The sequence below is a fragment of the Micromonospora sp. NPDC093277 genome, from assembly GCF_044765245.1.
Taxonomy (GTDB): Bacteria; Actinomycetota; Actinomycetes; order Mycobacteriales; family Micromonosporaceae; genus Micromonospora.
Map to the genome: position 1 here is coordinate 56,639 of NZ_JBIWJO010000014.1, position 57,671 is coordinate 114,309.

The window sequence follows — 57,671 nt, forward strand, 5'->3', positions numbered from 1 at the left end:
GATCCTGGTCTACGTGGCCTGGTCGCTGGCGTTCACCGTCTTCTTCATGCACTCGTTCTTCCGTACGCTGCCCGATTCGATCGCCGAGGCGGCCATGGTCGACGGGGCCTCGCACACCCGGACCTTCTTCAGCGTGATGCTGCCGATGGCCAAGCCGGGCCTGGTCAGCATCGGCATCTTCAACGTGCTCGGCCAGTGGAATCAGTGGTACCTGCCGACCCTGCTCATGCAGTCGGTGGCCGGCGAGCCGAAGCACCAGGTGATCGCCCAGGGCCTGATCGAACTGTCGGTCAACCAGGGGTACAAGTCCGACTGGTCCGGCCTCTTCGCCGGCGTCACCATGGCCATGCTCCCGGTCCTGATCGTGTACATCGCCTTCCAACGCCAGGTCCAGTCCGGCCTCACCGCCGGCGTCGGCAAGTAGCCCCCGCACCCCTCGCCCGCGATTGAGGGCGCAGATTCGCGGAAAGAGTGGCCATTCCACGTCGAATGGCCACTCTTTCCGTGAAAGAGGCGCTCGTGATCCGACGCTTCAGCGGCGGGTGCGGTGCGGGGCGGTGCGGGGCGGGGCGGTGCGGGGCGGGGCGGTGCGGGGCGGGGCGGGGCGGGGCGGCGCGGGGCGGGGCGGCGCGTGGGGGGAGTGTCGGAGGGGCGAGGCAGAATCACGTCTGTGCTGGTGGCGGTGGTCTCGGACGAGCGGGGCGGGGGCGTGCTGCAACCCCTCGACCCGGTCGGCCGACCCGCCGGTCCGGCCGAGCGGGTGGCCGACCTGGCCGCTGCGGTGGCCGCCCGCGAGGCCGCCGAGCGGCCCCGCTGGGTCTGGGCCACCTTCACCCCGCTCTACCCGGCGCTGCTGCGCGCCGGCGTCCGGCTGGACCGCTGCCACGACGTCGAACTCACCGAGGCGCTGCTGCTCGGCCACGCCGGCCGGTGGGGTGAGCCCCGCTCGCTCGCCGCCGCGTGGGCCCGGCTGACCGGCGCGCCGGTGCCGCCCGACCCGCCGCCCCGTCCGGCGGCGCCGCCCGGCCACGGCCAGGGCGCGCTCTTCGACGCGCCGTCCGGCCCGCCCGGTCCGGGCATCGACGCGTTGACCCAGGTGTACGCCGACCAGCTCGCCCGGATCGCGGCGACCGCGCATCCCGGCCGGTTCCGGCTGCTGGTCGCCGCCGAGTCGGCCGGTGCGCTGATCGCCGCCGAGATGGGGGCGGCCGGCCTGCCGTGGCGCGCCGACATGCACGACAGGATCCTCGCCGAGCTGCTCGGCGAGGCGTCGCCGGTCGGCGGGCCACCCCGGCGGCTGGCCGAACTGGCCGCCCGGATCGCCGAGGCCTTCGGCGTACGTCAGCTGCACGCCGACTCCCCGGCGGAGCTGCTGAAGGCGTTCGCCCGCGCCGGGGTGGAGCTGCCGAACACCCGGGCCTGGGTGCTGCGCGAGGTGGAGCACCCGGCCGCGCCGCTGGTCCTGGAATACAAGGAGCTCTACCGGATCTGGACGGCGCACGGCTGGGCGTGGCGGGACGCCTGGGTCTCCGGCGGCCGCTTCCAGCCCGAGTACGTGCCGGGCGGGGTGGTCTCCGGCCGGTGGGCCACCAGGGGCGGCGGGGCGTTGCAGATCCCGAAGGTGATCCGCCGCGCGGTGGTGGCCGATCCCGGCTGGACGTTCGTGGTGGCCGACGCGGGGCAACTCGAACCGCGGGTGCTGGCCGCGGTCTCCGGCGACGAGCGGCTGGCCGCCGCCGGTGGTGCCGGTGACCTCTACGCCGCCCTGGCCCGGGACGCCTTCGGTGGTGACCGGGCCCGCGCCAAGGTGGCCCTGCTCGGCGCCATGTACGGGCAGACCGGTGGTGCCGCGCTGCCCGCCCTCGCGGTGCTCAAGCGCAGCTACCCGACCGCCTTCGGGTACGTCGAGGCGGCGGCCCGCACCGGGGAGGCGGGCGGGCTGGTGCGGTCGTGGCTGGGGCGTACCTGCCCGCCGGGGACGGTGGGCCTCGGCGACGGGGAGGAGACGGATCCGGATTCGGGGGCGGACCCGCAGGGCCCCCGGGCCCGGGCGGCCCGCTCCCGTGGCCGGTTCACCCGCAACTTCGTCATCCAGGCCACCGCCGCCGAGTGGGCGTCCACCCTGTTGGCCACACTCCGGACGGCCCTCGCCGGAGCCGGGGGCGAGCTGGTCTTCTTCCAGCACGACGAGGTGGTCGTGCACTGCCCGACCGGGCGGGCCGACGCGGTCGCGGCGGCGGTCGCCGCCGCGGGCGCCCAGGCCACCCGGCTGCTCTTTGGCGACACCCCGGTCCGGTTCCCGCTCGACCTGTCCGTGGTGGAGTGCTACGCGGACGCGGCGTGACCCGGCGCGGTGGCGGGGCGGGTCAGGCGATGGCGGCTTCCGGATTCTTCGCGTCCCACCGGCGGCGGGATTCGCCGATCGCGTCCTTGTTCGCCAGCGACCAGTCGGCGAGTTGCCGGACCAGGTAGGTCAGGCTCCTGCCCCGCTCGGTCAGCTCGTAGGTCACGGTGACCGGGACGGTCGGGTACGCGGTGCGCAGCACCAGACCGTCGCGCTCCAGCCGCCGCAGCGTCAGGGTGAGCATCCGCTGGGAGATGCCGTGGATGCCCCGCTGCAGTTCTCGGAAGCGCCGGGTGCCGGTGGACAGTTCGGCGATCGCCAGCACCGACCACTTGTCGCCGATCCGGTCGAGGACGTCGCGAATCCCGCAGTCCGGATGGTCCGGCGCGCCGCACGGCTGGAGCAGGTCGGTTACCGGCGTGTGCCCTGCTGACACGGAAATGCCTCCTTGTCGCCGTGCCGATGGTTCCTGACGATGAGGTTAGTTCCTGGTCAGTACCACTCGGAAGGCTCATCCATGCTGCTTGTCACCGGTGCCTCCGGGCACCTGGGTTCCCTCGTCCACGCCGGGCTGGCGGAGCGCGGTCTCGCCCCGTTGGCCGGCACCCGTACGCCGGAGCGGTTCGGCGCGCTGGGGCGACACGTCGACTTCGACGACCCCGCGACCCTCCGCTTCTCCGGGGTGTGCACCCTGGTGCTGGTCTCGGCCGGGTACGGCGAGGACGACCGGGTCATCGCCCGGCACGACCGGGTGATCCGGGCCGCTGAGGAACAGGGTGTCGAGCATGTCATCTACACGAGCCTCACCACGGCCGGTGACCACCTGGCCTTCGCCCTCGCGCACCGTTGGACCGAGCGCCGGCTGCGGGAGAGTTCCCTGAGCTGGACGATCCTGCGCAACGGCCTGTACGCCGAGCTCTTCGGTCAGCTGGTGGCCCCGGTCGACGGGGTGATCACCGCGCCGTTCGGCACGGGCGGGCTGGCCGCGGTGGCGCGGCAGGATCTGGCCGATGTCGCCGTCGAGGTGGCAGCACAGCCGGCCGCGCATCGGGACCACGCGTACGAGCTGGTCGGCCCGGTGGCCGTTACCGCTGGCGGCGTCGCCGGCGAGTTGGGGTTGCCCTACCGGCCGGTGTCGCTGGCGCGACGCCGGGCGGAACTGTCCAACGCCGACGGCCTGCTGCCGTTCCAGCCAGCGATGCTGATGTCGATCTACTCGGCGACGGCGGCCGGCTTCCTGGCCGAGACCGGGGGCGACCTGCGGCGGCTGCTGCCGCAGACGCCTCGGCAGCCGAGGCCGATCGCGGTGGCCGCCGCGAGCTGACGTCTTGTCACGGCGGAGCGGCGGACCAGTCGGCCGCCGTAATCCGCACTATATTTCCGTTTCGCCCCGCTACCTGGTCCGGTCGGCGATCGTTGGGCCCGTTGTGCGTACGACGGGACGGACCGGGCGCGGCTGCCCCCGGTCCGCCCCCCAGGTCGAGGGGGCACAACTGAACCGGATCGCAGGAATGATCATCGCCGCTGGTGGAGGCCGTCGGATCGGCGGACCAGAAGCCCTGCTGCACCAGGGGGAGAAACCCCTCGTCAGCCAGATGATCGACACAATGGGCGAGGCGGGCTGCGAGCAGATCGTGCTCGTGCTCGGCGCGGCGGCCGACCAGGTCCGCGAGACGGCGGACCTGAGCGGGGCCACCGTGGTGGTCAACCGGGCGTGGGGGACCGGGGTCGGGTCCTCGATCCGCGCCGGTCTGGCCGCGCTGACCGACGAGGGGATCGAGGCGGTCGTCGTGGTGCCCGTCGACATGCCCGGGCTCACCGCCGTCGCGGTCCGGCGAGTGGCCGCCCTGCCCTACCCGGACGTGCTGGTCTGCGCCACCTACGACGGGCTGCGCGGCTACCCGATGCTCTTCGGTCGCCGGCACTGGTCCGGCATCGCCACCCTGGCCAGCGCCGATGTCGGCGCCCGGCCGTACCTGCTGGCGCACAAGGACCAGATCGTGGACATCTCCTGCGACTCGGTGGCCGACGGCAGCCGGATCGACAGCCCCGAACTGATGGCCCTGTATGGGCTGTCCGTCCCGGAGCAACGCGTGGGAGTCTGAGCCGACATCCGATCCCGATCCAGCTCTGGGACACCGTGCCTTCCGCAGTGCGGGCTTGTCCGGCCGGGTGGCGGTAGACGTTGTCTACGCAAATCTTGTAGACATTGTCCATGGAGAGTGAGAGCTCCCTCCGGGAGCGGCTGATCGACGTCGGAGTGGAACTCGTGATGGTCGAGGGCTCCGCGTCGCTGGGCCTGCGCGAGATCGCCCGCCGGGCCGGAGTGTCACACGGCGCCCCGCGCCGACACTTTCCCACCCACCACGCCCTGCTGTCCGCCATCGCCCGGCGCGGCTTCGAGGACCTCTCCGCCCGGATCGCGGCCACGACCACCGGCGCGACCTCGGCGCGGGCCCACCTGCGGGAAATTGCCCGGGTGTACGTCGGCTACGCGCTGGAGCATCGCGGCATGTTCGAGCTCATGTTCCGCCACGATCTGCTCGACAGCGAGCAACACGTCTCGGGCCAACGACGGCTGCGGGAGTCGACTCGCCCGCTGTTCGAACGCATCGTCGACCTCGTCGACCTCGTCGCCCGATGCCGCGCCGAGCAGGACACCACGCAGCCGCCGGCCGTGACGGCCGCCGCCCTGTGGTCGAACCTGCACGGCATCGCCCAGCTGTGGACGTGGGGCAGTCTGCAGCTCGCCCTGGACGCCGCCGAGCCGGACGGTGACGACGGCCTCGACCGGCTCGTCACCGCGGCGCTGGACGCGCACCTCGGCCCGACGAACTCCTGACCGTTGCCGTGCGGTGACAGGCGGGATGGTTACCGGCTCAGCGACCGGCTCTGCTCGCCGGGAGTTGGGGCGGGACGGCCGCCATGGTTCCCGCGTCGGAGCCGCGCCGCACCAAGGACGTTCAGGCCCGCCCCCCAGATGAGCAGGACGGCGAGCCACTGGACCCAGTTCAATGCACTCATCTGGCCGGAGAGCAGGTGTCGGACGGAGGCGTACGGAGTCAGGGCTTGGGCCGGCCCGAGGACATCGACGGAGCCCAGCAGGAGCCACAGGCCGAGCGGCAGGGCGATGCTGGCGACGAACGCGATGACGGGCCGCCGCGTCAGCAGGCCGAGCCCGGTGCCCACAAGCTGGGCGACCACCTGGACCAGGACACTGCCCAGCGCGATGGTTCCGACGTGCCGCCACGGGTCCTGAGCGCTCGACGTGGCCATCGCGAGGGCCGTCGCACACACCAGGACGCCGAACAGACCCACGACGGCGGCGAGCAGCGTTGCGGCCAGCAGGGTGGGCGTGAGGCGAATACTTTCGGACGCCCGCTTCAGATCGCGGGCGAGCAGGATGCCGAAGGCCGGCACGATGACGGACATCAGGCTCTGGACCGCATCGGAAAGCTTGGCGAAGGTGCGATCGCCGGACGGTCCAGCCAGCGCGAGCCCGGCCGCGGCCAGCAGTCCCAGCAGCAGGGTGAGCGCGAGTAGAAACCGGCGCGTCCGCGTCCCGACAGAGCGGCGGAGGGCGCTGAGAGTGGCCTCACCGAGGCTGGTGCGGGCGCTGCGGGTGGGTGGAAGACCTGAACTGGTCAATGTGTCCCCGTTCGACGATCGGACCCGGGTCCCCTGTAAGGATGCATCGGCCAGGCCGTCGGTCAGGGACGGCCGCGACGCTGTGCCGGCCGGGGGTGCTCCGGCCGGCACAGCGGCAGCCGCTCAGCCTCGGCGCGTCGTAAAGATCGCGGCGGCGCTGGCCGGCAGTCGGTAGGTGTAGGTGGTGTCTCCCCACGGCACGTCGAACGTGGCGACGGAGCGGTGCGAGTTGTAGACGACAAGCAGCTGTGTGCCGTCGGGCAGCACGGCAGTCTTGCGCTGTACGCCGCTGTCCGAGCCTGCCGCCACGCTCGCCGGACCGGCGAGCCCGAGCACGTTCAGTTCGTGGATCGACCACCAGTTGCCGGCATCGCCCTGGTTCACTACCCGGATGTAGCGGCTTGTGACCTGCGGGATCAGGATCTTGGTCACCGGGCTGCCTGGTCCGGTCGCGATCGGCTGGCCCCAGTTCGTGCCGTCGTTGGACACAAAGAGCTCGTACCCCCGCGGGGAGTCGCCGCTGCTTCCAGTCGTGTCCAGGACGACCTGGTTGAACGTCTGCTCCGAGCCGAGGTCGACCTGGAACCAGTCGCCGGGCTGCATGCCGCGACCCGTGCTCCACCGCGTGGCCGGGTCGCCGTCGATTACACCACCAGGTGGCTCGGTGGCCTCGCTCGCCGACGCCGACACCGTCCACGCGTCCCTGGGCAACGGCACCTCGGTCGTCGGAGCCGTGAGCGACGCGCCCGCGGGGAGCGTGTAGCCGAGCCATTGGTTGCCGACCCGCACCTGGGCCTGCTGAGCCAGCATTCCGGAGTCGTAGCTGATCAGCGCTCGTGTCCCGTCCGGGTTTTCCAACGGAATGTCAACCGAACCGATCGCGGCTCGGTCCACGTTGCCGTGCTGGGTGCCGGTCCAGGTGAACGTGGCTGCCGCCCCGCCGGCCAGGCTGTAGGTGAACCATTTGTTGCCCCACTGCACGCGGAACGTCTTCTGGCTGTTCGCGGAGTTGAACGCGACCAGCGCCGTGGAACCGTCGGGGTTGACGAAGGCGACGTCCTGTACGTCACCGGCACCAAGGGTGTTGGATGCGACCCGGCGGGCACCCGGACGGACGAACTTGCTGGCGTGACCGAGCGCCCAGTAGTCGACGGTCTTGGTGTACGACCAGTGGCCGGCCGCGTCCTGCGAGACCGTCACCACGCCGCGGCAGGTCGGGCAGCCGCCGTTGGTCGGTCCGTTGTTCTGATCCAGGGCCATGTTCCAACGGATGACACCCTTTGCCCAGTCCCGGGTGCTGTTGATTACCAGGCCCAGCGCGCCGGCGAAACCGGCCTGCTCGTCGCCCTCCCACGTGCCGCCCGAACACTCCGTGTGCCACGCGGGCTTGTTGGGGTAGTTGTTGTGCGACATCGACTGTGCCCGTACGTCACCGCCGTAGCAGTGCCACGCCGTGCCGGCGACGAACCCGGTCGTCGCCGGGTCGGCGTACATGGTCTCCGGGTAGCTGACGACATCCCAGTTGTGGTCGTAGCCAAGGATCCCGGTGTGCAGTTTGCGGTCGCGTAGTGCCGGGCCGAGGTAGTTCTTGATCAGGTTGTTCTGCTGCTCGGCGGTGAGCGACATACCGGGATATCCGGAGGGTACGTAGAGCGGCTCGTTCTGGGGGGTGATGTAGCGGACCGGAACGCCTGCCTCCGCGTAGGCCTTGAGGAACTTCGTGAAGTAGTCGGCCAGCGGTTGGTAGGCGTCCGGCTTGAGTGTTCCACCGATCATCGAGTCGCTGGTCTTCATCCAGCCTGGCGGGCTCCACGGCGACGCCATCACCGTCAGCTTCGGGTTGAGTTGGCGAGCCTGCTTGAGCAACGGGATGATGTACGCCCGGTCGTGGTCGATGGAGAAGTGCGTGAGCGCCGGATCGGTCTGGCCGGCCGGCATGTCGTCGTACGAGTAGTTCCCGTTCACCGCGAAGTCACTGGCGCCCATCGGTTGGCGCAGGAAGCTCAAACCGATGCCTTGGCCGCTGAACAGGTCGCGCATCACCGCGTCGCGCTGCTTCCTGTCGAGGCGGGTGCCGACGAGCCAGGCGGAGGAGTCGGTGAACGACGCCCCGAAACCGGTGATCTCTTGATATTGCCGCTGGCTGTCGACGGTGATCGTCGGTACGTCCGGGGCCCGCCCGCCCCGCCAGGACACGGTGGATTGGCGTGCCAGGTAGGTCTTGGTGCCGAGGTCGGTGAGATAGACGGACACCCCCGCCGGCGCGCTCGCTGCGGCGGACGGTTCGGCCGGAGACAGGGCGAGTAGGGACAGTGCGGTGACCAGGCCGGCGCCTAGCACTCTTCGTGACACCTCGTGATCCCTTCGTTGCACGGCTCGGCAGCGCCCGGGACCGGGACCGTTCCGCGCGCGGCACGAGGCTTCAGCCCTTCATTCAAGCGTCGAAATATGTACCGATCTAACGTGTGGGTGGCGACTCCGTCAAGGGCCCTGCACCGGACGCCGCGCCAAAACCCGAGGTACTGCGGCGGTTCCTTGCTTTGACCGCGTGGGTCACCGGCAGGTGGTTCGAAGCGGTGGTGTGGAACCGGCATGGAGGCGGCTGCGGCCGGCGGTGTGCGAAGCATTCACACCGCCGGCCGCAGCGTCTGGGAACCTTGCCGCCCGCGTACGGTCTACGAGCTGGTGATGATGCTGTCGGTGGCGAGATGCTCGGTACGTTGCCGGATGAGGGTTCGCAGTTGTTCAACGTCGGCGCCGTTTTTCGTTTCGTCGTATCCGGCCGCGGTGGACAGGACCTCGGTGATGCCCTCGAGGGTGTTCAGTGCGGTGGCGCTGGCGTAGAACGTGCGGTACAGGTCTCGGTAGGCTTCCTCGTACACCGTCTTGAACGCGGCGCTGGACAGGAAGCGTTCCTTGAGTTTGTTGCCGCCCATCCCACCGAAGCCGCCTGGTCCGCCCGGCCCGGCGGGGTCACCACCTCGTGGTTGCATGCCGTCGGGTGGCTGGAAGCCGTCGGGCGGTTGCATGCCTCCCGGGGGCTGGAAGCCCTGCGGCGGTGCGCCGCCGTTCTGCGGGAAACGGCCACCCATGTTGGCTGAGTCGTGGGGGCCCTGGGTGGCGCTGCCGGCGAAGGTGAGGTTGTAGTCCCAGCCGACGACGGTGAATTTCTTGGTGCTCAGGTCGTGCCAGAGGTAGTAGTTGCGGCCAGGGCCGGCCATGTCGTCGAAGTTGAGCAGCAGGTTCTGCGCGGCCAGGTAACGGGCGAAGGCTGGCACGTCGACGTGATCGGCGAGGTGGCGGTCGAAATCGGCGTCGCCACTGGTGTTGACCCACCTGATGAGGTTGATGACGGGCTGGAGGTCCTGGCTGCCCTTCATCGTGATCTGTTTGAAGTCGTCGGCATAGCTGGTCGGGTCATCGCCCTGGTCGGTGAACTGGCTGGTGGCGAGGCTCTTGTAGAGCACGCCGGAGCCGCCCATCGTGTCGGCGAAGCCCTCGTCGGGGTGCTCGACGACGAGACGGGCGGTGGTGGGGCGGTCGTTGACGGTGAAGCTGGTGTACGCGTACCCCTGGGCGGGCTGCCCGGCCGCGGCCAGCAGGTTCAGCGACACGGCCTCGTTGAGTACGGTGGTACCGCCTCCCATGCCGGCGACCCGCACGGCGATCTCGCGGTGACCCTGGTATCGGCGGCCGTCGACGAACTCGTCGAAGCGGATCAGCCACGGCAGCGTCTCGGGTTCCTCGGCCTTGAGCGAGGCCTGGCCGAAACCTCCGGCGCCGCCCGGCACCCCACCGCCGGGAAAGCCGGCTCCTGGCGCATCTCCGCCTGGCACGCCACCGTTCGGCGTACCCCCGCCCGGAAAGCCACCACCCGGCGGGTTGCCGTCCGGTGCACCTGCCGCAGGACCGCCAGGGAAGCCGCCGGCGGGGCCGTCGCCGTTCCGCTGCCCTGCCCGCCGGGCACCCGCGGGTCCGCCCTGGCCGAACCCGCCGGCGCGGGCCTTGCCGTTGCGGGTGAGGCCGGCCAGGGTGGAGTTGCCCTTGAGGCGGATGCCGACGCTGGGGACGGGGGTGCCGTCGATGGTGAGGTCGGCTTCGAGGAAGTCCTTCTCGCCGTCCTTCCAGAACTCGTCGAGCAGCCGTTGGTAGCCGCCGTCGCGGAAGGTGAGGGCGATGCGGTGCGCCACGCTCGCGTCGAAGAGGTCAGTGGTTCCGGTGATGTCCTGGGTGGCCCGGTCGGCGTGGCTGTCGCTGGCGCTGGTAACCAGCGGTGTGACCCGGACGGTGCTGAACAGCACCGCGCAGGCGACGAGGAACACCCCGCAGGTGACCAGCAGCTTCCAATAGTGGCGCACCCGCAGTGGAACACGATGCAGCAGTCTGCGCCGTAGCGGGCTGGACGGTGGCATCACAGGTCCGTCTGGTCGTAGCCGGTCAGCACCGTGACCCGCTGCCCGCCGGTGCGCTCACCGAGCGCGGTGATCAACTGGCCGGGCTCGTGGCCCTTCTTGAGCCGTACGGTGTACATCATCTCGGTCAGGGCACCGCCGCGGATCGACTCCATGCTGACGAGCTCGAACTCGCTGGTGTGCGCGATGAGCACATCCTGGATGTGTTCGACGTAGTTGCCGTCCGGCGGGACCTGGACCTTGACGACCTGCCGCTGGACGCTGGAGGCGAACCAGTTGAAGCGGTACATCACCAGGATGATCAGGCTGATCGCTACGGCGGCGACGACCGCGAGGGTGTAGAACCTCGTGCCGGCGGCCATGCCGATGCCCATGACGAGGAAGATGAACCCGACGTCGCGCGTCTCCTTGATGGCGTTGCGGAACCGTACCACCGACAGCGCGCCGACGAGGGCGAAGGCACGGGCGATGTTCGACCCGACCACCAGCATGATCAGTGCGATGAGCATGCCCAGGATCACGAGGGTCTGCACATAGGACTGGCTGTAGGAGACGTTGCGGTGGGTGAACCGGTAGACCCAGCCGATCATCGCGCTGAGCAGGAACGACAGCGACAGTGCGATGGCGATGTCACCGACGCTGAACGTGCCGGACAGATCCTGGACGTCGAACGGCATGGGTCAGGCCCCACTTTCGGAGAAAGCCGGTACGGGGGCACCGGCGGGATCGTCATCGGGAACGTGGAAGATCGATCGGGGAGCGCGGCCGAACGCCTCGACGCTCTGGCAGTACTTGGAGATGCGCGCCACCGACATGTTGAGTTCGGCGGTGAGGTCGGTGAGCCAGTACGGGACGCGTTCGTTGGCCTTGAACTCCACCACCGCCAGCCGGGCCGGGACGACAAGACGGTTCTCGGCGTCCGCGCCGAGGTGGAAATCGCGGTCCCGGCCGCGGATCCGCTGATCGACGGTGACGCGCAGGCCGGCGTCGGCGTCGCGTCCGATGAACGCCTCGCGCTGGTAGCCGGTCATCGCGACCGGGCGCAGGTCCAGCCCGGAGACCAGTTCCAGGACCTCTTCCAGAAACGCCCGTTGCGACGGGTCGTGCTCGACCATGGTTCGGCGATCGCACAGGTCCCGGGCCAGGTGGTAGGGCAGCGCGACCCGGCGTTTCTGGGTGACCCGATTGACCCGCTGCTTGATTTCGACATACACCGGGGTGTCGTCGTGGATCGTGGAGCGATCGCCGTAGTGGCGTATCCGCAGCTTGCGCCGGAACTTCAACCCCTCGATCTTCTCCCAGTAGAACCTCAGATCGCGGGTGTCGTAATAGGCGCTCCAGACGCCGTAACCGCCGCTGAGGCCGTTGCTGTCGAGGTCGAGTCGTCCGGCGAGTTCCGTGCGCAGCGCCGACACCGCGGTACTCGGCATCAGGTACTTGATCTCGTAGCGGTTGAACGCGTGCAGCTTGCTCGGTGCCCGCAGCGCATGACCGCCGTCGTCACCGTGATCGCGAGTCAAATCGGTTGACGGCGGCGGATGCTCTGGGTCCGGGGGTGTGGTGCCGGCTGTGCGATCCGGCGGCACGGCACGGCGTCGGAAGGTCAATCGCATACTCGAAGCCCATCTCGTAACGGCAGGGAGCGAAAAAGACAAAAGCAGCTGAACCTGGGAACAGCCTTTGAACTCCGTCAGAACCGAACATGAACGCGAGGTGTACGGCGCGCAACGACGCGGAAGTGACGGGCCGGCGGATGCTCCTCACCAGCACCCGGGGTGCCTGGCGGTCTGGCTGACCGGCCGGCTCGGCAGGCTGCTCAGGCGGCTTCGAGGCCGAGGCGGTCGGCCAGCCCGTCCACCACGGTGGCCAGGGCGGAGGGCATGGGACGCCGGGTGACCAGGAAGAGCGTGAAGCGAGCCGGCGCCGGCGCCGGCGAAACCCGCTCGTCCGGGGCCGCGTAGGCGAGGGCGAGCCCGCGCGGTAGGACCACCGGGCAGTCGAGCAGCCGGCCCATCCGTACCGCGGTCTCGCCCGTGGCCGCCGGCCTGGGTCGGCCGCCCAGCGCGGAGAGCCGCCGGTGCAGCGCGTCGGCGGACGGATCGTACGTGTGGGCCACCACGTCGAGGCCGGCGAACGGCCGTCGTCCGGCGCCGAGGCGTACTGCGGGCGGGGTGAGTACGGCGAGCCGGTCGTGGGCGACGGGCGCCGCGGTGGCCGTGGCTGGCGGTCGCAGCTGGTTGGCGATGGTGACGAAGGCGGCGTCCAGCGAGCCCTCACCGACCCACTCGACCAGCCGGTCGCCGTGGTCGGTGACCTGCTGCACGGTCACGTCACCGAGCAGGTCGACCAGGGCGGGGAACAGCAACGCGGCCAGGCTCGGAAAGGTGCCGACGCTCAGCACCTCGCCGCGCGCGGCCGCCCGGGTCCGGTCGAAGATCGCCTCCAGGTGGCCGAGCACGTGGGCGGCCTCGACCGCCAGCGCCCGCCCGGCCGGGGTCGGCCGCGCCCCGGTGGTGTCCCGCTCGAAGAGCCGCTCGCCGATCCGCCGCTCCAACGCCGCCAGCCGGTTGCTCGCCGCCGGCTGGCTGATCCGCATCTCGCGGCCCGCCGCGCCCACGGATCCGTGCCGGGCCAGCGCCTCGACGAGTCGCAGGTCATCGACCGTGGGGAGGTAGCTCATATGCGCAGGTTATGAGCTGGCGTGCCAAACGGCCAGCTACCGGGCGAGCCGTGGCGACCACATGATCGAAATCGTGAACCCTCGCCGCGCCATCGCCGCCATGTTGACCACCACCTTCGTGACCTGGCTGGGGCAGCGTGCCACCGCGGTCGCGTTGCCTCTGGTCGCGCTCGCCGAGACCGGATCGGCGTGGACCACCGGGCTGGTCGGTGGCGCGGTCGGGCTGCCGATGCTCACCTCGGCGTGGTGGGCGCGGAGCCTCCGGCAGCGGCTGACCACGGGGCGGGCCCTCGCCGGGGTGCTCGCGGTGCAGGTGCTCGGGCTGCTCGTCGTCCCGGTCGGCGCGGCGGTCGGCACCGTCGGCCCACTCCACCTGGCCGGCGCCGGGCTGATCACCGGGGCCGCCACCGCACTCAGCGGACCCGGGCAGCGGGCGTTGCTCGCCGACATCTGCGACGGTACGGGTCCCGATGTCGCCGCCCGGATGCTGGCCTGGCAGGACTTCGCGCACCGCAGCACCATGATCCTCGCGCCGCCGCTGGCCGGTTGGGCGGTCACCGTCGGTGGGCCGCTCCGGCTGCTCTGGGCGGAGGCGGCCGGCGTCGCACTCGGCGCCGCCCTGCTGCTGACCGTACGCGGCACCGCCGCGCCCCGCGCCGAGAGCGTCGCCGGCACTCCGGCGCTACGGCACGTGCTGGCCCGTCACCCCGAGCTGCGCCGCGCGGTGACCATGGCCGGCGTCGGCGGTCTCACCTGGTTCGCCTTCACCCTCGGGTTGGCGATCCTCGGCGCCGAGACCGGCCGACCCGGGCTGCTCGTCTCGTCCGGCATGACCGGCTACGGCGCGGGATCGCTCATCGGCGCGCTGCTCGCGCCGATGCTCGTACCCCAGCTGCCGCCGCTGGGCACGATGGCGACCGGCTGGGTCCTGCTCGGCGCGACCTTCGCCGTGCTGCCCGCCGTCACCTCCTCGCTCGTGCTGATCGCGGTGCTGGCCGCGGCCGGCGGGTTCGCCATGCCGCTCGGCATCGCCGCCCTCAACCGCCTGATCACCATCCGCACCGACGGGGCGGAACGGCGCGCCGCCTTCGCCGCGGAGAGCCTGGTGCACGACGGCGCCGTCTCGATCGGGCTGCTCGCCGGCGGGGCGGTCATCGGCCTGGCCGGCGCCGGTCCGACGCTCGTGGTCGCGGGCGCCGCCCAGATCACGGTCGGACTACTGGCCGGCCCCTGGCTCCGTCGTGCCGCGGCCAGACCGGTTGCCGAGCGCCGCGAACGCACCCTCGCGCCCCACTGATGCTTCAGGCACCGGCGTACGCCGCCGCCAGCCGGGCGGGCGAGGCCGGCGCGAGCTGCCCGCCTGTCCGGCGGGCAGCTCCGCGGCGGGTCAGGCCTCCGGCAGCCGGTTGGTGGTGGCCAGCCGGTGGTACCAGTGGGCGCTGTCCTTCCAGGTGCGGGCCTGCGTGTCGTAGTCGACGCGGATGATGCCGAACCGCCGGTCGTACCCGTACGCCCACTCGAAGTTGTCCAGCAGCGACCAGACGAAGTACCCCCGGACGTCGGCCCCGCCCGCTATCGCGTCGCCGACCGCGGCGATGTGGCGGCGCAGGTAGTCCACCCGCCGGTCGTCGTGGATCGCGCCGTCGGGGGCTACGACGTCGTCGAACGCGGCGCCGTTCTCCGTGATCATCAACTGCTGGTCGGGGTAGTCCCGGTGCAGCCGCAGCAGCAGCTCGGTCAGGCCGCTCGGATCGATGTTCCAGCCCATCGCGGTGTGCGGACCGGGCTGGGGCAGGAACTCGACGTCGGCGGCGCCGACCCACGGGGTGTGGGCCGACTCGCCGTGCCCGTCCGCCTCCGACCGGAGCGACGCGCCGTCCCAGGCGCGGACCAGGGCGGTGGAGTAGTAGTTGACCCCGAGCACGTCCAGCGGCACCGCGGCGGTCCGCTCGTCGCCGTCGCGCACGAACGACCAGTCGGTGACCGTCGCGGTGTCGGCGACCAGGTCCGCCGGGTACGCGCCGGTCAGCATCGGCCCGAGGAACGCCCGGTTCGCGAGCGCGTCGATCCGGCGTACCGCGTCGTGGTCGGCCGGTGAGTCCGACGCCGGCCGGATCACGTGCAGGTTCAGCGTGACCGAGAGCCGGGCCGCCGGGGCGAGGTCCCGGATCATCCGGCCGGCGAGGCCGTGCGCCAGGTTCAGGTGGTGTACGGCGGCCAGCGCCGCGGCCGGCTCGGTACGTCCCGGGGCGTGCACTCCGGAGGCGTAGCCGAGGTACGCCGAGCACCACGGCTCGTTGAACGTGGTCCAGGTGTGCACCCGGTCACCGAGCGCCCCGACGATCCCGGCGGCATAGTCGGCGAACCGGTTGGCGGTGTCGCGTGCCGGCCAGCCGCCCGCGTCCTCCAGTTCCTGCGGCAGGTCCCAGTGGTAGAGCGTGGCCACCGGCTGGATGCCGAGCTCCAGCAGCCGGTCCACCAGCCGGGAGTAGAAGTCCACCCCGGCGGGGTTGAAGCCGCCCGAGCCGCCGGGCTGCACCCGGGGCCAGGAGATCGAGAACCGGTACGCGCCGAGCCCGAGCGCGGCGATCTGGTCGGCGTCCTCGGCCCAGCGGTGGTAGTGGTCGGCCGCCATGTCGCCGGTGTCCCCGTTGCGGGTCCGCCCCGGGGTGTGGCTATAGGTGTCCCAGATGGACGGCCCTCGGCCGTCCTCCTTGGCCGCGCCCTCGATCTGGTACGCCGCCGTGGCGGAGCCCCAGACGAAGCCCTCAGGAAAAACAAGTCCGCTCACTCCGCAACCTCCACTGCATACCCTGACGAAACTCCCGACACCAGCTCCACGCCGGCGTTCCCGTTCTCGTACCGCACCTCGAACTCGGCCCCGGCACCGCCGGCCGGCGCCGGCACCCGGACCCGGGTCCGTTGCCCCTCGACGGGCGCGTAGAGCCGCAGCCGCACGTCGTCGGCCCAGGCGTAGCCGGGCCGGTCGTCGACCGCCCCGAAGGGGACGACCGCGCCGGGCCGGGCGAGCACCGGCACGCTGTCGAAGTCGTGCTTCTCGGTGACCCAGCCCGGCCCGGTCACCCGCGCGCCGGTGACCAGATGGGTCCAGGTGCCGGCCGGCACGTAGTACGTCACCTGCCCGTCGGCGCTCAGCACCGGCGCCACCAGCACGTCCGGGCCGAGCATGTACTGCCGGTCCAGGTACGGGGCGGTCGGGTCGTCCGGGAACTCCAGGATCATCGGCCGTAGCACGGGCACCCCGTCGGAGTGCGCCTCCTCGGCCGCCGCCGCGAGGTACGGCATCAGGCGCAGCTTGAGCCGGGTGAAATGGCGCAGCACGTCGACCGCCTCCTCGTCGTACGCCCACGGCACCCGGTACGAGCCGGAGCCGTGCAGCCGGGAGTGCGAGGAGAGCAGGCCGAAGGCGATCCACCGCTTGAACACCGCCGGGTCGGGTGTGCCCTCGAAGCCGCCGATGTCGTGGCTCCAGTAGCCGAACCCGGACGCGGCCAGCGACAGCCCGCCCCGCAGCGACTCGGCCATCGCGACGAAGGTGGACTCGCAGTCGCCGCCCCAGTGCACCGGGAACTGTTGCCCGCCCGCCGTCGCCGACCGGGCGAACACGACCGCCTCGCCCGCACCGCGCTCCGCCTCCAGCAGTTCGAAGACGGTCCGGTTGTACAGGTACGAGTAGTAGTTGTGCATCCGCTGCGGGTCGGCGCCGTCGTGCCACACCACGTCGGTCGGGATGCGCTCGCCGAAGTCGGTCTTGAAGCAGTCGACGCCCATGTCGAGCAGCACCCTGAGCTTGTCGGCGAACCAGCGGGCCGCGTCCGGGTTGGTGAAGTCGACCAACGCCATGCCGGCCTGCCACTTGTCCCACTGCCAGACCGAGCCGTCCGGGTTGCGGACCAGGTAGCCGGCTCGCCTGCCCTCCTCGAACAGGTACGACCGCTGGGCGATGTACGGGTTGATCCAGACACAGACCTTCAGGCCACGTTCGTGCAGCCGGTGCAGCATGCCCTCCGGGTCGGGGAAGGTCTCCGGATCCCAGATGAAGTCGACCCAGTGGAACTGGCGCATCCAGAAGCAGTCGAAGTGGAACACCGAAAGCGGCAGGTCCCGTTCGGCCATCCCGTCGATGAACTCGGTCACCGTCTTCTCGTCGTAGGAGGTGGTGAACGAGGTGGACAGCCACAGCCCGTACGACCACGCCGGCACCCGCGCCGGCCGGCCGGTCAGCGCCGTGTACCGGCGCAGCACGTCCTTCGGGGTCGGACCGTCGATCACGTGGTAGGTCAGCGACTGCCCCGCCACGCTGAACTGGGTCTGCGACACCACCTCGGAGCCGATCTCGAAGGAGACCAGCTCCGGGTGGTCCACGAACACCCCGTACCCGGCGCTGCTGAGATAGAACGGCACGTTCTTGTACGCCTGCTCGCTGGCCGTGCCGCCGTCGGCGTTCCAGATGTCCACGGCCTGGCCGTTCTTGACGTACGGGCCGAACCGTTCGCCGAGGCCGTGGATCGTCTCGCCGACCCCCAGCGCCAGTCGTTCGTGCACGTACTTGCGGCCCTCGGCGTCGGTGACGATGCCGATGCTGCGCTCCGTGGAGGAGGTCACCAGCCGGTCCCCGCGCAGGAAGTCGACCCGCCAGGGGCCGACCAGCGTGACCCGCGCGGTCAGCTCGCCGGTGGTCAGCGTCGCGGTGAGTCCGGTGACCTCCACCTGCACGGGATGGTCGGCCCGTTCGGCCAGGGCGAACCGGGGCTCGCGCGGCAGCCCGCCGGAGTGGTGGCCGATGGTCACCCCGACCACCCCGGGTGCGGGGGAGAAGAACCGTACGGTGACCACCGGCCGGTTGAGGGTGTCGCCGCGCCCGGTGATCCGGCCGGTGGGCGCGAACACGGTGAATCCGCGCTCGTCCGGCTCCACCGATTCCACCGTGCCGGGGCGGAGCGCGCTGACCCCGGGCCGCAGCTGCCAGTACCCATCGGTGAACTTCACTTGTCAGCTCCCGCCGTGATGCCGCGCGCCAGGGTGCGCTGGAAGATGAGGAAGAACAGGATCGCCGGGACGAGGCTGATCAGCGAACCGGCGTTGGTGGTCGGGGCGTCCATCAACCGGTCGCCCTGCAACGACGCGAGCGCGACCGGGACGGTCTGGGTCTGGTTGTCGATGAGCATGACCAGGGGAATGAGGAACTCGTTCCAGGTCCAGATGAAGAAGAAGACGAGCAGCACCGAGAGGGTGGGCCGCAGGTTGGGCAGCACCACCCGCCACAGGATCCGCCACTTTCCGGCACCGTCCAGCGCCGCGGCCTCCAGCAGGGTGCGGGGGAAGGTGCCGAGCACCGAGGCGAGCAGGTACGTGCCGAACGCGCTCTGGATGACCGTGAAGATGATGATCACGGCGAGGCGGGTGTTGTAGAGCCCGGCCTGCTTGGCGAAGTGGTAAAGCGGGTAGATCAGTGACTCCTGCGGGATCATGTTGGCCAGCAGGAAGAGGCCGATGATCCAGAGCCGGCCGCGGACCCGGCCGACGCCCAGCGCGTACGCGTTGAGCAGCGAGACGAGCACCGCGAACACCGCGACGGAGCCGGAGATGAGGATCGAGTTCCACAGCTTCAGCGGGAAGTCGACCTGCTCCCAGTAGGTCCGCAGCCCCTTCGTGTAGAACTCCGACGGCCAGCTCAGCGGGCCGTTGGTCGAGTAGTCGCCGGGCGACTTGAAGGCGTTGAGCAGCATGAACGCGAACGGCACCAGCATCGCCAGCGCCGCGGCGGTGACCAGCACCAACACGATCCACCGGGTGACGCCGCGATGGTGCCGGTCCGGGGCCCGCCGGGCGCGGCGGCCGGTGCCGGCCGCCGGGGTGAGGGTGACGGCCATCAGAGCGCCCCGTCCCGCCGCTCGGCCCGGTTCTGCGCCCGGATGAACAGCACGCTCACCACGACGATGATCAGCGTGAGCGCCATCGAGATCGCCGAGCCGTAGCCGACGTGCAGCTTCTTGAAGAAGGTGTAGTAGGCGAAGTAGGACGGGACGTTGGTGGCGTTCTCCGGGCCGCCCCGGGTCAGCGCGTAGATCGGCCCGAACACCTTCATCGCGGCGATGGTGCAGGTCAGCCCGACCACGAAGGTCTCCGGCCGGATCTGCGGCAGGGTGATCGCCCGGAACCGACGCCACCAGCCGGCGCCGTCGATCTCCGCCGCCTCGTAGAGTTCCGGGTCGACCCGCTCCAGCGCCGCCATGAAGACGACCACCGGATAGCCGAGCTGCACCCAGATCATCACCGCCATCACCATGGGCAGCGCGGTGTCCGGGTCGCCGAGCCAGTCGTGGCGCAGCGAACCGAGGCCGATCTTGTCGAGCAGCCCGTTGAACGCGCCGTCGGGGCGCAGGATCCAGCCCCAGACGATGCCGGCCACCACCACCGGCAGCACCTGCGGCAGGTAGAAGGCGGCCCGCAGCGCGGCGGCGGTGCGCGGGCGGAACCGGCGTCCGATGGTGTCGAAGAGCACCGCGGCGAGCACCAGCCCGATCAGGGTGGGTAGCAGCACCATCGCGACGATCATCGCCAGCGTGTTGCGGAACGACGTCCAGAACACCTCGTCGTGCAGCAGGTCGCGGTAGTTGTCCAGACCGATGAAGGTGGGGTCGCCGATGCCGGACCACCGGGTCAGGGACAGGTAGCCGGTGTAGACCAGTGGCCCGCCGATGACGAGCAGGAAGAGGATCGCGCCGGGAACCAGATAGAGCCAGTACCCGGCGTCGGGGCGGGACCGACGGCGGCGCGGCGGGCCGGCCGTCGGTGTCGGGGGTGCCGTGGTCGCCCGTTGGCGGGCGACGACGGTGTCGGGCACTGCCATGGGGGTCCTTCCGGGTGGGCAGGCGCTCGGGTCGCGCCGGAGCGCCTGCCCCGCCGTCGTCAGTTGCGCTTGATCTCCGCGACGCCGTCCCGGTAGGGCTTGGCGATCGCGTCGAGCACCTGCTCGGGTGACTTGGACTGGTTGATGAGGCTCTGGAAGCCGGCGACGAGGACGTCGTAGTAGCCGGGCACCGGCCAGTCGGGGTAGAACGCCAACCCGTCCTGCGCGCTGATTTTGTTGAAGTCCTCGATCAGCTTCCGGTCCTTCGGGTCGCCGACCTTGGCGGGATCACCGGCGACCGGTACGCCGCCGTTGTTGGCGATCAGCGCCTGGATCTCCGGGCGCATGGTGATGTCGATGAAGTCGTACGCCAGGTCCTTGGCCTTGCTGCTGGCCGGGACCACCCAGATGTTGCCCGACGAGCCGGCGTTCAGGGTGTTGCCGGGGAACAGGAAGGTGTCCCAGTCGAACTTGATCTCGTCCTTGAACCGGCCGTACCACCAGCTGCCGGAGACGATCATCGGCGTCTTGCCGGCGATGAACGCGGTGCCCATGTCCTCCGCCTTCGCGCTGGCCGCGTCCTTCGACACGTAGCCCTTGCGCACCCACTCGGCGAAGGTCTCCGCGCCGTACCGGAGCGGGTCGGCGTGGAAGTCGACCGGGTTCTTGTAGAGCTGGTAGTTGTCGACGAACGCCCGGTCCGCCCTGGCCAGGGCGAGCTGGTAGAAGAGCTGGCCGGCCGGGTACTCGGCACCGGCCGTGCCCAGCGGGGTGACGCCCTTGCCGACGAAGGTGTCCATCGCCCTGGCCATCTCGTCGAGTGTGGTGGGCACCTGCACGCCGTGCTTGCTGAACAGGTCCTTGTTGTAGTAGACCGTCACGTACTCGCCGTAGTTCGGCACGCCGAACCAGTTGCCCGAGCCCATCACCCCCTTGTCGTCGTACCGGGCGGTGGTCTGCAGGCTGGGGCTGAGCGCCTTGTCCCAGCCCCGCTTGGTGGCCTGCTCGGTGAGGTCGGTGAGCAGGCCCTGCGAGGAGAGCAGCCCGGCGGTGGCGTTGCCCTTGTTGTACTCCATCACGTCCGGGCCCTCGGACGAGTTGATGATCATGGCGGCGTTCTGCTGGATCTGCTCGAACGCCTTGCGCTCGAAGCGCACCTCGACGCCGGTGTGCTCCTGCTTGAAGATCTCGATCGCCTTGTCCCAGGCGACCCCCATCGCGCTGTTCGCGCCCTCGTAGTGCCAGAGCTTGAGGACCTTCGCCCCGCTGCCGCCTTCGCCGTCGTCACCGCCGCAGGCGGTCACGCCGGTCGCCGCGAGCGCGGCCACCACGGCCGCCACGGCAACTCTCCGGAGTCGCTTCATTGCTATCCTCCTCGGTGAGTATCGAGCCGGTACTCCTTCAGGCCCGTCGCCGCGTGGCAGCGCGGCGGCGGGCTGCTTCCTCGGTGCGTGCCGGTTCCGGCCTGGTAGTGCCGGCCCCGGCGGTGTCGTCCACGCCCGCCGCTCGGGGCGGTCCGCTCGACCCGCGGACCTCCAGCACGCAGGGCAGCAGTTGCTGGTGGACCTCGCCGTTGTCGGCGTCGAGATGCCGCAGCAGCGTCTCGACCGCGATCCGGCCCAGCGCCGAACCGGGCGAGGTCATCGCGGTCAGCGCCGGGGTCGCCAACTCGGCCACCTGCGGCGAGGTGACCATGGAGACCACCGAGACGTCCCCCGGGACGGCCAGGCCCCGGCCGGCCAGCTCGCCGAGGATGCCGAAGACCGCGCTCTCGTTCATCGCGAGGACCGCCGTCAGGTCGGGGGCCTGGGCGAAGGCGGCGGCGACCGCCGTCCGCCCGCCGGCGGCGCTGTCCTCGGCGGGGATCATCAGCGGCGCCAGGCCGTGCCCGGCCATCGCCGCGGCGAACGCGTCCCGGGTACGCAGCGCCGGTCCGTAGCCGTCGGCGAGGGCCACGGTCGAGTGGTTGACGTAGGCGATGCGGCGGTGGCCGAGGCCGACCAGGTGGTCGACGGCGTCGCGAACCGTGCGGTCGAAGTCGATGTCGACGTACGACAGTCCGGACGGGTCCTCGGTGCGGCCGATGAGCACCAGCGGCACGCCGACCTCCTGGAGGACGGCCACCCGGGGATCGGCGAGCTGCACCTCCATCAGCAGTGCGCCGTCGAGCATTCGCTGGCTGGCCAGCCGGCGCAGCTCGTCCAGGTCGTCGACGCCGACGGGGGAGAGGACCAGGTGGTAGCCGGCGGCGCTGGCCGCGGCGGCCGCGCCGGTGACGAACGCGGTCTCGGTGGCGCCGAGGCCGCGCTCGTCCATCGGCAGCAGCAGGCCGACGATGCGGCTGCGCCGGCTGGCCAGGCCGCGGGCCATGGCGTGCGGCTGGTAGTCCAGCTCGGCCATGGCCGCGAGCACCTTCTCGCGGGTCGCCTGCGAGATGGGTCGAGCGCTGGTGAGCACGTACGACACGGTGCTGACCGACACCCGGGCGAGGCGGGCGACGTCCTGCATGGTGGCCATCCCGCACCTCCTCCGGCGGCGGTTCCCAGCGGTCCCGGGCGTTCGTCGAAGCGCTTCGACGAAGCGTTTCGACGAACGGTAGGCCACGTGTTCCACGTCCGTCAATAGCGGGTGACGAGGAGAGATCCGGCCTGGTCGGCGGGCGACTCAGCCGATGACCAGGCCGACCAGCGCGGCCTTGTGGTGCCGGCAGAACGCGCGCCAGGACCGGGCCGGTGCCCGATTCCCGGCGAGCGGGCGAGGGCCGCCCGGACTCAACCGTCGATGTTGAACCGGTGCAACAGGGACGGTGCGACCAGCCCGACCGCCGCGAGCGCCGCGACGACGGTCAGCGCGGTGCGCAGCACGACGACTTCGGCCTTGCTGCCGGTGCGCAGCGCGATGCTGTTGGGCAGCCCGATCATGGTCCACATCCGCCGTTTGATCGGGATGGGCCAGAGGATCGGCACCCCGGCCCGGGTGATCATGTCGCCGAGGATGTGTACGACGCAGCCGACCCCGACGGCGGTGCCGATGAGCGGATAGCCCCGGTCGCCGGGGAGGTTGGCGAAGGTGAACCAGGCGGCGGCGGCCGAGACCAGGGTGATGATCACCCAGCCGGCCCGCTCGGCCCACTTGTCGAAGAGCCCGCGCAGGGCCAGGCCGATCATGAAGAAGAGGATGCCGACCACCGCCCACTTGCCATAGTGGGCGCAGAGCGCGGTGGTGCCCCAGCCGAGCAGCCCGGCGAACGGGAGGGTGTGGGTCAGGGTCCGGTGCCCGTTGTTGCGGCGCGGGTCCTTGCTGAGTTTGGTGGCGTAGTAGACGCCGAGCGAGATCTTCTCGATCACCTCGGCGATGAAGAGGCTGACCACGCCGAAGGTGCGCGCCACGGTGGCGCCGCCCTGGTTGCGGGTCACCTTGCCGGAGAGGTCGAGATCGGGCAGGAGCGCCCCGCCCGCGCACACCGCGGTGCCCACCGCCAGCGCCAGCGGCGTCTGGTGGTAGTCGGCGAACTGCTCCAACGCCCAGGAGCCAGTCAGCCACACCGCCGCGCCGGACAGCGCGTGGGACGGTCCCATCATCTTGGTTCGCCCTCCCCAGGGATCTTGATCGACAAAACTACGCCACTGTAGTCACGCGGTCGGGTCGAGGGGCATCGCCCGGACGGTCCACTGGGGAGGGATGCTGGTTCAGCTCGCGGCGCCGGTCAGCAGGTTTCCGTCGGGGATGGTGATGGCGGCTCGGCCACCGGCCAGCAGGGTGCCGGCCCGGCGGGCCTGGAACGCGTCGTGTTCCCGACGGGCGACGGCGTAGCTGGCGGCGGTCCGGGCGGCGACGCTCGCCCAGCCGTACCGCTCCGCGACCATGGTGCGGGCGCGGCGGGCCACCCGGCGGGCGAAGATCTCGTCGCCGAGGAGTTGATCCACCGCGCCGGCCAGGGCGTCCGGGTCGCTGTGCGGGAAGGTAACCCCGGTGACCCCCGGCTCGACGATCTCGGCGAGCCCACCGGTGTGCGCCACCGCGAGCGGCGCCCCGGCGGCGGCCGCCTCCAGGGCGATCATGCCGAACGGCTCGTAGAGGCTGGGGACGACGGTCGCGTCGGTGGCGGCGAGCACCGCCGGGAGCTGCGCGGCGTCCAGGAAGCCGGCGAACCGGACCGTGTCGCCGAGACGCAGCCGCCGCGCCTGGTCGACCAGGTCCCCCTGGTACGGGCCGTCGCCGGCGATCACCACGCGCAGCCCCGGGTGCCGGTCGCTCAGGTACGGCACGGCGTCCACCAGGTGCTGCACGCCCTTCTCGTAGACCAACCGGCCGGCGTACCCGACCAGGGGGCCGCCGCCGGCGAAGCGGGCCCGGGCGGCGGCGACGGCGCGGGGGCGGGGGCGCCAGGCCCGGTCGTCCACCCCGTTGGGGACCACGTCGACGCGACCGGTGGGCACGTCGAACAGCCGGGTGACCTGCTCGCGCATGTATCCGGAGCAGGCGATCACCCGGGTCGAGGCGTTGCTGAGCCAGTGTTCGACGCCGTGGATGGTGCGGTTCATCTCCTCGGGCAGCCAGCCCTGGTGCCGGCCGGCCTCGGTGGCGTGGATGGTGGTGACCAGCGGCACGTCCAGATGCTCGGCCAGGGTCACCGCGGTGTGGGCGACGAGCCAGTCGTGGGCGTGGATGACGTCGTGGCCGCCGGTCTCGGCGGCGCGCAGGGCGGTGCGGGTGAGCGTGTGGTTGAACGCCATGGTCCAGGCGAGCAGGGAGTCGGTGGCGAGGGGGAAGCGGACGGGGTCCTCGGGGGCGCGCAGGATCCGTACGCCGTCGGCGTACTCCTCCAGGGGGGCGCCGTCGGCGTGCCGGGTGACGACGGTGACCTCGTGGCCGGCGGCGGCCAGGGCGATCGAGAGAGCGTGCACGTGGCGGCCGAGGCCACCGACGAGCACGGGTGGGTACTCCCAGGAGAGCATCAGCACCCGCCGGTGCCGGGCGGGCTGGATGTCGATCACGTCGGTGTCCGCTGACATGCAGGCCCCCTTTGAGTTGTGGTTCCCGTCCCGCGCGAGGGCCGGCACCGCGTCGGTGCCCACCGTCGTGCCGAGACACCGCCCATCCTGCCGAGCGGTCGATAACCAGCGGAGACGTGATGATTGCCGGTCTGTAACAGCGGGGGTCAGCGGGTCCGGTGGACGCGGAGCAGCTCGGCGACCGACCAGGCCTGGAACGGGCAGCCGGTGCCGGCGTGCGGCGCGAGCCCGTCGGCCGTCTCGCTCACCGAGCCCAGGCCGAACTCCACCAGATGCGCCTCAAGACCCACCAGCAGGTCGTCGGTGGGCAGCCCGGCCCGGCGGTACGCGTCGACGAACGGCCCGATCAGCCACGGCCAGACCGTGCCCATGTGGTAGCCGGAGTCCCGGTCGGCCGGTCCGCCCCGGTGCCGGCCGACGAAGCCGGGGCAGCCGGGGGCGAGGCTGCGCGGCCCGAGCGGCGTCAGCAGCCCTTCGGCGACCCGGCGCAGCGTCGCCTCGTCCGGTTCGAGCGGGGCGTACGGCAGCGACCAGGCGAGCAGTTGGTTGGGGCGCAGCAGGTCGTCGTCGTGGTGCGGCGCCGCGCCGAGGGGGTAGGCCGGGGCGTCCACCACGTCGTGCAGCCAGCCCACCGGCGCCGGGAACCGTTCCCGGAACGCCCCGGACGCCTTCGTGTGCAGACCCCACAGGGCGGTGGCCTCCCGCCCGAGCAGCCCGGTCAGCTCGGCGACCCCGGCCAGCCCGTTGACCCACAGCGCGTTCACCTCCACCGGCTTGCCGGTGCGCGGGGTCACCGGCATCCCGTGCACCCGGGCGTCCATCCAGGTCAGCGCGGTGCCCGGGGTGCCGCCCTGGGTGATCAGCCCGTCCGCCGGGTCGACCCGGATGCCGTACCGGGTGCCGGTCAGGTGCGCCTCCACGACGGCGTGCAGCGTGGGCAGCAGCTCGGCGCCGAGGTCGGTGTCCCCGGTAACGGTGACGTGCCGGGTCACCGCGTGCAGGAACCACAGCGTCGCGTCGACGGTGTTGTACTCCACCCGCCCGGTGTCGGCGGTGTTCGCCAGCATCCCCTCCGACAGCGTCGCCGCGTACGCGCGCAGCAGCTCGCGCCCCTCCTCGGCGCGGTTGGTGCACAGGAACAGCCCCTCGTACGCCGTCATGGTGTCCCGCGACCAGGCGCCGAACCACGGGTAGCCGGCTACCACGTCCGGCCCGGCGCCGGTGCGGACCACGAACGCGTCGGCGGCCAGGGCGAGGGTGGCCTCGACCGGATCGTCCGGTCTCGCGGCGGCCACCACCGCCCGGTTGCGCCGCCGGGCCGACTCGACCAGCGCGGTCGCCGGCGGCGGCTCCTCGGCCAGGTCGCCCGCCCAGGCCAGCACCGACACCGTGGCGCCCGGCTCGTCGAGCGCTCCGGAGAACCGGCCCGCGTGCCAGAGGTCCTCGTCCGGGTGCAGACCGCGCGCCGCCTCCTCGCGGTGGCGCACGCCCAGCCACCACTGACCCTCGGGCGTCCAGTCCGGCCCGGCCAGCCGGAACGCGCCCTCGACCACCGCCCCGCCGGCCACCGGTTCCAGCCGCGGCGCCGGACCGTCCGCGCGGCGCTCGCCGTGCGCGTCGCGCCAGGTGCAGGCGGCGGCCAGCTCCAGCCGGACCGGGCCGCCGGCGACCAGCCGGTGCACCACCGCCACGCAGGGCCGGCCGTACGCCATGACGATCTCCCGCTCGATGACCACCTCGCCGATCCGCCACCGCCAGCGCGGCACCCCGTCGGTCAGGTCGAAGCGTTCCAGCAGCTCGAAACCGCGCGGGTCGACCGCCCCGGAGGACCACTCGTGCGCGCCGAGGCGCACCCGCCCGCCGGAGGGCAGCACCACCGCGGGGTCCAGGCTGACCAGCCCGATCCGGCGGCTGGCCGTGGTCTCACCGGCCACCACCAGCAGCCCGTGGTAGCGGCGGGTACGCAGCCCGCCGACCGTGCCCATGGCGTAGCCGCCCAGGCCGTCGGTGACCAACCACTCCCGCGTCGAGGAGGCCGACAGCTCCCCGCAGACCTGCGGGCCGAAACGAATGTCGATCAACTTTCCTCCACCTGCGGCGAGGTGCTGCACGCCACGACGACAATGGCCACCGTGGTGAAGTACCCCGGCGGCGTCGAGAATGTGCAGGTGATCACTGACCGTGCGACCTCCGCGACTCCCGATCCCGAGCGGCACCGGCTCGCCCAGGCTGACGCCGGGGTGCGGGACTGGCGCGCATGGGGTCCCTATCTGTCCGAGCGGGCCTGGGGGACGGTACGGGAGGACTACAGCGAACACGGCACGGCCTGGGACTATTTTCCCCACGATCACGCGCGCTCGCGAGCGTACCGCTGGAACGAGGACGGCATGGCCGGCGTGTGCGACGACCGGCAGACGTTCTGTTTCGCCCTGGCGTTGTGGAACGGGCGGGACCCGATCCTCAAGGAGCGGATGTTCGGCCTCGGCGGCGACGGCGGCAACCACGGGGAGGACGTCAAGGAGTACTGGTGGTACGAGGACTCCACCCCGACCCACTCGTACCTGCGCTGGCGCTACCACTACCCGCAGGCCGCGTTCCCCTACGACGAGCTGGTCGCGGTGAACGCGTTGCGCGGCCGCGAGGACACCGAGTACGAACTGGTCGACACCGGGATCTTCGACGACGACCGGTACTGGGCGGTGACGGTCGACTACGCGAAGGCGTCCCCGACCGACCTGTGCATCCTGATCACGGTCGGCAACCGGGGGGACCGGGACGAGACCCTGCACGTGCTGCCCACCCTGTGGTTCCGCAACACGTGGTCGTGGGGGCTGCCCGGCGGTGACCGGGTGCCGGCGATCGTCGGCTCTGCGGCCGGTCCCGCCGCCGGCGCCCGGCTGGTCGGCGATCACTGGGTGCTCGGGCAGCTCCTGCTGGAGGGCGACGGGGAGCCCATCCCGCTGCTGTGCGACAACGACTCCAACGCCGAGCGGCTGTGGGGGCTGCCCGGGCGGTCGCCGTACCCGAAGGACGGGATCAACGACCACGTGGTGGCCGGCGCGGAAACCGTCAACCCGGACCTGGAGGGCACCAAGGGCGCCCTGCACTACGTGCTCGACGTGCCGGCCGGCGAGCAGCGACAGATCCGGCTGCGGCTGACCCGGACCGCCCCGCCGCCGGCGAGCGCACCGCCGCCCGGGGCGGATCTCGGTGACGACTTCGACAGCGTGCTGTGGGCGCGCCGCGCCGAGGCCAACCGCTTCTTCGACAGCGTCATCCCGGCCGGGGCCAGCGCCGATGAGGCCCTGGTGGCCCGGCAGGCGATCGCCGGGCTGATGTGGGGCAAGCAGTTCTACCACTTCGACGTCAAACGGTGGTTGGAGGGCGATCCGGGCTCCGCGCCGCCACCGGCCGGACGCCGGCACGGGCGCAACAGCGCCTGGTGGCACATGAGCAGCTTCGACGTGATCTCCATGCCCGACCCCTGGGAGTATCCCTGGTACGCGGCCTGGGACCTGGCCTTCCACTGCGTCACCATCGCCCGCGTCGATCCCGGCTTCGCCAAGGAGCAACTGCTGCTCCTGCTACGCGAGTGGTATCTGCACCCCAACGGGCAGATCCCGGCGTACGAGTGGGCGTTCGGGGACGTCAACCCGCCCGTGCACGCCTGGGCGGCGTTGAAGGTGTTCGAGATCGACGGCAGCCGGGACCACGAGTTCCTGGCCCGGGTGATGCACAAGCTGCTGCTGAACTTCACCTGGTGGGTCAACCGGAAGGACACCGGCGGCAACAACGTCTTCGAGGGCGGCTTCCTCGGGCTGGACAACGTCGGCCCGTTCGACCGCTCGGCCGCCCTGCCGGTCGCCGGGGTGCTCGAACAGTCCGACGGCACCGGCTGGATGGGCATGTACGCGCTGAACCTGCTCGACATGGCCATCGTGCTCGCCGAGCACGACCGGGCGTACGAGGACATCGCCACGAAGTTCTTCGAGCACTTCGCGTACATCGCCGCCGCCGCGTACGACCAGGGGCTCTGGGACGACGAGGACGCCTTCTTCTACGACGTGCTCCGGCTGGCCGACGGTACGAAGGTGCCACTGAAGGTCCGCTCGGTGGTGGGGCTGCTGCCGCTGGCGGCGACCACCCGGCTCACCGCGCGTACCCTGCACCGGCTGCCCGAGTTGGGCGCCCGGCTGCGCTGGTTCCTCACCAACCGCCCCGAGTACGCCGACGTGATCGGCGCTCGCCGCATCGGCCCCGACGGCCGCCAGCAGCGGCTGCTGTCCATGGTCGGGCCCGATCAGGTGGTCCGGCTGCTGGCCAGGATGCTCGACACCGACGAGTTCCTCTCCGAGTACGGCCTGCGTACGCTGTCCCGCGCCCACCTGGACAAGCCGTTCACGGTGACCCTCGGCGGTCAGGAGTTCAGCGTCGGCTACGAGCCGGCCGAGTCGACCAGCGGCCTGTTCGGCGGCAACTCGAACTGGCGCGGCCCGATCTGGATGCCGACCAACTTCCTGCTGGTCAGCGCGCTGCGCGACTACGCCGCCTTCTTCGGCGACGACCTGCAGGTGGAGTACCCGACCCGCTCCGGGCAGAAGCGGACCTTGGACGAGGTCGCCGACGACCTCTCCGCCCGGCTGATCGCGCTGTTCACCCGGGACGGCTGGGGCCGGCGCCCGATCTACGGCGCCTGCCAGCTCTTCCAGACCCATCCCGACTGGCGGGACCTGATCGCCTTCCCGGAGTACTTCCACGGCGACAACGGCGCCGGGCTCGGGGCGTGGCACCAGACCGGGTGGACCGCGCTGGTCGCCGACCTGATCCTGACCCTGCGCCGCTGAGCGGCCGCCGACGGAAAACCCGGATGTCCTGCCCGCCCGGCGGGCAGTAGCGTGTCCCGGTCCGCCACACGGAAAGGGTCACGCGATGCCACAGCGCCGCGAGGCAAAGGTGCTCGTCTTCGACGCCGACGACACGCTCTGGGAAAACAACGTGCTCTTCGAGCGGGTGATCGACGGCTTCCTCGACTGGCTGGACCACCCGACTCTGGACCGAGTGCAGATCCGGGCGGTGTTGGACGACATCGAGCGGGCCAACGCCGTGGCGCACGGTTACGGAAGCAAGGTCTTCCTGCGCAGCCTGGGGGAGTGCCTGGAGAAGCTGCGGCAGCGCCCGGCCACCGAGCGGGAGCGCGCGGAGATCGAGGGCCTCGCGGTGGCGTTGATCGGCCACCAGGTCGAGTTGATGCCCGGGGTCGCGAAGACCCTGGACGACCTCGCCACCCGGCACGAGCTGCTGCTGCTGACCAAGGGCGAGCGGGAGGAGCAGCAGCGCAAGCTCGACGCGTGCGGGCTGCTGCACCATTTCCGGGCCGCGCACATCGTGCCGGAGAAGGACGTGGACACCTACCGCTGGCTGGCCAGCGAGCACGCCTTCGACCCGGCGGGCGCGTGGATGATCGGCAACTCGCCGCGGTCGGACATCCTGCCCGCCCGCGCGGCAGGATTGAACGCGGTGTTCATCCCGAACGAGAACACCTGGGTGCTGGAGCACGACGAACTTGACCCGGGCGACACCGGGGTGATCCGGCTGGCCGCGTTCACCGACCTGCTCCAGCACTTCTGACCGGCCTGTCGACACCGTGCAGAGTGGGGCTCGCGACGTCGGAGGTGATGAATTCCACGGCCGCGTCGATCACTTGCGGTTGGCCCAGAATCCCGCGATGCCCGAGGTCGCGGGTGACGACGAGCCGAGCCCCGTGAGCGGCCGTGATCCGGTGGGCGTGCGCCAGCGGCACCCAGTCGTCACCTTCGTCGTGGATGACAAGGATGGGGATGTCGAGGCTGGCCGGCTGATAGGCCGAGGAGAATCGTTCCCAGATCTCCGTCTCGCGCGGGAACAGATCTTCCTCGATTCGGCGGCGTAGCTCCTGCTGCATCCGTGGGGAGAGGCCGAGTTGCCGGCTGAACTCGTCAACCAGGAATTCGAATTCGGCTACGCCGCTGATGGCCACCAGTCGCCCGGCCCCGACGCCGTTGCGGAGGGCGTGGAAGACGCACGGGACCCCGAAGGAATGGGCGACGATGGCCTCGAAGCGGCCGTAACGGGCCTGCAGCTGGCGGATCACTTCCTCGTACTCGAGGATCGTCATGGAGGTGCCGCCGGAATCCCCGTGTCCGGGGGCATCGAAGGTGACGGGGCTGAACCCCAGGTCCTGCAGCACGGGTACGAATCCCGCATACCGGGACCCGCGCGACTGCCAGCCGTGCACCATCAACACCGGCTTCGCGCCGTCGCCCCAGCGGTAGGTCGCCACATCCTTACCGTTGACAGAGATCCGTTCGGCGACGGCCGCGTCGTGCGTCTCGCGCTCGATGGTCCGTACCGTGCCGCGTCGCATCGGGCGGCGCCACAGCGCGAGGGCGGCCTTGCCGGCCGTCTGCGGGGCCAGCAGGGATACGGCGTTCAGGGCCGATCCGACGAGCGATACGGCGATCGTCATTTTCTTCCTCATCTGTGACCGAGGTGTGGGGGCGTCGGCGCGGGCCGACGGGGTGGTTCGCGAGCTGTGCCAGTGTTGATCATGGCCCATCATTTCCCGCACGAACGTTCGTGCTAGGTCGTGAACCTACCAGTCCTGCGGGCAGTTCGTGGAGTATCGTTACCGAACGTTCGTACGCGAAGGGGTGGGCATGACCGGGCGACCGCGAGACGAGCAGGCGCGGAATGTGATCCTGCGCAGGGCGGCGGACATCGCCTCACGCAACGGCTTGGAGGGCCTGTCCATCGGCGGGCTCTCCGGCGAACTGGGCCTGAGCAAGAGCGGACTGTTCGGCTACTTCGGCTCCAAGGAGGAGCTTCAGCTCGCCACCGTGCGAGCCGCCGCCCAGGTATTCATCACGGAGGTCGTCCAACCGGCGCTGAGCACCCCACCGGGGCTCGAGCGGGTGTGGCGGCTGTGCGAGAGCTGGTTGACCTACTCGCAGCGGCGAGTCTTCCCGGGCGGCTGCTTCTTCTTCACCGTCGCTGCCGAGTTCGAAGCTCGCCCCGGCCGAGTCCGGGACGCTGTTGCCGCCGCCGTCCTGGACTGGCGGCGCCTGGTTGCCCGCACCGTCGAAGACGCCCGCCAGCTCGGCCAGCTCATCGAGGTCGCCGACGCGGAGCAGCTCGCCTTCGAGCTGATCGCCTTCATGGAGACCGCCAACAGCGTCTCGCTACTCCATGACGAGGCAGTCGCCTACCTGCGGGCACGTACCGCCATCCAGGCGCGCCTACGCACCCTCGCCACCGACCACACCGCGCTGCCCTGGGCCTTGTCGTCCCCAGTCGGCGACGCACCGCGGACTGGGCGGCGGTGACCGTTCCGGCCAGGGCTCCGGACAGCGAGCCGCGACCAGGGGGCGCCGGCGTGATCCGGCTGGCCGCGTTCCTCGACCTGCCTCAGCACTTCTGACCGGACGGGCGTTGATCACCTTGCGGAGAAAACAGCGTCCGGCGCGCTGACCCTGTTACGCCGACATGCCGGATTTTGGCATTGGCATCAATCACATTCTGCCGGGCGGTGCAGAGCTTGTTCGAGCTGCGGCGAGCTGCCTAACCTGAGCCCGCGTTCACGGCTTGTCGGGGTGAGCCGGGGACGCGCAGAGTCCGGTAGTTGGGCACCGTGGAGCTGAGTGCACGCGGACCGGCTCGCCGTGCTGAGCTCGGCGTGAGCGACGTGCCACGCCCGCCGTGCTCGCGACGCCGGGTCCGCTACCACACCGGACGGCAGAGTCAGGGCCGGGGAGTTGCGGCCCCGGTCCTGACCCGCTCCGCCGGTCCGGGCCCGCCCTGCCCGGCCGCCGCTCGCGGCATGTCGCGGTCCCCGGCCACGTGCGAGGATCTTCCGCGTGAACCCGACCAGCGTCCAGCTGACCACCCTGCCGCCGGGCGCGCGGCAGGCCGTCGTCGTCACCGGGGACGGCTACCGCACCACCCACGCCACCCTGCGGGCGTACGCGAAGGTCGACGACGGCTGGAGCCCGCTCGGTCCGTCCCGGCCGGCGCGGATCGGCGCCGACGGGTTCAGCGATCACCACGTCGAGGGCGTGCCGACCACGCCCACCGGCGTCTACGCCATCGGCCCGATGATGTACGGCATCGCCGCGGACCCGGGCGTCCGCTACCCGTACCACCGGGTGGCCGCCGACGAGTGGTGGAACGCCGACCCCGCCTCCCCGCACTACAACAGCTTCCAGCGGTCGGCCACGAACCCGGGCGGGCACAGCGAGGCGCTCTGGCGGGAGGACCCGGCCTACACGCACTTCGCGGTGATCACGTACAACATGCCACCGACGGTCGGAGCGCCGGTGCCCGACGCGGGCAGCGGCATCTTCCTGCACGAGTTCAGCAAGGTCGACGGCAACGCCACTGCCGGTTGCGTGAGCCTGTCGCACGAGCACCTGGTCGAGGTGCTGACCTGGCTTGACCCGGACGCGTCGCCGCACGTCGTCCTGACGCCCGTCCAGCACCTCGATCGCTACTGACCAGCCCACCGAGACCCAGGACCGGACACCCCCATGGAACCGATCAGCACCGGCGAGCCGCCGGCCGACGAGGCGGCCACCACCACCTGCTACCGGCACCCCCGCCGGGAAACCCTGCTGCGCTGCACCCGCTGCGACCGCCACATCTGCCCCGACTGCATGCGCGAGGCACCGGTGGGGCACCGGTGCCCGGAGTGCGTACGCGAGGACAACCGCACCGTCCGTCAGGCCCGTACGGTGTTCGGCGGCCGTCCGGTCAACCGGCCGCTGGTGACGTACCTGCTGATCGGGCTGATCGTGCTGGCCTACCTGGTCGAGCTGGCCCACCCGGCGATCATGGACCGGTTCGACGGGCTCGGCAGCGGGCTCGTCGACGGCAGCGGCCAGCGGTACCTCGACGACGGCACCGCGTATCCGGGATACACGCCGATCGGCATCGCGCACGGCGAGTGGTACCGGCTGATCACCTCGACCTTCCTGCACCTGCTGCCCACCCAGGGCACGTTCGGCATCCTGCACATCGTCTTCAATCTGTACTGGATCTGGCTGCTCGGCCGGTTCATCGAGGACAGTCTGGGCCACCTGCGCTACCTCGCCGTCTACCTGCTCGCCGCGCTCGGCGGGTCGGTGCTGGCCTTCCTCGTCGACCCGTACCAGTCGGTCGTGGGCGCCTCGGGTGCCGGCTACGGGCTGGTCGGCTGCTACCTCGTCCTCACCCGACGCCTGCACCACCACCCGATCGACCGCAACCGCTTGTTGATCTCGTTCGTCCTCTGGATGGTCCTCACCGCGGGCTGGACCTCGTGGGAGGGGCACCTGGGCGGCCTGCTCACCGGCGGCGCCGTCGCGGTCGGCATGGCGTACGCGCCGGCGAAGCGGCGGACCGCGGTGCAGGTGGCGGTGGCGGTCGGGCTCGCTGCGCTGCTCGTCGCGCTGGTCGTGGTGAAGTCGCTCGACCTCAGCGGCTGACTCCTGGCACTGCCGGAGCGTGCCGGGGAGTAGCTGAGAGATAGCCCGGCGTGTATCGATTGTTCCTAGCCTCTACCCGTCCTGTCAGCAGAGTTGACCGGAGGGTAACGGGTGAGGAGATCATCACGAGGTCCCCTGATCGGGGGCCTGGCGCTGGCCATGGTGGCCACGCTGGGCGGGGCGGCGGTCCTACCGGACCGCAACCCCGCCGCAAACGGCCAGGCCGCAGAGAGCGCGAAGGACGACCGCGGGCTGCTGAACCGCCTCGGTGACGCGGCGCGCGGCCTGGTCGACGGGGGCAGCCACCGGGCGAAGCCCGAGGTGGTCAGCGCCGGGCTGTTCCGGAACGAGAAGCCCCTTGCCGGCCAGAAGTGGCCGGCGCAGAAGCGGGTCAAGGAGCTGCCCGGCAAGCGCACCGAGAACAGCACGGTCCATCAGCTGTCGGACGGGCGGTTGCAGGCGGAGATCTCCGCGGTGCCGCTGCACTACCGGGACGGCAAGGGCAACTGGCGGCCCATCGACACCGCGGTCCGGGCGGTCAACGAGCGCGGATACGTACAGGGCAACCGGAGCAACAGCTTCAGCAGCCTGTTCGGGGAAAGCTCCGACGAGTTGGTCCGCTTCGAGCGGGACGGGCGCAGCATCGAGCTGGGCCTGGCGGGCACGTCGAAGGCGGTCACGCCGAAGGTGTCCGGGTCGACGGTGACCTACCCGGGTGTGGCCGGTGGCGCGGACGTGGTCTACGACGTGAGCAGCAGCGCGCTCAAGGAGCAGATCGTCCTGCGTAAGGCGCCGGCCGGTGCGGTGTCGTACACGTTCACCCTCGACACCGCGGGCCTGACCGCACAGCAGCGCAAGGACGGCTCGATCGCGTTCCTCGGCCGGGACGGCGGCGCGCCGGTGTTCGTGATGCCGGCGCCGTTCATGTTCGACAGCAAGGACGACGCGTCCTCGCCGCACGGCAAGGTGTGGAGCGACAAGGTCACCCAGAAGCTGTCCCAGTCCGGCGGCACGTCAACCGTCACCATCACCGCCGACGCCGGCTGGCTGGCCGACAAGGCCCGGGTCTACCCGGTGGTGATCGACCCGACGATCAAGCTGCAGCCGGTGCCGACCGACGCGCAGAACGTCACGATCTACTCCGGCGCCCCCACCACCAACTACAGCGACAGCTACCAGCTGAAGGTCGGCACGGACGCCGCGAACTCGTACCGGTCGCTGGTCAAGTTCGACGTCGGCTCGATACCGCGGAACACGCCGATCGACGACGCGCAGCTGCAGATGTACTACTCGCAGAGCCACTACGCCTGGGGCTTCGACGTGGCCATGGAGGCCCGGCGGATCACCAAGCCGTGGACCGAGAGCGCCGCGACCTGGGAAAACACGAGCACCAACATGGCCGATCAGCCGGCCGGCAACATGGTCACCCAGGACGACGGCGATGCCGGCACGTCGGTGGTCGGTACCTGGTCGTACTCGGGCAACGCCGACCTGACCCCGCTGGCCGTCAACGGCGACTACCGCTACAACAACGACGCCACGACCGGGCACACCCACACCTGGGTGCCGACCCTCACCGAGGCGGGCAACTACCAGGTCGAGGTGCACTTCGTCACGGAGGCCGACCGGCCGACGAACGCGCCCTACACGGTCTACTACAACGGCGGGTCGAAGACCTACAACGTCGACCAGACCGGCAGCGGGCTCGGCGAGTGGAAGACCCTCGGCGTGCACCCGTTCGCGGCGGGCACCACCGGCAAGGTCGTCCTCGGCGACGTCGCCAACAAGTCGGTCATCGCCGACGCGGTGCGGTTCACCAAGTGGGGTGCGGCCACCAAGAAGAGGGCCGTCACCAACGAGTGGAGCTCGTTCCCGGTCCGCAACGTGGTGCAGGACTGGGTCAACGGCACCGCGAACCACGGGTTCATGGTCAAGGCGGTCGACGAAGGCAAGAAGGGGCGCGGCGGTCCGATCTTCGAGGGCTCCGAGTACGCCTACAACAACGCCCGCCGGGACTACAACCTGCCGAAGCTGGTCATCACCTACGGGCGGCCGGGCGTGGCGGTCAACCCGCCCACCACGCTCACCTCCACGGGCGCCGTGCTGGACTGGCCGGCGTACGTGGACCCGTCTTCGAACTCGACGGACGACGCGGTCGAGTACCAGGTGCACCGCAGTATCTACCAGAGCTTCACCCCGTCGGCGGCGACCCTGATCGCGCCGGTGTCCACGAGCACCCTCACGTACCAGGACACCACGGCGATCCCGACGGCGGCGGACAACACCGATCCACTGGCCCGGAAGTTCTACTACTACATGGTCGCGGTGAAGACCCGCGACGGGCAGCTCATCGCCGGCCCCACCCAGTCGGCGATCCTGCCGAAGGCCGGCCAGATCACCCGGATCTACCGCACCGACATCACGGACACCACGCTCTCCCAGGCCCGCCCGACGGAGAACGTGGACGTCTACGACACCGAACCTTTCGTCAGTCCGGGCAACAACTCGACGTACTACGGCGACACCCGCGGCCTGGTGAAGTTCCCGGCGCTGGCCGGCATCCCGACCGACGCCAAAGTCGTCGACGCCGAGCTGCGGATGTACAACGCCGAGCTCTTCCCGGGCACGGACACCGACGAGTACGTCGACGTCTACAAGCTGACCAAGAACTTCACCGAGACCAAGGCGACCTGGAACAGCTACGACGGGACCAACGCCTGGACCTCCCCGGGTGGTGACTACGACACCTCCTGGAAGGCCAGCAACAACGGGTTCACCAACGACCCGAAGTGGATCGCCTGGGACGTGACCCCGGCCGCCGACGGTTGGGTGAAGAACTCGGCGAGCAACTTCGGTCTGCTGCTGCGGCAGCGGGACGAGGTGAACCAGACCGCGCGGGCGATGCTGCTGTCGTCCGAGGCGCAGGAGCCGATGCTGCGCCCGACGCTGGAGGTCACCTACCTGGAGCAGACCGCGGAGTCGACGTACTACGCGGCCTCGACGCCAGCCCTGACCACGCCGAACTCCACGTACACGGTGCCGGTGACGCTGTCGAACCCGACCCTGGCGGCGTGGAACCCGTCCGACTGGGAGTTGGCGTACGACTGGAAGCGGGCCGACGGTGTCACCGACGCCGCGGACGCGAGCTACGAGCTGAAGACCGCGCTGCCGAAGAGCGTGCCGGCCGGTGGCACGCTCGACGTGGCGGCGCAGGTGAAGACCCCGCCGTCGTCGACGGACGGGAACCAGCGCACCGACTACGTGCTGCAGTGGGACCTGCACAACAAGGTGACCGGCAAGAAGCTGTCGGAGACCACGCCGATCCAACCGCTGCCGCAGAACGTGGCAGTGGAGGAGCCGACCTCCGACCAGCTGGGCCTGGAGAAGTTCTACTCGTACGCGGGGAAGAACACCGGTGCCGGCGGCACGTTGATGAACAACCTCTACTCCGGCAACACGGTCTGGTCGTACAACGCGCTCAACAACCCCTCTCGGGGCCTGTCCACGTTTGTCCGCCTGGCCTACAACTCCCTCGACACGTCCGACACGGTCGCGGGCTACGGCTGGTCGCTGCAGGCGTCGTCGATGATGCGCCTCGGTGCCCCGCTGGACTTCCACCCGAACCCGAACCCCACCAAGGTCACGCTGACCGACGGTGACGGCACCAGCCACTGGTTCACCTGGGACGCCGCCGCGAACGAGTGGAAGAGCCCCAAGGGTGTGCACCTCTATCTGCAGAAGCACCCCAGCGTGAACTGCAAGCCCAACACGGACGAGCCGAAGGCGTGGACGCTCACCCGGCCGGACCGTACGCAGTTCTTCTACGACTGCGAGGGCTTCCTGTCGAGCATCGTGGACAACAACGGCAACGAGATGCTCTTCACCTACGAGGAGCGCAAGTCCAACAACGCTCCGACCAAGTTCCTGAAGTACATCACCGACCCGACCGGTCGGAAGACCCTGACCATCGACTACTACGTCAAGGGCCAGGACTACGACTACATCGACGACACCACCTGGACCCGCAAGTCGGCGACCAAGCTGACCAACCCGAAGATCATCGATCACATCTCGCAGATCACCGACATCTCGGGACGCAAGCTCACCCTCACCTACACGGACAAGGGTCTGCTCGGTGAGCTGGTTGACGGCGCCGGCTCCACCAACGGCGCGCCGAAGACGTTCAAGTTCGCCTACGACATGACGCAGGGCAACAAGAACGTCAAGCTGGTCAAGACCACCGACCCGCGGGGCAACGCCACCAACCTGGTCTACAACTACCCCAAGACCGGCGACGACCCGAAGTTCCACTGGACCACCAAGTCCTACACCGACCGGCTCGACCAGCTGACCCAGTTCGACTACGTCGACCCGGACGGCCCGCAGGGCAGCAACATCAACGCCACGGTCACCGACGCCGAGAACCACGCCACCCAGTACCTGCTGGACGGCTACGGCCGGGCGTACCAGACCACCAACGCCAAGAACGAGACCACCAAGCTCGGCTGGGACGACGACCACAACGTCATCCGGCTGGAGGAGGCCAACGGCGCGGTCTCGACCTGGGCGTACGACCCGAAGACCGGCTACCCGACGCTGGTCAGGGACGCCGAGGCGGTCCGCAACGGCTGGCCGGGCACGGTGCTGACCTACCAACGCCAGCTCAACGGGTACGTGGCTGAGGTGGTCAGCAAGACCAGCTCGGAGGGGCGCAAGTGGACCTTCACGTACACGGCCGAGGGTGACGTCGAGACGGTCACCGACCCGGTGGGCAACACCACGGCGACCGATGGCGACTACACGAGCCGGAACACCTACGACGACTGGGGCCAGCTCGTCGCCACCAAGGACGCCAACGGCAACACCACGGAGTACCTCGACTTCCACGCCAGCGGCTACCCGACGAAGATCAAGGACGCCGGCAACGGGCTCTCGTACTTCACGTACGACGACCGGGGCAACGTCCTTGAGGTCAAGAACGGCAAGGAAGCCAAGGTCACCCAGGCATACGACAGCTTCGGGCGACCCACCACCAAGGTGGAGCCGATGGACGCGGCCAAGAACCGCTACATCACCACCAAGGCTCCGGTCTACGACCCGAACGACAACATCACCACGGCGTACGCGGCCAACGGTGCGGTGTCGACCTCGGTCTACGACGAGGCCGACCAGGTGACCGAGACGCTCGCGCCGAAGGACGAGCCGACGGACCCGGACCGCAGGACCACCACGACGTACGACAAGGTCGGCAACGTTGTCACGGTCACGGAGCCGCAGGGCAACCTGACCTCCGAGGTGGGCGACTACACCACGACCACCAAGTACGACGCGATCTACCAGCCGATCGAGGTCACCAACGGCCTCGGCCAGAAGGTGAAGTCGGAGTACGACAACGTCGGCAACGTCACGGTGTTGTACGACGCGAAGAAGACCGCCAGCGCGGCGGACGACTTCACGTCCAAGTTCGAGTACGACTGGAACCACCGGGTCGTGAAGACCATCGACGCGCTCGGCAAGTTCACCACCGCGCGGTACGACAAGGACGGGCTGACCCTCGGGTCCACCGACGCCGAGGGCAACGAGTCGCTGACGAAGTACGACGACCGTGGCGCGCTGATCGAGTCGAGGGTGCCGCACACCAAGGACGGTGCCGGCAACATCACCTACCGCACCACCAGGTACGAGTACGACCAGGTCGGCAACCAGACGAAGGCGATCACGCCGCGTGGCGTGAACACGCCGGAGGACGCCGACGACTTCTCCGTGGTGACCGTCTACGACGCGCTCAACCGCAAGAAGGAGGAGTGGTCGTCCTACGACAAGGACGACAGCCGCTACAACACCCCCGACAAGACCTTCTACACCTACGACGACATCGGCAACCTGACGAAGGTCAGCGCACCCCCGTCCGAGGGGCAGGCGGTCCGCAACGACACCGAGTACACCTACTACGACAACGGGTGGACCAAGACGTCCACCGACCCGTGGAACATCGTCAACTCGTACGACTACAACGACCTGGGCCAGCAGACCAAGAACACGCTGACCTCGGCCGGCGGGTCCGTCACCCGGACGATGACCTGGGACTACTACCAGTCCGGCAACGAGAGGGGACGCTCGGAGGACGGCCTGCCGGTCGGCAAGGACGTGATCCTGGTCGACAACTCCGACTCCAACAACACCGCGAGCCAGGGCACCTGGAGCAACGGCGGTGCGGCCGGGCAGTGGGGCTACGACGTGGCCACCGCCCCGGCGGGCAGCGGCTCGGCCCAGTTCAACTGGCAGCTGAACGTCCCCCGCGACGGCAACTACGAGGTGTTCGTCCGGCACCCGCAGGTCAGCGGCGCCGCGACGGACGCGAAGTTCACCATCACCCACAACGGTGGCAGCGTCACCAAGACGGTGAACCAGACCCAGAACACCGGCACCTGGATCAGTCTGGGCAGCTACTCCTTCGCCGAGGACGGCATCCAGAAGATCACCGTCACCGACCAGGCGACGGGCAAGGTGCTCGCCGACGCGGTCAAGCTGGTGCGGGACAACGCCGCCGAGGTCGACAACGAGAAGAAGGAGTTCACCTACCGGTACAACCCGAACGGGTTGCTGGTCGAGGTCAAGGACCTCAGCCCGGGCGCGAAGATGAGCCGGTACGACATCGCCTACGACCAGCTCAACCAGATCTCCACCGTCAAGGAGTTCACCGGCGTCACCGACTCGACGCCGAAGAACACCACGGCGCTGACGTACGACGACAACGGCAACCCGCTCACCTCGACCCACGACCTGACCTGGTCGAAGATCGAGTACGACGAGCGGGACATGGTCGCCAAGGTGACCAACGCCGATTCGCCGACGGCGGGCAACCAGCAGATCTCGACGTTCACGTACACCGCCCGCGGGCAGCTGCTCAAGCAGATCAAGCCCAACGGCAACACCGTGGACTTCGAGTACTACCTCGACGGCGCCACCAGGCACCAGTTGGAGAAGACCTCCGGCGGCGCCACGGTCGCGGAGCACACGTTGGAGTACCAGGCCAACGGGCACCCGTCGCGGGACGTGCTCAAGTTGATGAACGCCGACAACTCGTCGGACTACATCGACAACACCTACACCTTCACCTACGACCCGCAGGACCGGATCAGCCGGCTCGACAAGACCGGCGACAGCAGCTCGACGGAGACGTACGTCTACGACGCCAACGGCAACACGGTGTCGCAGACCGTCGAGGGCGTGACCAGCACCAGCAAGTTCGACCGGAACCGGCTGCACTCCACCACCACGGCTGGGGTGACGTCGACGTACAACTACGACCCGCTGGGTCGGCTCGACACGGTGTCGGTCGGCGGTGAGCGGGCGCAGAAGTACTACTACGACGGCTTCGACCGCACGGCGAAGACCACCGCCGGTGTCGGCGCGAACGCGAAGTCGACGACCTACGTGTACGACCCGTTCGACCGGACGGTGTCGCAGACGACGGCCGGTAAGACGACGCTGTTCACGTACCTGGGGATGGACAACCAGGTGCTGCGTGAGGAGGTCGCCGGTAAGGCGACCAAGTCGTACCAGTACGCGCCGTGGGGTCAGCAGTTGACCCAGATCAAGCACAAGGATGACGGCAGCCGGGAGTACTCGCAGTTCATCTACCGGCCGCGTGGTGACGTCATCGGCATCACGAAGGAGAACGGCAACACCCGCGCGACGTACGGGTACACGGCGTACGGCAAGGACGACGAGTCGCAGTTCACGGGTGTGGACAAGCCGGGCGCGGCGTCGGAGGGCGAGGAGCCGTACAACGCGTTCCGGTTCAACGCCTCCCGCTGGGACGCGGGCTCGGGCACGTACGACATGGGGTTCCGTAACTACGACCCCGGCCTGAACCGGTTCCTGACGCGGGACTCCTACGGCGGTGCCCTGGCCGACATGGGTCTGGCGATGGACCCGTTCACCGGTAACCGGTACGCGTTCGCCGGCGGTAACCCGATCAGCTTCATCGAGCTGGACGGGCACCTGTTCGGGATGTCGTGGTCGGACATCGGCCACGCCGCCCTGGACGTCGCCGGCATGGTGCCGGTGATCGGTGAGGTCGCCGACGTCGCCAACGGCATCTGGTACCTCGCCGAAGGCAACTACGTCGACGCGGCGATGTCCATGGCCTCGGCGATCCCCCTGGCAGGGAACGCGGTGGCCGCGGCGAAGCTGGCCAAGACGGGTAAGAAGATCGCCGACGGCATCGACACCGCCCGAGACATCGAGAAGGCAGCCGAAAACGCCAAGAGCATCGAGAAGAGCGTGGCGGCCGGGACCGATGCCACCAAGGCACCGACCACTTCACCGAAGCCGAAGACCGACAACCCGACGGCTCCGAAGCAGAACACGCCGGAGGACTCCTGCCTCATCAAGCCAAACAGCTTCGTTCCTGGAACAAAGGTCGTGATGGCCGATGGCAGCGCTAAGGAGATCGAGCAGCTGAAGGTGGGCGACGGCGTTCTGGCCACCGATGTCGAGTCCGGCGAGAATCAGCTCCGGACCGTCACCGACGTACGAAGCGTCGAAGGCCTGAAGACCTTCATCACCTTCACGGTCGACGTCGATGGTGAGGCCGGCACGAAGACCGGCAGTATCACCTCGACCGACGCTCACCTGGTCTGGCTTCCCGACACTGGCGTCTGGGCCAAGGCTGGGCAGCTCAAGCCCGGCATGTGGCTGCAAACCGCTGCCGGTGATTGGGTCCAAGTCACCGCAATCAAGCGCACGGTCAAGCGCGAGCGGGTCCACAACCTCACCGTTGACGGCGTCCACAGCTACTATGTGGTCGCCAACGACACTCCACTGCTGGTCCACAACTGCGGAGGTACGGTAGGCGGGCACAAGACCAGCTGCACGTGTGCCACCGGTGGCGCGCCCGTAGGCCCGAGGAACGCGCATCTTGCCGGCGGCACTCACCCCAAGACGAATGTTCCTTTCGATTCTCAGGGCTTCCCAGACTTCTCGGCGCACAAGGATCCAAGTGTTCCGGATGTTTTCATCACGCTGACCGGTGATTCGAAGAAGGACTTCAGACTTGCGGATCAAGCCGCAGGTATCACAGAGGCATACAGGAAGGGCACGTGGACGTGGCACCATCATCAGGACTGCGGGCGGATGCAACTGGTTAATATGGCCATACATGCCAAGACCGGTCATACCGGCGGTGCCTCGATATGCTGAAAGTTGTGGCCTGAAATGACTCCCCCATTCGAAGAAGGTCCGTCCCCCTGGATTGGACCATCGGTGACCGAGGACATGGTTCGTCGTGCTGAGGAAACGCTCGGAGTTCGGCTTCCGCGAAGCTATGTGGAGGTGATCTCTCAGCAGAACGGTGGTGTTCTGAAGAACAGCTGTTATCCAACGAGTTTTCGAACGTCCTGGGCTGCTGACCACTTCGGCGTGGACGTCATCATGGGCATCGGATACGAGGAGGGGATCGACGCTCAGTCCGCCGACCTGATCTCGGAGTGGGGCTATCCCAACATTGGCGTTGTGATCGGGATAACGCCTATGGCAGGTCCTGACACGGTCATGCTTGACTACTCTAAGTGCGGATCGGATGGGGAGCCGACGGTTGTATACGTCGGTGAAGACAGGGTTCCCTGGCAAGTTGCCGACTCATTCGATGCGTTCATTAGTGGCCTAGTTTTGTGTGAGGCCTTTGAAAATGAAGGTGAAGACGAGAAGCGTTAACCGTTGATCGGGTGAAGGGTCCATCCCTGGCAACAGGGGTGGACCCTTCGTTGCTGTGGCGGCCGAACTGGCAAGGCTCCGCTGGTACAGCACCGATGGTGGCGTGACCGTTTGTGACGCCGACTCAAGCCCACGCAATCCGGAAAGCGTGAGTTCATTGGAACCCGACCGAGTTGAGGACAGTCTCTGACCTGTTGGCACCCTGAGCGCTGAAGGACCATGGGCCGGGGTGCACCGTGGCGTCGAGGGGCGCGAGGAGGCCGAGACGTGTCTCCTCTGAGGCGGCTGAGGGCGGGAGCTGCTGGGCTCCCCGTCGGCCATTGCGGACAGTGGGTTGGCGGGTCACCCGATGCGGGGCGACTGCCTGCTCGTCTGTTCGGCTGTGTGCCACCAGTACCTAACGCCAGCTGCCGGCGGCCGACTGGACCGCCGCGGTCACCCATCCGGCAGATGATGACGGACCGTAAGGGTCGCGCTGCTGCCGCTTCGACTGCTTGGCGTGGATCTTTCTTCGGTGTGGGCTGGAAGCGGTCGCCGTGCAGAGGGGTTTCGCGCGGAAACGGTGGGATATCACGAGCGCAAGGGCCGGAATGCGAGGCCGTGGAGCCAGTAACTTTCCGTCATGAGCCGCCGGGGGCGTTCCCGGCGGCGTTTTTGTTACCGAGACACGCCGTATAAGCGTATTGATGTTCATCACGCTCAACTGTCTGATTTGTGCCTTGTTGGCCAGGGAAGCGGGCACTTAGCCTGATCGGCCAGTCGAGGCTCAACGGGGGAGCGGCGAGGATGGAACTTCAGATTCGACTACTCGGCACGGTGGAACTCGTCGTCGGCGGCCAGGTCGTCACGCCCGGCGCGGCGAAGCGCCGTGCGGTCCTCGCCGGATTGGCGAGCGAGGCGAACCGCTCGGTCTCGCTGCCCCGGCTGGCCCAGATGGTCTGGTCGGACAACCCGCCGGCCTCCGCCACGGCGAATCTGCGGACTCACGCCGCCGGCCTGCGTCGCACGTTGGGCGACCGGCTGGTCGCCCGGCCACAGGCGTACGAGCTGCGGCTCGCGCCGCACGAGCTGGACGTCACCGAGTTCCAACGACTGGCCGGAGAGGGGCAGGCGTTGCTCGCCTCGGCCGACCCGGCCAACGCCATCCGCACCCTGACCGCAGCGCTGGCGCAGTGGCGCGGAGGCCCCGCCGAGGGGCTGCCCCGCGGCACCACCCTGGACAACTGGTGGTCCAGCCTCGACGAGCAGCGGCTGCGGGTCTTCGAGGAACTGGCCGAGGCGCGGCTGGCCGCCGGTGAGCACGCTCACCTGCTGTCCGAGCTGCGTGGGCACCTGGCCGCCCACCCGCTCCGGGAGCGGGCCTGGGGGCAGCTGATGCTCGCCCTCTACCGGTGCGGCGACGTGCCGGCCGCGCTCACCGTCTACCGGGACGCCCGGGCCGTCCTCGGCGAGCAGCTCGGCCTCGAGCCCGGTGAGGAGCTGGCCAACCTGCACCGGGCCATGCTGGACCGGGCGCCGGAGCTGTCGTACGTGTCGCCGGAAACGGGGGTCGTCACCGCGCCGGTGCCGGTGGTCGAGAGGCGACCCGCCGTCGGCTGGGCGGTGCCCCGGGAACTGCCGGCCGACCCGGTGACCTATGTCGGGCGTACCCGGGAGACCGCCGACGTGGTGGCGACCGTGACCGCCGGGGCACTGGCCGCGGTGGTCGTCACCGGCGCCGCCGGTAGCGGCAAGACCACCCTCGCGGTCCGTGCCGGGCACGCCGTCTCCGCCGAGTTCCCCGACGGGCAGGTCTTCGTGGACCTCGGCTACCGGACCTCGGTGAAGGCTGGGGAGGTGCTGGCCCGGGTGCTGCGCGCGCTCGGCGTGCCCGCCGCCGACGTCCCCGAGAAGACCGACGAGCGGGCCGGCTGGTTCCGCTCCCTGGTGGCCGGGCGGCGGCTGCTGCTGGTCGTCGACGGGGTCAGCCGGGCGGCCCAGGTGCGCCCGCTGCTTCCGGCCGGCCCCGGCCCGGCGCTGATCGCGGTCGCCCAGCGGCACCTGGACAGCCTGGACGGCGTACGCCGGGTGGCGCTGCGTCCCGTGGGGGTCACGCAGGCCCGCGACCTGCTGGCCGCGTTCGCCGGACCGGAGCGGCTGGCCGCCGAGCCGGCGGCCGCCGCCGACCTGGTACGCCTCTGCGGGGGCTCGGTGCTGGCGCTGCGGATCGCCGGGGCCCGGCTGGGCCGGCGGCCCGGGACGCCGCTGTCCGCGCTGGTCGGCGAGCTGGGCGACGGGCGGGGCCGGCTGGACCTGCTGGCGTACGAGGATCTGTCGGTGCGGGCGAGCCTGGCCACCGGGGTGGCCGCGGTCCGCTCCGACGACGAGGTGGCCGTCCGGATGCTCGAACTGCTCGCCGCGCAGCCGGACACGCCGCTGGAGACGGCCGCGACCCAGCTCGGGGTCTCCCCGCAACGGGTGCACCGCGCGCTGGACGACCTGGTCGACGCGCACCTGGCGCAGCGGGACGGTCACGGCGACTATCGGCTGCCGGCGCTGGTCCGGGACTACGCCGCCGAGTTGGCCGCGGTGGCGCAGGTCCCCACCCGCAGGGCAACCAACCGGCGGTTCGATCCGCTGGCGGCGTGACCGCCGAGGCGGTTGGCGCTACGACGGAACTCAGTGCGTGCCGGCGTTGGTCCGGTCGCCGCACGCGTGGCTCAGGCGACCTCGCCCCGGACGATCGCCACGGCCACCCGGCAGAACTCGTCCATGTCCGGCTGGAAACCGGCGGCGATGTCGGGGTGCAGGCCGGCGCGGGTCTCGTCGAGCAGCCGACGGCAGACCTCCTCGACGGGCTCGCCCTCGTAGCTGGCGCGGACCCGTTCGGTGGCCGCCTGCAGGGCCGAGGTCAGCTGATCCTCCAGCGGGCCGCGCAGCTTCCGCTGCACCGGGTCCAGCCCGCCCGGGTCGAGCGTGACATGTGGCTCCGACACTGGCGCTCCCTTCCTTTCGGCGTCCGCGATACCCCACCGCGGCCGTCGGTCAAACCACCGCCGGTACGGCGGCCACTCGGATCTGGTACGAGAATTCCTCCGCCGGCTCCTCGGCGTACGACAGCCGGCGGATCTGCCGGTCGTCGTCGTAGAGGGCGACGTCGACCAGCACCCCGAGGTGGGCCAGGCCGATGTTCGCCACCCGCTTCTTGTCCTGGAGCACCGCGCACACCCCGCCGAGCAGGGTGCTGGCGTCGGAGGTGCGGTGCCCGGGCGGGCAGCGCAGGGTCAGGTCCACCTCGACCGGACCGGCGAGCGGGGTCCACCCGGTGCGCTGGGCCGCCGTGCAGGCGGCCTGGAGCAGCGTGCGGACCCTCGCCGCCTGCCGGTGGCCGGCGGCGAAGATGGACAGGGCCTCGGTCTTGACCGGGGGCAGGCCGCTCACCTCGAACGTCAGGGCGAGAGCGCGGGTGTCCTGCACGACGGCACCTCCTCGTTGGGACGATCCTGCCCAACCGGTGGTACGGCGGAGTCGAGTTCGCGCGAGAACCAACCGAACGGGCGGGCTGGGGTCGGCCGGAGGCGTATCGACTTCGACGGCGACGCGCTGGCTGCTGGAGCTACCGGAACGGTAGTCGACCCGGCCGGTGCCGGGTAGCCTCGCCGCTCACTGGTTGGGACGTGGCAGGAAGGCGCAGAACTCGTTGCCCTCCGGGTCGGCCATGACCCACCAACGGGCGCGTTCGGTGGGTTCGTGGAGCAGGGTGGCGCCGGCGGTGATCAGCGCGGTGACGTCCTGCCCGGCCAGGGTGACGTCCCAGTGCACCCGGTTCTTCACCTGCTTGCGTTCCGGCACCGGGTCGAAGACCCAGCGTTCCCACGGGAAGCCGTCCGCGCCCACCACCGAGGCGGCGCCCGCCGCGGTGGTCTCCACCCGGCCGCCGACCACCCCGGCCCACCAGGCGGCCTGGGCCGCCGGGTCGGCGCTGTCGACGACCACCTCGAACACGCCCGGTCGGGCGCCGTTGTGCGGCGCGAACGCGCAGAACTGGTTGCCCTCCGGGTCGGCCAGCACCCACCAGTCGATCTCCGCGTCCGGCTCGTGGACCAGCCGCGCGCCGGCGGCCAGCAGCGCGGTCGGTTCCGGCTCGGCCAGGCGCAGGTCCAGGTGGACCCGGGTCTTGCCGGTACGCGGCTCGGGCACCGTGTTGACCCAGATCGACTCGGCCGTGCCGGTGGCGGCACGGGGGTCGATCCGGGTGTCGCCGTCGCCGGTGTCGACCAGCTCTCCGTCGAGGATGCCGGCCCAGAAGGCGCCGAGTCGCTGGGCGTCGGCGGCGTCCAGGCACAGATCCTTGAAGCTCGCGATCATCCGGCCATCATGCCGGGCGGATGTGACACTCCGGCGAACCGGACGCGGCCGAGGTGGGACGGCGGGCGACGGGCGCGGAGGGACGAGCCGCGACCGGGCGCCGCCTCACCGGGTGGCCGGGACGTGCAGCAGCTTGTCCGCCCGTACGGGCAGGTCGCGGATCCGGACGCCGGTGGCGTGGTGCACCGCGTTGGTGACGGCGGCGGCGCTGCCCACGATGCCGATCTCGCCGATGCCCTTCACGCCGGCCGGGTTCAGCTCGGCGTCCTCCTCCGGCAGCCAGTACGCCTCGATCCGCTCGACGTCGGCGCAGGCGCTCACGTGGTAGGTGGCGAGGTCGTGGTTGACCCAGTCGCCGTACCGCTCGTCGAGCAGGCCCTCCTCGTGCAGGGCCATCGACAGGCCCATGGTCATGCCGCCGATGAACTGGCTGCGGGCGGTGGTCGGGTTCACGATCAGGCCGGCGGCGAAGACGCCGAGCATCCGGCTGACGCGGATCTCGCCGGTGTCGACGTCCACCCGCACCTCCACGAAGTGGGCGCCGTAGGCGTACCGGGGCCGGGCCGGCTGGGCCCCGATCTCGTCGGCGGTGCTCACCTCCACGGTCAGCCCTTCGGCCGGCACCCGGCCGCCGGGCGAGTTCCAGATCCGCTCGCGCAGTGCCTCACAGGCACGGATGACCGCCCAGCTCCAGGAGGCGGTGCCCATGGAACCACCGGCCACGCCGGCCGCGGGGAGCGCGCTGTCGCCGATCCGGATCGCCACCAGGTCGGCGGGCACCGCCAGGGCGTCCACGGCCACCTGCCACAGGGCCGTACGGGCGCCGGTGCCGATGTCGGTGGCGTTGATGCGTACCTCGAAGGTGCCGTTCGGGGCGGCGGTGGCCGCCGCCGCGGCGGCCCGGGACCGGGCCGGGTAGCTCGCCCCGGCGACCCCGGTGCCCACCAGCCACCGCCCGTCGCGCCGGACGCCGGGCGTCAGGTCCCGGTCGGCCCAGCCGAACCGGCGGGCCCCTTCCCGCAGGCAGGCGACCAGGTTGCGGCTGCTGAACGGTTGCCCCTGCTCGGGGTCGACGGCGGGATCGTTGCGGATGCGCAGCTCGACCGGGTCGACGCCGCAGGCGGTGGCCAGCTCGTCCATCGCCGACTCCAGCGCGTACGCGCCGGGGCACTCGCCGGGGGCGCGCATCCAGAACGGCGTCGGCACGTCCAGCCGCACCACCCGGTGCGTGGTGCGGCGGTGGCAGCCGGCGTACATGCTGCGGGTGTAGACGGCGGTCTGCTCGGCGAACTCGTGGATCGTCGAGGTCTGGCTGATCGCGTCGTGGCAGACCGCGGTGATCGTGCCGTCAGGATCGGCGCCGAGGCGGATCCGTTGGATGGTCGGGGTGCGGTACCCGATCGGGCCGAAGAGCTGCTGCCGGGTCAGAGCGAGCCGGACCGGCCGGCCCACCTGCCGGGCGGCGAGCGCGGCGAGCACCACCGGCGCCTTGGCGGCCCCCTTGCTGCCGAAGCCGCCGCCGACATGTTCGGTGATCACCCGGACCGCCTCCGGGGCGAGCCCGAACAGCCCGGCGAGGGTGGTCTGGACCGGGGTCGAGCCCTGGTTGGAGTCGTGCACCAGGAGCCGCCCGTCCTGCCAGTGGGCGGTGGCGGCGTGCGGCTCCATCGGGTTGTTGTGGTAGGCCGGGGTGCGGTAGGTGGCGTCGACGCGGATCTGCGCGGCGGCGAAGCCGGCGTCGAAGTCCCCGTCGGCGGTGTCGGCCGGATAGCCGGGGTTGACCTTGTCCGGCCGGTACAGGCCCGGGTGGTGCTCGGTGAGGACGGTGCTGTGCGGTTCGGTGTCGTAGTCGACGCGGACCAGCCGGGCGCCCTCCCGGGCCGCTTCGAGGGTCTCGGCCACCACGACCGCGATCAGTTCGCCCCGGTAGTGCACGGCCGGGTCCTGCAGCAGGAACAGGGTGGCGTCCACGCCGGGCACCAGGCGCGGCGCGTGGCCGTGGTGCAGCACGTCGAGCACTCCGGGCACGGCCAGCGCCGGGGCCGGGTCGATCCGGGTGATCCGGCCCCGGGCGGCGCTGGCCGGCACCGCCCAGCCGTACGCCACGTCGTCGGCCGGGAACTCGACGGCGTACCGGGCGGCACCGGTCACCTTGTCCCGGCCCTCCAGCCGGGGGTGCGCCACGCCCACCTCGACGCTCACGACCGGCCCGCCAGTTCGGTCAGCGCCCGTACGGTGAGGTTGCGGATCAGCGGCACCTTGAAGGCGTTGTGTTCCAGCGGGCGGGCGGCGGCGAGTTCGGTGTCGGCGGCGTGGGCGGCCAGCTCGGCGGTGAACGGCCGGCCGCGCAGCGTCTGCTCCGCCCGGTGGGCCCGCCACGGGCGATGCGCCACCGCCCCGTACGCCAGCCGGACGTCGCGGACCACGTCGCCGGCCAGGTCGAGGGCGGCGGCCACCGAGCCGATGGCGAAGGCGAACGACGCCCGGTCGCGTGCCTTGTGGTACGACGAGCGGCGGGCGATCGGCGACGGGGGCAGTCGTACGGCGGTGATCAGCGCGCCCCGGGGCAGCGTGGTCTCCTGCTCGGGCCGGTCGCCGGGCTCCCGGTGCAGGTCGGTGAGGGGGATCCGCCGGGGGCCGTCCGGTGCGTGCAGCTCGACCTCGGCGTCGAGCGCGACCAGGGCGACCGCCATGTCCGACGGGTGGGTGGCCACGCAGTGCTCCGACCAGCCGAGTACGGCCAGGTCGCGGTTCTGCCCGTGCCGTGCCGCGCAGCCGGTGCCGGGCTCCCGCTTGTTGCACGCCTTGGCGCTGTCCTGGAAGTAGGCGCAACGGGTGCGTTGCAGCAGGTTGCCGCCGGTGGTGGCCATGTTGCGCAGCTGGCCGGAGGCGGCGGCGAGCAGCGCCCGGGCGAGGACGGGGTAGTCGCGCCGGATGACCGGGTGGGCGGCGAGGTCGCTGTTGCGCACGGTCGCGCCGATCCGTACTCCGCCGTCGGGCAGGGCCTCCACGGTGTCCAGCGGCAGCCGGGTCAGGTCGACCAGCAGGGTCGGCCGTTGCACGCCGAGTTTCATCAGGTCCACCAGGTTCGTGCCGCCGGCCAGGTACGCGGCGTCGGGCTCGGCGTCGAGGAGGGCGACGGCCTCGGCGACGTCGGCGGGCCGGTGGTAGCGGAAGGACCTCATCGGGACGCCGCCTCACGGACCGCGGCCACGATGTGCGGGTACGCCGCGCAGCGACACAGGTTTCCGCTCATCCGTTCCCGGATCTCCGGGTCGGTCAGCTGCACGGGCGCGGCCAGGTCTTCGGTCACCGCGCTGGGCCAGTCGCGGGCCGCCTCGTCGAGCATGCCCTGGGCGGAGCAGAGCTGCCCGGGCGTGCAGTAGCCGCACTGGAAGGCGTCCTGGGCGATGAAGGCGGCCTGGATCGGGGCGAGGCCCTCGGGGCCGGCGAGCCCTTCCACGGTGACGACCGTGTGGCCGTCCAGCGTCACGGCCAGGACCAGGCAGCTCTTGACCCGCCGGCCGTCGAGCAGCACGGTGCACGAGCCGCACTGGCCGTGGTCGCAGCCCTTCTTGCTGCCGGTCAGGCCGAGCCGTTCCCGTACGGCGTCCAGCAGCGTGGTGCGGTTGTCCAACGTCAGGTCGTGATCGACGTCGTTGACGGTGAGGGCGACGCGGGACGACCAGTCGTCGTCCGCCGGTTTTCCGCTGTCCCGCCCGCTCCGCACCGCGTCAGACTACCGTTGACCACGACATCTACTGACAAATATGGGCAGAAGCCCAAAACCGGCGATCGGTGGAGCGGCATGCGCGAGGTCCTGGCCGCAGCCCGCGACTGGCGACGGCGCGCGATCCCCTTCGGACTCGCGACCGTGGTGGCCAGCAGTGCGGGCGCCATCACCACCCCCGGCGACCTGCTCGCCGTCGACCCGACCGGCGACGTACGTGGAGGCGTACCCGCCGGGTGCGTCGAATCGGCCGTGCTCGACGCCGCGGCCGAGACCCTGCGCACCGGCCGGGCCCGGCTGGCCCGCTATCCGGTGGGCGAAGACGGTCCCTGGCCGGCCCGGCCCGGCTGCGCCGGAACCGTCGAGGTGCTACTGCGCCGGGTCACCGCCGACGGACCCACCGCACGCTCCCTCACCGCGCTCGCCGACCACGACCCGGCCACCGTGGCGACCGTGATCGGCGGCCGGGCACCGTTCACCGCCGAACTGCTGATCCGACGGGACCGGACCCACGGCACGCTCGGCACCGACGACCTGGACCGATGGGCGCTCGACCAGGCGGCCGGACTGCCCGCCGGCGCCGTCGTGCTGCGGTACGGCCAACGCCCCGGCGTGCGCGTGCTGTTCCAGGTGGCGCCCGCCGCACCGCGGATGCTCCTGTTCGGCGCCACCTCCGTCGCCGCGGCGCTCGCCCGGATCGGCGCAGACCTGGGCTACCGCGTCGTCGTCTGCGACCCGCGACCCGCGTTCGCCACCGTCGCCCGGATGCCCGAGGCGCACGAGGTGCACCGAGCCTGGCCCCACCGCCTGCTCGCCGCCACCCCGGTCACCGCCGACACGGTGCTCTGCCTGCTCGGCCACGACCTCCGCTACGAGCTCCCGCTGCTGCACGCGGCACTGCGCACCCCGGCCGGCTACCTCGCGGTACTCGGCAGCCGCGCGGCGCACGCCGCCCGCCTGACCCGGCTACGCGCCGACGGCGTACCCGAGGCACACCTGGCCCGGCTGCGCGCACCTGCCGGGCTGGACCTCGGCGGGCGCAGCCCGGCCGAGACGGCGTTGGCGATCGCCGCGGAGGTGGTCGCCTGGCGACACGGCGGCACCGGCCTCCCACTGGCCAAGCTGACCGGGCCCATCCACGCCACCCACCCAGCCGCCGTACCCGAGCCGGCAGTGCGGTGACGGTGGCCGGACTGGTGCTCGCCGCCGGCGCCGGACGCCGGCTCGGCCGACCGAAGGCGCTCCTCGAGTGGCACGGCGAACCGCTGGTCCGGCGAGCCGTCCGGCTACTACGCAGCGGCGGCTGCGATCCGGTGCACGTCGTGGTCGGAGCCGGCGCCGACCGGCTTCCCGCGTTGCCCGACGCGGTCCCGGTGGTCAACCCGCACTGGCGCGACGGTCTCGGCAGCTCACTGCTGCGCGGCCTGGACTCGCTGCCGGCCAGCGCTGGCGCGGCCGTGGTGGTGCTCGTCGACCAGCCCTGGCTGACCCCCACCGCGGTGCGCCGGGTCCGGGCGGCGTACGCGGCCGGTGCGGTCGTCGCCGTCGCCGCATACGCCGACCAACCGGGCCACCCCGTGCTGCTCGGCCGCGCCACCTGGCCGCTGCTTCCGCAGTACGCGACGGGGGACCGCGGCGCCCGGGACTTCCTGCGGGCCCGGGCCGACCTGGTGACCCAGGTAGCGTGCGACGGATCACCGTCCGATCTGGATACCCCCGCCGACCTGGTCAGAGGCCGGGCGCGACCGTGACAGCCCCCGCCGGCCGGGGAAGAACCAGCACCAGGGATTCCATGTAGGACCATTCGTCGATAGCCTGAGCCGGCCTAATGATCAACTGAGGCGGCCCGGGCCCGGGGTCTCTCACCACCACCCCGAACGGAGCTTCACCGTTGCGCACTTTGCAACGCGTGGTCGCCACCGCGGCCAGTGCCTGCATGGCACTGATGGCCGCCGTGGCGATCGCGTCCCCCGCACAGGCCGATCCGACCTTCCCGCTCTACGGGCCGTACCCGGCCACGACGGCGATCGACGGTCGCGGCAGCATGGACCCGAACAACCGCACCGCGACCGATCTGTACCTCACCGGTCAGCAGATCTACCTGCGCTGCCAGGACTCCGGCATGGTCGCCGGCGGCAGCACCATCTGGAACTACACCCGTGAGGGCTACTGGATCCCCGACGCCTACGTGCGGACCGGCACCAGCGGTTTCGTGGCGGGTATCCCGCGGTGCCTCTCCATCGGCATCAACGGCACCCCGAAGGGCGGCGGCTCCAACTCCGGCCCGTACCCGGTGAAGTTCGCCATCGACGGGCGCGGCAGCGCCGACCCGAACGACCGGATTCGCGTCGACGCCTACCCCGACGGCAGCTCGCTCTACATCCGCTGCCAGGACTACGGCGTCGCCGTCAGCGGCTCCACGCTGTGGATCTACACGACCGACGGCTACTGGGTGCCCGACGCGTACGTGACCACCGGCACCGACGGCCGCGTCAGCGGCGTGCCGCTGTGCTCGTCGATCGGCATCAGCGGCGGCGTGGCCACCAACCCCAACGGCGGCACCCAGTTCAAGATCCGCACGACGCTCAACGGCTACTACGAGAAGAGCCTCAGCGCGGGCAACGTCTGGGACAAGTACCACGAGGGCAGCTACATCACGATCATGTGCCAGGCCTACGGCCAGGTCAACTACGGCGGCAACGCGATCTGGGACCTGACCAGCGATGGCCTGTGGGTGCCCGACTTCTACGTCATCACCGGCTCCAACAGCATCGTCCTGCGCCAGTGCGACAGCGACGGCCCCTCCGGCGGCGGCGGGAACCGTTACCTGGCCAAGACCACCCTCAACGGCTACTACGGCAAGAGCCTCAGCTCCGGCAACGTCTGGGACAAGTACCCCGGCGGCAGCTACGTCACCATCACCTGCCAGGCGTACGGCGAGTTCAACTACGGCGGCTCGGCGATCTGGGACAAGACCAGCGACGGCCTGTGGGTGCCCGACTTCTACATCTACACCGGCTCGGTCGACATCGTCCTGTCCCGCTGCGACAACGACCCCAAGCCCAGCGGCGGGCCGGGCAACCCGACCGTGCCGCCGACCCCGCTCCCGGGCAGCGTCGCCTCCTCGAACGTCCGCTCGGCGATCGTCAACGCCGCCTACGGCCAGCTCGGCACCGACGAGTGGGGCGACAACTGCAACCCGTACGGCAATCACGGCACCGTCAAGTGCGGCGACCCGTGGTGCTCCATGTTCGCGTCCTGGACGTGGCAGCAGGCCGGTATCGACGTGTACTTCCCGTACTCCGGCACCTTCGAGACCTGGGGCCGCAACCACGGGCTGCTGCGTTCCAAGTCCAGCATCCGCCCCGGTGACGTGGTCCTCTACGGCTACGACTACTACTCCAGCAAGCACATCGGGGTCGTCGTCGACGTGCTGCCCGACGGCCGGATCACCACCATCGAAGGCAACTACGGCAACACCGTGAAGAAGGTCGGCCCGTTCGACCCGAACAACCCGGGCGCCGTGCACACCTACGACAACATCTACGCCGTGGTGGCGCCGGTCGCCGACCCGTCCACCGACGTGAAGTGGGGCACCAAGAAGGGCTCCGACCGGGACGCCGAGAACGACGGCATCGACATCGGCGAGGAGCTGTGCGCCGAGTCGGCGTACCCCGGCGTCTACTACGCCGGCTGCCTCGAGTTCTCCGGCAGCAACGTCAAGCCGCACCTGTACGTGCAGCCGCTGAGCACCTCCGCGGTCATGCGGGGCAAACTCACAATGATCGACTCCGGCGGTGATCTGACGTTGAACACCTGCCAGGCGGCGTACTTCAGCAACGACAGATCCTGCGACGGGTCGAGCTTCGTCTCCACCAACAGCAGGACAACCGTGTTGCAGACCGACCTGGAGATCAACGGCGGCTGGAAGCACACCCTGCGCGTGGCCACCATGAACGTCGACGGCGAGCAGCAGCAGACCGGCACCTGGTGCGGGCCGACCGCGATGCAGGCGATCCTCAAGTCGCTGGGCAAGACGCCGCTGGACACCCAGGCCGGGTACGCCCGCAAGCTCGGCACCGACTCGCTCGGCACCAACCCGTGGGACGTCCGCGACGTGCTCAACGCCGAGCTCGCCGGCAAATCCGGGATTAAGCCGTACGTCTACCACGACTACGCGGCCGAGGGCGTGTCCAGCGACAAGTGGAAGTTCGTGATGAACAAGCTCGCCACCTCGGTCGACCTGAACCAGCCGGCCGCCATCGTCGTGCAGGCGAAGGACATCCCCTGGTGGAACAACGACGACCGCTACACCATGCACTACCTGGTCGTGCAGGGGTACTCCGGGATCAAGAACAGCAACGGCGTCTACGACATCGACAGCTTCATCGTCTGGGACCCGGCCCGCGATGACCACTACCTGGCCTCCTCCAGCCAGATGTACAGCATGACCAACATGGACGGGATCCCCGGCCAGGGCCACATGATCGTCGTGGCTCAGTAACCGGAAGCTTTGTCCGGGCGGGCGGGGCGTGGCCCCGCCCGCCCCCTCACGACCGTGCCGGCACCGCGGGCTCTCGTCCTACGTGTCCGCGGCGTCGAGAAGCGGGAACGAGTGGTGCTCGTGCCCGACCACCCACCGCCCGTCCTCCTTCCGCAGCCCGAGCGTGATCCGTAGCCGCTGGTCGGGGTGCCGGGCGAGGTGCTCCGGCGCGCCGCAGCGCAGGAGCGCGTGGGCGAACGCCACGTCGGCGCCGGCGGTCACCTCGAGCCGGACGACCTCGAAGACCGCCCCGCCGGCGAGCCAGCGGAAGAACGGCGGCCATGTGTCGCGGTAGGCGTCGATGCCCCGCACACCGTCCTGCGGGCGGCCGGTGGGCGCACCGTCACGCCGTGAGCTGTTTCTCGAACCAGTGGTGGGCGTAGTGCTCGGCGTTGTACGGCTCGATCTCGTGGTAGCCGGCCGAGCGGTACATCGCGATCGCCTCGCTGAGGTTGCGATTGGTGTCCAGCCGGACGGCGGTCCAGCCCCGCTCGGCGGCGTATCGTTCCAGCTCACTCAGCATCCGGCGCCCGATCCCGAGCCCACGTACGGTGTCCCCCACCCAGACGCGTTTGATCTCGGCGGGTGCGTCGTGGTGGAGCTTGACCGCGCCGCAGGCGACGGGCTCGGCGTTGAGGGTGGCAAGCAGGAACACGCCGGCGGGCGGGAGAAGTTCCTCGTCGTGGACCGGGTTGCTCAGCGCCGGGTCGAACCCGTCGTCGAACCGTCGCGTGACATCGCGGGCGTAGGCCCGCACGCAGGCACGGGCCCGGGGGTCGTTCGGCGGGCACGGCTCGATGACGACCATCGACGAGACGAGCAGCCGTTCGACCTCGGCCATCGCCGCGGTGAGCCGTTCGC

General features: G+C 70.4%; 41 protein-coding genes and 1 pseudogene (2 of these 42 running past the window's edge). 17 read left to right on the forward strand and 25 right to left on the reverse strand.

Going from position 1 to position 57,671, the window contains the following annotated elements; genetic code table 11:
- On the forward strand, positions 1-424 hold the 3' end of the coding sequence (locus ACIRG9_RS26395; RefSeq protein WP_402861272.1) for a carbohydrate ABC transporter permease. 527 nt of this gene lie to the left of the window's left edge; only the last 424 of its 951 coding nucleotides appear in the window; the start codon falls outside the window, past its left edge; its stop codon occupies positions 422-424.
- Between the two features lie 246 nt (positions 425-670).
- Positions 671-2,344 (forward strand): bifunctional 3'-5' exonuclease/DNA polymerase, encoded by a 1,674-nt coding sequence (locus tag ACIRG9_RS26400; protein ID WP_402861275.1) that lies wholly within the window; start codon positions 671-673, stop codon positions 2,342-2,344.
- A 22-nt stretch (positions 2,345-2,366) separates the two neighbouring features.
- Here the strand turns inward: ACIRG9_RS26400 and ACIRG9_RS26405 are convergent, their stop codons facing one another.
- Positions 2,367-2,780 (reverse strand): winged helix-turn-helix transcriptional regulator, encoded by a 414-nt coding sequence (locus ACIRG9_RS26405; protein WP_402861278.1) that lies wholly within the window; start codon positions 2,778-2,780, stop codon positions 2,367-2,369.
- A gap of 81 nt (positions 2,781-2,861) precedes the next feature.
- On the opposite strand from ACIRG9_RS26405, the gene ACIRG9_RS26410 reads away from it, so the two are divergent.
- The 3 genes from ACIRG9_RS26410 to ACIRG9_RS26420 all read left to right on the forward strand — a co-directional run bounded on the left by ACIRG9_RS26410 (position 2,862) and on the right by ACIRG9_RS26420 (position 5,186).
- Positions 2,862-3,668: an NAD(P)H-binding protein gene (locus ACIRG9_RS26410; protein ID WP_402861281.1), complete on the forward strand. Its 807-nt coding sequence runs from the start codon at positions 2,862-2,864 to the stop codon at positions 3,666-3,668.
- 187 nt (positions 3,669-3,855) lie between these two features.
- The gene (locus ACIRG9_RS26415; protein ID WP_402861283.1) at positions 3,856-4,449 is read left to right on the forward strand and encodes an NTP transferase domain-containing protein; all 594 of its coding nucleotides are present in this window, start codon (positions 3,856-3,858) and stop codon (positions 4,447-4,449) included.
- Between the two features lie 110 nt (positions 4,450-4,559).
- Positions 4,560-5,186: a TetR/AcrR family transcriptional regulator gene (locus ACIRG9_RS26420; RefSeq protein ID WP_402861286.1), complete on the forward strand. Its 627-nt coding sequence runs from the start codon at positions 4,560-4,562 to the stop codon at positions 5,184-5,186.
- Positions 5,187-5,215: 29 nt separating this feature from the next.
- On the opposite strand, the gene ACIRG9_RS26425 is transcribed toward ACIRG9_RS26420, so the two are convergent.
- From ACIRG9_RS26425 to ACIRG9_RS26450, 6 genes are all read right to left on the reverse strand, one after another.
- Entirely contained in the window at positions 5,216-5,992 is a 777-nt protein-coding gene (locus ACIRG9_RS26425) for a hypothetical protein (protein ID WP_402861289.1), read from the reverse strand.
- Positions 5,993-6,115: 123 nt separating this feature from the next.
- Positions 6,116-8,344, reverse strand: coding sequence for a discoidin domain-containing protein (locus tag ACIRG9_RS26430; protein WP_402861292.1), 2,229 nt, complete (start codon positions 8,342-8,344; stop codon positions 6,116-6,118).
- A 323-nt stretch (positions 8,345-8,667) separates the two neighbouring features.
- A complete protein-coding gene (locus tag ACIRG9_RS26435) occupies positions 8,668-10,404 on the reverse strand; it encodes a CotH kinase family protein (protein WP_402861295.1) in 1,737 nt (578 codons plus the stop codon).
- Positions 10,404-11,081: a DUF4956 domain-containing protein gene (locus ACIRG9_RS26440; RefSeq protein ID WP_402861298.1), complete on the reverse strand. Its 678-nt coding sequence runs from the start codon at positions 11,079-11,081 to the stop codon at positions 10,404-10,406. Before ACIRG9_RS26440 ends, ACIRG9_RS26435 begins: the two co-directional genes overlap by 1 nt.
- Before the next feature lie 3 nt (positions 11,082-11,084).
- Positions 11,085-11,990: a polyphosphate polymerase domain-containing protein gene (locus ACIRG9_RS26445; protein WP_402861301.1), complete on the reverse strand. Its 906-nt coding sequence runs from the start codon at positions 11,988-11,990 to the stop codon at positions 11,085-11,087.
- A 230-nt stretch (positions 11,991-12,220) separates the two neighbouring features.
- Positions 12,221-13,084 (reverse strand): LysR family transcriptional regulator, encoded by an 864-nt coding sequence (locus ACIRG9_RS26450; protein WP_402861304.1) that lies wholly within the window; start codon positions 13,082-13,084, stop codon positions 12,221-12,223.
- 73 nt (positions 13,085-13,157) lie between these two features.
- On the opposite strand from ACIRG9_RS26450, the gene ACIRG9_RS26455 reads away from it, so the two are divergent.
- A complete protein-coding gene (locus tag ACIRG9_RS26455; protein ID WP_402861307.1) occupies positions 13,158-14,381 on the forward strand; it encodes an MFS transporter in 1,224 nt (407 codons plus the stop codon).
- 90 nt (positions 14,382-14,471) lie between these two features.
- On the opposite strand, the gene ACIRG9_RS26460 is transcribed toward ACIRG9_RS26455, so the two are convergent.
- The 9 genes from ACIRG9_RS26460 to ACIRG9_RS26500 all read right to left on the reverse strand — a co-directional run bounded on the left by ACIRG9_RS26460 (position 14,472) and on the right by ACIRG9_RS26500 (position 27,054).
- Positions 14,472-15,875: a GH1 family beta-glucosidase gene (locus ACIRG9_RS26460; protein ID WP_402861310.1), complete on the reverse strand. Its 1,404-nt coding sequence runs from the start codon at positions 15,873-15,875 to the stop codon at positions 14,472-14,474.
- Positions 15,872-18,094 carry an alpha-xylosidase gene (yicI, locus tag ACIRG9_RS26465; RefSeq protein WP_402861313.1) on the reverse strand — a complete coding sequence of 741 codons (2,223 nt, stop codon included), beginning with the start codon at positions 18,092-18,094 and terminating at the stop codon, positions 15,872-15,874. Before yicI ends, ACIRG9_RS26460 begins: the two co-directional genes overlap by 4 nt.
- Positions 18,091-18,978, reverse strand: coding sequence for a carbohydrate ABC transporter permease (locus ACIRG9_RS26470; RefSeq protein WP_402861316.1), 888 nt, complete (start codon positions 18,976-18,978; stop codon positions 18,091-18,093). The genes yicI and ACIRG9_RS26470 overlap by 4 nt, the downstream gene beginning before the upstream one ends.
- The gene (locus ACIRG9_RS26475; RefSeq protein ID WP_402861320.1) at positions 18,978-19,958 is read right to left on the reverse strand and encodes a carbohydrate ABC transporter permease; all 981 of its coding nucleotides are present in this window, start codon (positions 19,956-19,958) and stop codon (positions 18,978-18,980) included. Before ACIRG9_RS26475 ends, ACIRG9_RS26470 begins: the two co-directional genes overlap by 1 nt.
- A 59-nt stretch (positions 19,959-20,017) precedes the next feature.
- Positions 20,018-21,322, reverse strand: a complete 1,305-nt coding sequence (locus ACIRG9_RS26480; RefSeq protein WP_402861323.1) for an ABC transporter substrate-binding protein — start codon at positions 21,320-21,322, stop codon at positions 20,018-20,020.
- A gap of 37 nt (positions 21,323-21,359) precedes the next feature.
- The gene (locus ACIRG9_RS26485; RefSeq protein WP_402861326.1) at positions 21,360-22,475 is read right to left on the reverse strand and encodes a LacI family DNA-binding transcriptional regulator; all 1,116 of its coding nucleotides are present in this window, start codon (positions 22,473-22,475) and stop codon (positions 21,360-21,362) included.
- A gap of 254 nt (positions 22,476-22,729) precedes the next feature.
- The gene (locus ACIRG9_RS26490) at positions 22,730-23,539 is read right to left on the reverse strand and encodes a metal-dependent hydrolase (RefSeq protein WP_402861329.1); all 810 of its coding nucleotides are present in this window, start codon (positions 23,537-23,539) and stop codon (positions 22,730-22,732) included.
- Between the two features lie 108 nt (positions 23,540-23,647).
- The gene (locus tag ACIRG9_RS26495; RefSeq protein WP_402861332.1) at positions 23,648-24,973 is read right to left on the reverse strand and encodes a glycosyltransferase family 4 protein; all 1,326 of its coding nucleotides are present in this window, start codon (positions 24,971-24,973) and stop codon (positions 23,648-23,650) included.
- A gap of 146 nt (positions 24,974-25,119) precedes the next feature.
- A complete protein-coding gene (locus ACIRG9_RS26500; protein ID WP_402861335.1) occupies positions 25,120-27,054 on the reverse strand; it encodes an amylo-alpha-1,6-glucosidase in 1,935 nt (644 codons plus the stop codon).
- A 42-nt stretch (positions 27,055-27,096) separates the two neighbouring features.
- On the opposite strand from ACIRG9_RS26500, the gene ACIRG9_RS26505 reads away from it, so the two are divergent.
- Together ACIRG9_RS26505 and ACIRG9_RS26510 are read left to right on the forward strand one after the other, a co-directional pair.
- Complete coding sequence (locus tag ACIRG9_RS26505) at positions 27,097-29,817, forward strand: MGH1-like glycoside hydrolase domain-containing protein (protein ID WP_402861566.1); 2,721 nt, start codon at positions 27,097-27,099, stop codon at positions 29,815-29,817.
- An 85-nt stretch (positions 29,818-29,902) separates the two neighbouring features.
- On the forward strand, positions 29,903-30,601 hold the full coding sequence (locus ACIRG9_RS26510) for an HAD family hydrolase (protein WP_402861338.1): 699 nt from the start codon (positions 29,903-29,905) through the stop codon (positions 30,599-30,601).
- Here the strand turns inward: ACIRG9_RS26510 and ACIRG9_RS26515 are convergent.
- Positions 30,576-31,478 carry an alpha/beta fold hydrolase gene (locus ACIRG9_RS26515; RefSeq protein ID WP_402861341.1) on the reverse strand — a complete coding sequence of 301 codons (903 nt, stop codon included), beginning with the start codon at positions 31,476-31,478 and terminating at the stop codon, positions 30,576-30,578. The genes ACIRG9_RS26510 and ACIRG9_RS26515 overlap by 26 nt on opposite strands.
- 190 nt (positions 31,479-31,668) lie before the next feature.
- On the opposite strand from ACIRG9_RS26515, the gene ACIRG9_RS26520 reads away from it, so the two are divergent.
- From ACIRG9_RS26520 to ACIRG9_RS26545, 6 genes are all read left to right on the forward strand, one after another.
- Complete coding sequence (locus tag ACIRG9_RS26520) at positions 31,669-32,334, forward strand: TetR/AcrR family transcriptional regulator (protein WP_402861344.1); 666 nt, start codon at positions 31,669-31,671, stop codon at positions 32,332-32,334.
- A gap of 531 nt (positions 32,335-32,865) precedes the next feature.
- The gene (locus ACIRG9_RS26525; RefSeq protein WP_402861347.1) at positions 32,866-33,501 is read left to right on the forward strand and encodes a L,D-transpeptidase; all 636 of its coding nucleotides are present in this window, start codon (positions 32,866-32,868) and stop codon (positions 33,499-33,501) included.
- A gap of 33 nt (positions 33,502-33,534) precedes the next feature.
- A complete protein-coding gene (locus ACIRG9_RS26530; RefSeq protein WP_402861349.1) occupies positions 33,535-34,470 on the forward strand; it encodes a rhomboid family intramembrane serine protease in 936 nt (311 codons plus the stop codon).
- Positions 34,471-34,581: 111 nt separating this feature from the next.
- Positions 34,582-43,677, forward strand: a complete 9,096-nt coding sequence (locus tag ACIRG9_RS26535; protein WP_402861351.1) for a DNRLRE domain-containing protein — start codon at positions 34,582-34,584, stop codon at positions 43,675-43,677.
- A 63-nt stretch (positions 43,678-43,740) separates the two neighbouring features.
- Positions 43,741-44,190: an SMI1/KNR4 family protein gene (locus tag ACIRG9_RS26540; protein WP_402861354.1), complete on the forward strand. Its 450-nt coding sequence runs from the start codon at positions 43,741-43,743 to the stop codon at positions 44,188-44,190.
- A 786-nt stretch (positions 44,191-44,976) separates the two neighbouring features.
- Positions 44,977-46,818 (forward strand): BTAD domain-containing putative transcriptional regulator, encoded by a 1,842-nt coding sequence (locus ACIRG9_RS26545; protein WP_402861357.1) that lies wholly within the window; start codon positions 44,977-44,979, stop codon positions 46,816-46,818.
- Between the two features lie 71 nt (positions 46,819-46,889).
- On the opposite strand, the gene ACIRG9_RS26550 is transcribed toward ACIRG9_RS26545, so the two are convergent.
- The 6 genes from ACIRG9_RS26550 to ACIRG9_RS26575 form a co-directional block, all read right to left on the reverse strand.
- Positions 46,890-47,165, reverse strand: a complete 276-nt coding sequence (locus ACIRG9_RS26550; protein WP_402861360.1) for a hypothetical protein — start codon at positions 47,163-47,165, stop codon at positions 46,890-46,892.
- A gap of 49 nt (positions 47,166-47,214) precedes the next feature.
- On the reverse strand, positions 47,215-47,646 hold the full coding sequence (locus tag ACIRG9_RS26555; RefSeq protein WP_402861363.1) for a hypothetical protein: 432 nt from the start codon (positions 47,644-47,646) through the stop codon (positions 47,215-47,217).
- A gap of 186 nt (positions 47,647-47,832) precedes the next feature.
- Positions 47,833-48,537, reverse strand: a complete 705-nt coding sequence (locus ACIRG9_RS26560; RefSeq protein ID WP_402861366.1) for a VOC family protein — start codon at positions 48,535-48,537, stop codon at positions 47,833-47,835.
- Positions 48,538-48,642: 105 nt separating this feature from the next.
- A complete protein-coding gene (locus ACIRG9_RS26565; protein WP_402861369.1) occupies positions 48,643-50,739 on the reverse strand; it encodes a xanthine dehydrogenase family protein molybdopterin-binding subunit in 2,097 nt (698 codons plus the stop codon).
- Positions 50,736-51,722, reverse strand: a complete 987-nt coding sequence (locus ACIRG9_RS26570; RefSeq protein ID WP_402861372.1) for an FAD binding domain-containing protein — start codon at positions 51,720-51,722, stop codon at positions 50,736-50,738. The genes ACIRG9_RS26565 and ACIRG9_RS26570 overlap by 4 nt, the downstream gene beginning before the upstream one ends.
- Positions 51,719-52,267 (reverse strand): 2Fe-2S iron-sulfur cluster-binding protein, encoded by a 549-nt coding sequence (locus ACIRG9_RS26575; RefSeq protein ID WP_402861375.1) that lies wholly within the window; start codon positions 52,265-52,267, stop codon positions 51,719-51,721. The genes ACIRG9_RS26570 and ACIRG9_RS26575 overlap by 4 nt, the downstream gene beginning before the upstream one ends.
- A gap of 78 nt (positions 52,268-52,345) precedes the next feature.
- Here ACIRG9_RS26575 and ACIRG9_RS26580 point away from each other — a divergent pair, with 78 nt between their 5' ends.
- From ACIRG9_RS26580 to ACIRG9_RS26590, 3 genes are all read left to right on the forward strand, one after another.
- Positions 52,346-53,449, forward strand: coding sequence for an XdhC family protein (locus ACIRG9_RS26580; protein WP_402861378.1), 1,104 nt, complete (start codon positions 52,346-52,348; stop codon positions 53,447-53,449).
- A gap of 2 nt (positions 53,450-53,451) precedes the next feature.
- Positions 53,452-54,018: an NTP transferase domain-containing protein gene (locus ACIRG9_RS26585; protein ID WP_402861381.1), complete on the forward strand. Its 567-nt coding sequence runs from the start codon at positions 53,452-53,454 to the stop codon at positions 54,016-54,018.
- A gap of 140 nt (positions 54,019-54,158) precedes the next feature.
- Entirely contained in the window at positions 54,159-56,771 is a 2,613-nt protein-coding gene (locus ACIRG9_RS26590) for a C39 family peptidase (protein ID WP_402861384.1), read from the forward strand.
- A gap of 84 nt (positions 56,772-56,855) precedes the next feature.
- Here ACIRG9_RS26590 and ACIRG9_RS26595 read toward each other — a convergent pair.
- Positions 56,856-57,134: pseudogene (locus tag ACIRG9_RS26595) on the reverse strand (nuclear transport factor 2 family protein); the annotation flags it as partial.
- A gap of 19 nt (positions 57,135-57,153) precedes the next feature.
- A protein-coding gene (locus tag ACIRG9_RS26600) for a GNAT family N-acetyltransferase (protein ID WP_402861387.1) crosses the window boundary here: on the reverse strand, positions 57,154-57,671 show its 3' portion. 379 nt of this gene lie beyond the right edge of the window; 518 of the gene's 897 nt are visible here — the last part of the coding sequence; its start codon lies off the right edge, out of view; it ends in the stop codon at positions 57,154-57,156.

Bases quoted from the DNA above. Each gene is read 5' to 3' on its own strand.
- ACIRG9_RS26410 (WP_402861281.1), top strand. From the start codon at position 2,862: ATGCTGCTTGTCACCGGTGCCTCCGGGCACCTGGGTTCCCTCGTCCAC.
- ACIRG9_RS26415 (WP_402861283.1), top strand. From the start codon at position 3,856: ATGATCATCGCCGCTGGTGGAGGCCGTCGGATCGGCGGACCAGAAGCC.
- ACIRG9_RS26420 (WP_402861286.1), top strand. From the start codon at position 4,560: ATGGAGAGTGAGAGCTCCCTCCGGGAGCGGCTGATCGACGTCGGAGTG.
- ACIRG9_RS26435 (WP_402861295.1), bottom strand. From the start codon at position 10,404: ATGCCACCGTCCAGCCCGCTACGGCGCAGACTGCTGCATCGTGTTCCA.
- ACIRG9_RS26440 (WP_402861298.1), bottom strand. From the start codon at position 11,081: ATGCCGTTCGACGTCCAGGATCTGTCCGGCACGTTCAGCGTCGGTGAC.
- ACIRG9_RS26450 (WP_402861304.1), bottom strand. From the start codon at position 13,084: ATGAGCTACCTCCCCACGGTCGATGACCTGCGACTCGTCGAGGCGCTG.
- ACIRG9_RS26470 (WP_402861316.1), bottom strand. From the start codon at position 18,978: ATGGCCGTCACCCTCACCCCGGCGGCCGGCACCGGCCGCCGCGCCCGG.
- ACIRG9_RS26475 (WP_402861320.1), bottom strand. From the start codon at position 19,958: ATGGCAGTGCCCGACACCGTCGTCGCCCGCCAACGGGCGACCACGGCA.
- ACIRG9_RS26480 (WP_402861323.1), bottom strand. From the start codon at position 21,322: ATGAAGCGACTCCGGAGAGTTGCCGTGGCGGCCGTGGTGGCCGCGCTC.
- ACIRG9_RS26485 (WP_402861326.1), bottom strand. From the start codon at position 22,475: ATGGCCACCATGCAGGACGTCGCCCGCCTCGCCCGGGTGTCGGTCAGC.
- ACIRG9_RS26490 (WP_402861329.1), bottom strand. From the start codon at position 23,539: ATGATGGGACCGTCCCACGCGCTGTCCGGCGCGGCGGTGTGGCTGACT.
- ACIRG9_RS26495 (WP_402861332.1), bottom strand. From the start codon at position 24,973: ATGTCAGCGGACACCGACGTGATCGACATCCAGCCCGCCCGGCACCGG.
- ACIRG9_RS26505 (WP_402861566.1), top strand. From the start codon at position 27,097: ATGGCCACCGTGGTGAAGTACCCCGGCGGCGTCGAGAATGTGCAGGTG.
- ACIRG9_RS26510 (WP_402861338.1), top strand. From the start codon at position 29,903: ATGCCACAGCGCCGCGAGGCAAAGGTGCTCGTCTTCGACGCCGACGAC.
- ACIRG9_RS26515 (WP_402861341.1), bottom strand. From the start codon at position 31,478: ATGACGATCGCCGTATCGCTCGTCGGATCGGCCCTGAACGCCGTATCC.
- ACIRG9_RS26520 (WP_402861344.1), top strand. From the start codon at position 31,669: ATGACCGGGCGACCGCGAGACGAGCAGGCGCGGAATGTGATCCTGCGC.
- ACIRG9_RS26530 (WP_402861349.1), top strand. From the start codon at position 33,535: ATGGAACCGATCAGCACCGGCGAGCCGCCGGCCGACGAGGCGGCCACC.
- ACIRG9_RS26545 (WP_402861357.1), top strand. From the start codon at position 44,977: ATGGAACTTCAGATTCGACTACTCGGCACGGTGGAACTCGTCGTCGGC.
- ACIRG9_RS26560 (WP_402861366.1), bottom strand. From the start codon at position 48,537: ATGATCGCGAGCTTCAAGGATCTGTGCCTGGACGCCGCCGACGCCCAG.
- ACIRG9_RS26570 (WP_402861372.1), bottom strand. From the start codon at position 51,722: ATGAGGTCCTTCCGCTACCACCGGCCCGCCGACGTCGCCGAGGCCGTC.
- ACIRG9_RS26580 (WP_402861378.1), top strand. From the start codon at position 52,346: ATGCGCGAGGTCCTGGCCGCAGCCCGCGACTGGCGACGGCGCGCGATC.